General features: G+C 65.5%; 54 protein-coding genes, 4 tRNA genes, 1 pseudogene and 1 riboswitch (1 of these 60 cut by a window edge). Of the genes and pseudogenes, 39 read left to right on the top strand and 20 right to left on the bottom strand.

What is annotated here, in order from left to right; translation table 11 throughout:
• Together ACX80O_RS13560 and ACX80O_RS13555 are read right to left on the bottom strand one after the other, a co-directional pair.
• Positions 1–364 carry the 5' portion of a DUF3000 domain-containing protein gene (locus tag ACX80O_RS13560; protein ID WP_459333749.1) on the bottom strand. 245 nt of this gene lie to the left of the window's left edge, so the window shows 364 of its 609 coding nt (coding positions 1–364); it begins with the start codon at positions 362–364; the stop codon falls past the left edge of the window.
• A gap of 140 nt (positions 365–504) precedes the next feature.
• The gene (locus ACX80O_RS13555) at positions 505–1,590 is read right to left on the bottom strand and encodes a threonine aldolase family protein (RefSeq protein WP_459333746.1); all 1,086 of its coding nucleotides are present in this window, start codon (positions 1,588–1,590) and stop codon (positions 505–507) included.
• A 228-nt stretch (positions 1,591–1,818) separates the two neighbouring features.
• Here ACX80O_RS13555 and ACX80O_RS13550 point away from each other — a divergent pair, with 228 nt between their 5' ends.
• Entirely contained in the window at positions 1,819–3,378 is a 1,560-nt protein-coding gene (locus ACX80O_RS13550) for a sulfatase-like hydrolase/transferase (RefSeq protein ID WP_459333745.1), read from the top strand.
• 12 nt (positions 3,379–3,390) lie between these two features.
• Here ACX80O_RS13550 and ACX80O_RS13545 read toward each other — a convergent pair whose 3' ends face one another.
• From ACX80O_RS13545 to ACX80O_RS13530, 4 genes are all read right to left on the bottom strand, one after another.
• A complete protein-coding gene (locus ACX80O_RS13545; protein WP_459307213.1) occupies positions 3,391–4,143 on the bottom strand; it encodes an SDR family NAD(P)-dependent oxidoreductase in 753 nt (250 codons plus the stop codon).
• On the bottom strand, positions 4,140–5,498 hold the full coding sequence (locus ACX80O_RS13540; protein ID WP_459333748.1) for a DUF6421 family protein: 1,359 nt from the start codon (positions 5,496–5,498) through the stop codon (positions 4,140–4,142). The genes ACX80O_RS13545 and ACX80O_RS13540 overlap by 4 nt, the downstream gene beginning before the upstream one ends.
• A 177-nt stretch (positions 5,499–5,675) precedes the next feature.
• Positions 5,676–6,098, bottom strand: a complete 423-nt coding sequence (gene msrB, locus ACX80O_RS13535; protein WP_459307215.1) for a peptide-methionine (R)-S-oxide reductase MsrB — start codon at positions 6,096–6,098, stop codon at positions 5,676–5,678.
• Positions 6,099–6,112: 14 nt separating this feature from the next.
• A complete protein-coding gene (locus ACX80O_RS13530; RefSeq protein ID WP_459307216.1) occupies positions 6,113–6,604 on the bottom strand; it encodes a putative universal stress family protein in 492 nt (163 codons plus the stop codon).
• Positions 6,605–6,717: 113 nt separating this feature from the next.
• Between ACX80O_RS13530 and ACX80O_RS13525 the strand changes: the two genes are divergently transcribed.
• Positions 6,718–7,959, top strand: a complete 1,242-nt coding sequence (locus tag ACX80O_RS13525; RefSeq protein ID WP_459333744.1) for an alpha/beta hydrolase family protein — start codon at positions 6,718–6,720, stop codon at positions 7,957–7,959.
• 18 nt (positions 7,960–7,977) lie between these two features.
• Here the strand turns inward: ACX80O_RS13525 and ACX80O_RS13520 are convergent, their stop codons facing one another.
• Together ACX80O_RS13520 and ACX80O_RS13515 are read right to left on the bottom strand one after the other, a co-directional pair.
• Positions 7,978–8,424 (bottom strand): SufE family protein, encoded by a 447-nt coding sequence (locus tag ACX80O_RS13520; protein ID WP_459307272.1) that lies wholly within the window; start codon positions 8,422–8,424, stop codon positions 7,978–7,980.
• Complete coding sequence (locus tag ACX80O_RS13515; RefSeq protein WP_459307218.1) at positions 8,418–9,317, bottom strand: sulfurtransferase; 900 nt, start codon at positions 9,315–9,317, stop codon at positions 8,418–8,420. Before ACX80O_RS13515 ends, ACX80O_RS13520 begins: the two co-directional genes overlap by 7 nt.
• A 154-nt stretch (positions 9,318–9,471) precedes the next feature.
• Between ACX80O_RS13515 and zapE the strand changes: the two genes are divergently transcribed.
• Positions 9,472–10,521 (top strand): cell division protein ZapE, encoded by a 1,050-nt coding sequence (gene zapE, locus ACX80O_RS13510; RefSeq protein WP_459307219.1) that lies wholly within the window; start codon positions 9,472–9,474, stop codon positions 10,519–10,521.
• Between the two features lie 75 nt (positions 10,522–10,596).
• On the opposite strand, the gene ACX80O_RS13505 is transcribed toward zapE, so the two are convergent.
• Complete coding sequence (locus tag ACX80O_RS13505; protein WP_459307220.1) at positions 10,597–10,848, bottom strand: antitoxin; 252 nt, start codon at positions 10,846–10,848, stop codon at positions 10,597–10,599.
• Positions 10,849–11,008: 160 nt separating this feature from the next.
• Positions 11,009–11,070: riboswitch (guanidine-III (ykkC-III) riboswitch) on the top strand.
• A 15-nt stretch (positions 11,071–11,085) separates the two neighbouring features.
• On the opposite strand from ACX80O_RS13505, the gene ACX80O_RS13500 reads away from it, so the two are divergent.
• The gene (locus ACX80O_RS13500) at positions 11,086–11,400 is read left to right on the top strand and encodes a DMT family transporter (RefSeq protein ID WP_459307221.1); all 315 of its coding nucleotides are present in this window, start codon (positions 11,086–11,088) and stop codon (positions 11,398–11,400) included.
• Between the two features lie 222 nt (positions 11,401–11,622).
• Here the strand turns inward: ACX80O_RS13500 and ACX80O_RS13495 are convergent.
• The 4 genes from ACX80O_RS13495 to ACX80O_RS13480 all read right to left on the bottom strand — a co-directional run bounded on the left by ACX80O_RS13495 (position 11,623) and on the right by ACX80O_RS13480 (position 12,050).
• A tRNA-Gly gene (locus ACX80O_RS13495) sits at positions 11,623–11,699 on the bottom strand.
• A 51-nt stretch (positions 11,700–11,750) separates the two neighbouring features.
• Positions 11,751–11,822, bottom strand: a tRNA-Val gene (locus ACX80O_RS13490).
• A gap of 26 nt (positions 11,823–11,848) precedes the next feature.
• Positions 11,849–11,922: transfer RNA gene (locus ACX80O_RS13485), tRNA-Cys, on the bottom strand.
• Positions 11,923–11,976: 54 nt separating this feature from the next.
• Positions 11,977–12,050: transfer RNA gene (locus ACX80O_RS13480), tRNA-Gly, on the bottom strand.
• 174 nt (positions 12,051–12,224) lie between these two features.
• On the opposite strand from ACX80O_RS13480, the gene ACX80O_RS13475 reads away from it, so the two are divergent.
• From ACX80O_RS13475 to rpe, 5 genes are all read left to right on the top strand, one after another.
• The gene (locus ACX80O_RS13475; protein WP_459333743.1) at positions 12,225–13,079 is read left to right on the top strand and encodes a cytochrome; all 855 of its coding nucleotides are present in this window, start codon (positions 12,225–12,227) and stop codon (positions 13,077–13,079) included.
• A gap of 193 nt (positions 13,080–13,272) precedes the next feature.
• On the top strand, positions 13,273–13,905 hold the full coding sequence (def, locus tag ACX80O_RS13470; RefSeq protein ID WP_459333742.1) for a peptide deformylase: 633 nt from the start codon (positions 13,273–13,275) through the stop codon (positions 13,903–13,905).
• The gene (fmt, locus tag ACX80O_RS13465; protein WP_459307232.1) at positions 13,902–14,855 is read left to right on the top strand and encodes a methionyl-tRNA formyltransferase; all 954 of its coding nucleotides are present in this window, start codon (positions 13,902–13,904) and stop codon (positions 14,853–14,855) included. Before def ends, fmt begins: the two co-directional genes overlap by 4 nt.
• The gene (locus ACX80O_RS13460; RefSeq protein WP_459333741.1) at positions 14,852–16,369 is read left to right on the top strand and encodes an RsmB/NOP family class I SAM-dependent RNA methyltransferase; all 1,518 of its coding nucleotides are present in this window, start codon (positions 14,852–14,854) and stop codon (positions 16,367–16,369) included. The genes fmt and ACX80O_RS13460 overlap by 4 nt, the downstream gene beginning before the upstream one ends.
• Before the next feature lie 28 nt (positions 16,370–16,397).
• The gene (gene rpe, locus ACX80O_RS13455; protein ID WP_459307234.1) at positions 16,398–17,087 is read left to right on the top strand and encodes a ribulose-phosphate 3-epimerase; all 690 of its coding nucleotides are present in this window, start codon (positions 16,398–16,400) and stop codon (positions 17,085–17,087) included.
• Between the two features lie 84 nt (positions 17,088–17,171).
• Here the strand turns inward: rpe and ACX80O_RS13450 are convergent, their stop codons facing one another.
• Positions 17,172–17,828, bottom strand: a complete 657-nt coding sequence (locus ACX80O_RS13450) for an acVLRF1 family peptidyl-tRNA hydrolase (RefSeq protein ID WP_459333740.1) — start codon at positions 17,826–17,828, stop codon at positions 17,172–17,174.
• Between the two features lie 93 nt (positions 17,829–17,921).
• Between ACX80O_RS13450 and ACX80O_RS13445 the strand changes: the two genes are divergently transcribed.
• The 14 genes from ACX80O_RS13445 (at position 17,922) to ACX80O_RS13380 (ending at position 30,992) form a co-directional block, all read left to right on the top strand.
• Complete coding sequence (locus tag ACX80O_RS13445) at positions 17,922–19,322, top strand: replication-associated recombination protein A (RefSeq protein ID WP_459333739.1); 1,401 nt, start codon at positions 17,922–17,924, stop codon at positions 19,320–19,322.
• A gap of 261 nt (positions 19,323–19,583) precedes the next feature.
• The gene (gene rpsD, locus ACX80O_RS13440; RefSeq protein ID WP_019482828.1) at positions 19,584–20,210 is read left to right on the top strand and encodes a 30S ribosomal protein S4; all 627 of its coding nucleotides are present in this window, start codon (positions 19,584–19,586) and stop codon (positions 20,208–20,210) included.
• A 146-nt stretch (positions 20,211–20,356) separates the two neighbouring features.
• The gene (locus ACX80O_RS13435) at positions 20,357–20,731 is read left to right on the top strand and encodes a DUF948 domain-containing protein (RefSeq protein WP_459333738.1); all 375 of its coding nucleotides are present in this window, start codon (positions 20,357–20,359) and stop codon (positions 20,729–20,731) included.
• A 7-nt stretch (positions 20,732–20,738) separates the two neighbouring features.
• On the top strand, positions 20,739–20,996 hold the full coding sequence (locus ACX80O_RS13430; protein ID WP_459307238.1) for a DUF6167 family protein: 258 nt from the start codon (positions 20,739–20,741) through the stop codon (positions 20,994–20,996).
• Between the two features lie 99 nt (positions 20,997–21,095).
• Positions 21,096–23,774, top strand: coding sequence for an alanine--tRNA ligase (gene alaS, locus ACX80O_RS13425; RefSeq protein WP_459333737.1), 2,679 nt, complete (start codon positions 21,096–21,098; stop codon positions 23,772–23,774).
• A gap of 18 nt (positions 23,775–23,792) precedes the next feature.
• Complete coding sequence (gene ruvX, locus ACX80O_RS13420; RefSeq protein WP_459307240.1) at positions 23,793–24,389, top strand: Holliday junction resolvase RuvX; 597 nt, start codon at positions 23,793–23,795, stop codon at positions 24,387–24,389.
• On the top strand, positions 24,386–25,624 hold the full coding sequence (gene mltG, locus ACX80O_RS13415) for an endolytic transglycosylase MltG (RefSeq protein ID WP_459333736.1): 1,239 nt from the start codon (positions 24,386–24,388) through the stop codon (positions 25,622–25,624). The genes ruvX and mltG overlap by 4 nt, the downstream gene beginning before the upstream one ends.
• Positions 25,625–26,536, top strand: a complete 912-nt coding sequence (locus ACX80O_RS13410; protein WP_459333735.1) for a shikimate dehydrogenase — start codon at positions 25,625–25,627, stop codon at positions 26,534–26,536.
• 32 nt (positions 26,537–26,568) lie between these two features.
• Positions 26,569–27,768, top strand: a complete 1,200-nt coding sequence (gene aroC / locus ACX80O_RS13405; protein ID WP_459307243.1) for a chorismate synthase — start codon at positions 26,569–26,571, stop codon at positions 27,766–27,768.
• Between the two features lie 41 nt (positions 27,769–27,809).
• Complete coding sequence (locus tag ACX80O_RS13400) at positions 27,810–28,319, top strand: shikimate kinase (RefSeq protein WP_459307244.1); 510 nt, start codon at positions 27,810–27,812, stop codon at positions 28,317–28,319.
• The gene (gene aroB / locus ACX80O_RS13395; RefSeq protein WP_459307245.1) at positions 28,309–29,418 is read left to right on the top strand and encodes a 3-dehydroquinate synthase; all 1,110 of its coding nucleotides are present in this window, start codon (positions 28,309–28,311) and stop codon (positions 29,416–29,418) included. Before ACX80O_RS13400 ends, aroB begins: the two co-directional genes overlap by 11 nt.
• 127 nt (positions 29,419–29,545) lie before the next feature.
• On the top strand, positions 29,546–30,109 hold the full coding sequence (efp, locus tag ACX80O_RS13390; RefSeq protein WP_196840554.1) for an elongation factor P: 564 nt from the start codon (positions 29,546–29,548) through the stop codon (positions 30,107–30,109).
• Positions 30,106–30,516, top strand: a complete 411-nt coding sequence (nusB, locus tag ACX80O_RS13385) for a transcription antitermination factor NusB (RefSeq protein ID WP_459259248.1) — start codon at positions 30,106–30,108, stop codon at positions 30,514–30,516. The genes efp and nusB overlap by 4 nt, the downstream gene beginning before the upstream one ends.
• 113 nt (positions 30,517–30,629) lie before the next feature.
• The gene (locus tag ACX80O_RS13380) at positions 30,630–30,992 is read left to right on the top strand and encodes a nuclear transport factor 2 family protein (protein WP_459307246.1); all 363 of its coding nucleotides are present in this window, start codon (positions 30,630–30,632) and stop codon (positions 30,990–30,992) included.
• Positions 30,993–31,038: 46 nt separating this feature from the next.
• Here ACX80O_RS13380 and ACX80O_RS13375 read toward each other — a convergent pair whose 3' ends face one another.
• Positions 31,039–32,229, bottom strand: a complete 1,191-nt coding sequence (locus tag ACX80O_RS13375; RefSeq protein WP_459333734.1) for a PrsW family intramembrane metalloprotease — start codon at positions 32,227–32,229, stop codon at positions 31,039–31,041.
• A gap of 116 nt (positions 32,230–32,345) precedes the next feature.
• Here ACX80O_RS13375 and pyrR point away from each other — a divergent pair, with 116 nt between their 5' ends.
• From pyrR to ACX80O_RS13310, 13 genes and pseudogenes are all read left to right on the top strand, one after another.
• Positions 32,346–32,945 (top strand): bifunctional pyr operon transcriptional regulator/uracil phosphoribosyltransferase PyrR, encoded by a 600-nt coding sequence (gene pyrR / locus ACX80O_RS13370; RefSeq protein WP_459307274.1) that lies wholly within the window; start codon positions 32,346–32,348, stop codon positions 32,943–32,945.
• Complete coding sequence (locus ACX80O_RS13365; protein WP_459333733.1) at positions 32,942–33,952, top strand: aspartate carbamoyltransferase catalytic subunit; 1,011 nt, start codon at positions 32,942–32,944, stop codon at positions 33,950–33,952. Before pyrR ends, ACX80O_RS13365 begins: the two co-directional genes overlap by 4 nt.
• Positions 33,949–35,292: a dihydroorotase gene (locus ACX80O_RS13360; protein WP_459333732.1), complete on the top strand. Its 1,344-nt coding sequence runs from the start codon at positions 33,949–33,951 to the stop codon at positions 35,290–35,292. Before ACX80O_RS13365 ends, ACX80O_RS13360 begins: the two co-directional genes overlap by 4 nt.
• Positions 35,280–35,852, top strand: coding sequence for a PH-like domain-containing protein (locus ACX80O_RS13355; protein ID WP_459307250.1), 573 nt, complete (start codon positions 35,280–35,282; stop codon positions 35,850–35,852). Before ACX80O_RS13360 ends, ACX80O_RS13355 begins: the two co-directional genes overlap by 13 nt.
• Positions 35,849–37,057 (top strand): glutamine-hydrolyzing carbamoyl-phosphate synthase small subunit, encoded by a 1,209-nt coding sequence (gene carA / locus ACX80O_RS13350; RefSeq protein WP_459307251.1) that lies wholly within the window; start codon positions 35,849–35,851, stop codon positions 37,055–37,057. Before ACX80O_RS13355 ends, carA begins: the two co-directional genes overlap by 4 nt.
• Entirely contained in the window at positions 37,058–40,372 is a 3,315-nt protein-coding gene (gene carB / locus ACX80O_RS13345; protein WP_459333731.1) for a carbamoyl-phosphate synthase large subunit, read from the top strand.
• Positions 40,359–41,261, top strand: coding sequence for an orotidine-5'-phosphate decarboxylase (gene pyrF, locus ACX80O_RS13340; protein ID WP_459333730.1), 903 nt, complete (start codon positions 40,359–40,361; stop codon positions 41,259–41,261). Before carB ends, pyrF begins: the two co-directional genes overlap by 14 nt.
• Positions 41,262–41,365: 104 nt before the next feature.
• On the top strand, positions 41,366–41,695 hold the full coding sequence (gene mihF / locus ACX80O_RS13335) for an integration host factor, actinobacterial type (protein WP_459307254.1): 330 nt from the start codon (positions 41,366–41,368) through the stop codon (positions 41,693–41,695).
• Positions 41,696–41,733: 38 nt separating this feature from the next.
• Positions 41,734–42,303: a guanylate kinase gene (gmk, locus tag ACX80O_RS13330; protein WP_459307255.1), complete on the top strand. Its 570-nt coding sequence runs from the start codon at positions 41,734–41,736 to the stop codon at positions 42,301–42,303.
• Positions 42,304–42,378: 75 nt separating this feature from the next.
• Entirely contained in the window at positions 42,379–42,642 is a 264-nt protein-coding gene (rpoZ, locus tag ACX80O_RS13325; RefSeq protein WP_459307256.1) for a DNA-directed RNA polymerase subunit omega, read from the top strand.
• Positions 42,620–43,933: pseudogene (gene coaBC / locus ACX80O_RS13320) on the top strand (bifunctional phosphopantothenoylcysteine decarboxylase/phosphopantothenate--cysteine ligase CoaBC); the annotation flags it as partial. The gene rpoZ and the pseudogene coaBC, both read left to right, overlap by 23 nt.
• An 81-nt stretch (positions 43,934–44,014) precedes the next feature.
• The gene (metK, locus tag ACX80O_RS13315) at positions 44,015–45,229 is read left to right on the top strand and encodes a methionine adenosyltransferase (protein ID WP_459307258.1); all 1,215 of its coding nucleotides are present in this window, start codon (positions 44,015–44,017) and stop codon (positions 45,227–45,229) included.
• Position 45,230: 1 nt separating this feature from the next.
• Entirely contained in the window at positions 45,231–47,543 is a 2,313-nt protein-coding gene (locus ACX80O_RS13310) for a primosomal protein N' (protein ID WP_459333728.1), read from the top strand.
• Between the two features lie 16 nt (positions 47,544–47,559).
• Here ACX80O_RS13310 and ACX80O_RS13305 read toward each other — a convergent pair whose 3' ends face one another.
• The 4 genes from ACX80O_RS13305 to ACX80O_RS13290 are packed head-to-tail and all read right to left on the bottom strand — an operon-like array spanning position 47,560 to position 51,351.
• Entirely contained in the window at positions 47,560–48,672 is a 1,113-nt protein-coding gene (locus ACX80O_RS13305; RefSeq protein WP_459333727.1) for a glycosyltransferase family 4 protein, read from the bottom strand.
• Positions 48,669–49,565 carry an alpha/beta fold hydrolase gene (locus ACX80O_RS13300; protein WP_459333726.1) on the bottom strand — a complete coding sequence of 299 codons (897 nt, stop codon included), beginning with the start codon at positions 49,563–49,565 and terminating at the stop codon, positions 48,669–48,671. Before ACX80O_RS13300 ends, ACX80O_RS13305 begins: the two co-directional genes overlap by 4 nt.
• 3 nt (positions 49,566–49,568) lie before the next feature.
• Positions 49,569–50,405: an aldo/keto reductase gene (locus ACX80O_RS13295; protein WP_459307262.1), complete on the bottom strand. Its 837-nt coding sequence runs from the start codon at positions 50,403–50,405 to the stop codon at positions 49,569–49,571.
• 28 nt (positions 50,406–50,433) lie between these two features.
• The gene (locus ACX80O_RS13290) at positions 50,434–51,351 is read right to left on the bottom strand and encodes a sugar-binding transcriptional regulator (protein ID WP_459307275.1); all 918 of its coding nucleotides are present in this window, start codon (positions 51,349–51,351) and stop codon (positions 50,434–50,436) included.
• 194 nt (positions 51,352–51,545) lie between these two features.
• Between ACX80O_RS13290 and ACX80O_RS13285 the strand changes: the two genes are divergently transcribed.
• From ACX80O_RS13285 to glpK, 3 genes are all read left to right on the top strand, one after another.
• Entirely contained in the window at positions 51,546–53,324 is a 1,779-nt protein-coding gene (locus ACX80O_RS13285) for a glycerol-3-phosphate dehydrogenase/oxidase (protein WP_459333725.1), read from the top strand.
• 134 nt (positions 53,325–53,458) lie between these two features.
• Positions 53,459–54,205, top strand: coding sequence for an MIP/aquaporin family protein (locus ACX80O_RS13280; RefSeq protein ID WP_459307264.1), 747 nt, complete (start codon positions 53,459–53,461; stop codon positions 54,203–54,205).
• A 92-nt stretch (positions 54,206–54,297) separates the two neighbouring features.
• Positions 54,298–55,812 carry a glycerol kinase GlpK gene (glpK, locus tag ACX80O_RS13275; protein WP_459307265.1) on the top strand — a complete coding sequence of 505 codons (1,515 nt, stop codon included), beginning with the start codon at positions 54,298–54,300 and terminating at the stop codon, positions 55,810–55,812.
• Positions 55,813–56,052: 240 nt separating this feature from the next.
• Here glpK and ACX80O_RS13270 read toward each other — a convergent pair.
• A partial coding sequence (locus tag ACX80O_RS13270; protein WP_459333724.1) for an HNH endonuclease signature motif containing protein occupies positions 56,053–56,989 on the bottom strand: 937 nt, incomplete at its 5' end.

Here is a 56,989-nt window from a genome sequence, read left to right as displayed (position 1 = left end):
GGGCTTCCACCAGCCAGGTCCACGCGACCGAGCCCAGGAGCGAGTCGTTGCCCATCTCGGGTTCGAGTTGCGCCCGAATGTAGGTGACAATCCGAAAGGTGCCGTCCCATAGCTCAGAACCGTTCGGGTCATGAAGGAGGATGAACCGCCCCGTCGCCAATTCTTCCTGCTCTGTTCCAGCGAATGCGGCTCTCGCTGGTCCGTGTACCGGAAGTCGTTGCGGTCCCGCCTGGAAGACCTCCGCGCCCAAGGCCACTGCATACGGGGCTAGCCGCGAGGGGGCTGGAATTTCGTCAAGCCGGATCTCGCTGCGGCAGTTCGCCTGCCGGAGTTCCGTCAGGGCTGACCGGAAGTCACGGGGCATCGTGGTTAGATCGCCAATTGCGCTCACTCACGAAGGCTATGGCATGCAGCCCTTCGCGTCGGGCAGGCTCGCCGGTGGAGGAAGCCAGATGGGGCCAGCGGGGTGGAGCGATCCGGATGGTGGGCGGGGGCGGGGGCGCCCTAGCTCTGGTCCCCGCTGGCCGCTGTCTCTCTGCGGATTGCGGCAGCGAAGGCGTCCACGTCCTCGGCGGTCGTGTCGAAGGAGCACATCCAGCGCACCTCGCCGGTGACGACATCCCAGTCGTAAAACGTGAACTCTTCGCGGACCCGGTCTGCTGCGTCTCGGGGGAGTACCGCGAAGACTGCATTGGCTGCTGTCTGCTGCGTGAGCTGCACCCCGGGAATTTCGCTGACCAGCGCCGTGAGGCGGGCCGCCATTGCATTGGAGTGGGCTGCTGAGCGTAACCACAGCCCGTCCTCCAGCAGTGCGATCAGCTGGACCGAGATGAAGCGCATTTTGGAGGCGAGTTGCATGTTCATTTTGCGGAGGTAGGTCAGCCCGGTGGACGCCTGAGGGTTTAGGACCACAATGCATTCCCCGAACAGGAGTCCGTTCTTGGTCCCACCGAAGGTGAGTATGTCGACGCCGGCGTCCCGGGTAAAGGCCCTCAACGGCAGGTTCAGGGCCGCCGCAGCATTGGCAATCCGTGCACCATCCAGGTGCAGGTGCATGCCACGGGCGTGCACGTGATCGGCGATCGCCCTGATCTCTTCAACCGTGTAAAGGGTTCCCAGCTCGGTGGTCTGCGTGATGGACACAACCAGGGGCTGCGCCCGGTGCTCGTCGCCCCAGCCCCAGGCTTCACTGTCGATCAGCTCCGGGGTGAGTTTGCCGTCGGGGGTGGGGACTGCAAGGAGCTTGATCCCGCCGATACGCTCGGGCGCCCCGTTCTCGTCCTTATTGATATGAGCGGTCTGGGCGCAGATGACAGCACCCCATCGCGGCAGCAGGGACTGCAGGCTGAGGACGTTGGCGCCAGTTCCGTTGAAAACGGGAAACACTTCGGTGCCCGCGCCAAAGTGTTCCCGCATGATTTCCTGGAGGCGCTGGGTGTACACGTCGTCGCCGTAGGCGGTCTGGTGGCCGCCGTTCGCGGCGGCCAGAGCAGCGAGGACTTCGGGGTGAACACCCGAGTAGTTATCCGACGCGAAGCCGCGAACGTCGGGGTTGTGAAGGGAGGCAGAGGGCGCAATTGTTTCAGTCACGTCTCAATTATCACTCAGCTGGCGTGTCCGTTAAAAGTCCTCGGCAGATAAGTCCACTCACGGCCGGTCACACCACTCACATAACGGCGCGGTGAACAATTCGCGACGAACAGTTGAATTTCTGTTGAACAAGACGGGAAACGGGACTACGCTGCTGTGAGCCCGAAGACGGGCCGGATGTCAAGGGTGTTCGGTGACTATGCAGGCACCTGGACGGCAGGGGGTGCCATGCTTGACCGTACTCTTCACGTGATCCGACGAACCGGCGTCGTCGTGGGACTCATTGTGGTGCACTTTCTCATCGGCGCGGGCATCGCACTGCTCATGGCCGCCGTCATCATTCGTTCCCACTGGGGCGAAATTTCCGTCAACCAGATGCTCCTGAACATTGTGTCAGTGGAAACCGACGGCGGTGGCGGATCCATTGTCTGGATCAGTGTTCTGGGAATCGGGGTGTTGCCCCTGCTCATCACGGTCGGGATAGCCCTGTGGCGATCGGTGCGGCGCCGCAAGCGCCGCCGCACCGGCGACAGCCTCCGTCCTCGTCGCTCGCCGTGGATCACGCGCACCATCTCCTCCAGCCTGGTCGCCGCGATAGTTGTCGGCGGTACCAGCGCTTTTGCCAGCACCGTGGGCGTGAGGGACTACATTGACGCGGCCAATTCCGAGTACGACGTCGGTGACTTCTATGTGGAGCCAATCGTCACCGACGACGCTAACAAGCGCAACCTGGTGCTGATCTATCTCGAATCCGGTGAGGCCACCCTCGCAGACGACCAGCTCTTCGAGAAGGACGCCTTTGCTCCCCTTAAGGCGGTGACCGAGGCATCAGACGGCTGGCAGAGCGTGGCCGACCTCACGCAGTACGAGGGGGGAGGCTGGACCATGTCCGGACTCGTCTCGACGCAGTGCGGCATCCCGCTGAAGGGCATTGGCGCCGCCTCGGGCGGCGGCGCATACAACGCTCTCGGCGGCAACGTCGACACCTACCTCGGAGGATCCACCTGCCTGGGCGATGTCCTGGCCGGGCACGGCTACACGAACGTTTTCCTGGGTGGGGCCAACTCTTCCTTCGCCGCGAAGAACGTCTTCCTGGGCAACCACGGTTACTCGAGGGTAAAGGATCTATCCCACTGGCGCGCCGCGGGCGAGCCGAAAAAGGCCTTCCGCAGTGACTGGGGCCTCAGCGATGAACGCCTCTTGGCGAACGCCAGGGACGAGGTCGACGAACTGCACGCCGAGGCGGAAAGGACCGGCCGGCCGTTCAACCTCTCCCTGCTGACGCTCGATACCCATGAGCCGGTGCATATCTTTGACTACTGCTCTGTGGATACGCAGAGTGAGGTCACCTCCGTGTTCGCCTGTTCCCTGACGCAGGTGGCCGGATTTGTGGACCATCTGCGGCGGCAGGGCTATCTCGACGACACCGCCGTGGTGATTATGGGTGACCACCTTAAGCAGCTGGGAGGCGGACATGCTTTCCAGGAGCAGCTGGCGAACAACCCCGACCGCACCATCTTCAATCGGATCTGGGTTCCGGGCAGGGACAAGGGCGGCATCCTGCGGCCCCGAATGGACCAGTTAAACATGTATCCGACAATCCTGGACGCCGTCGGACTGACCGCCGTAGATCAGGAGGCAGGGTTGGGCGTGTCAGCTTTCGCTTCGAAGGTCCCGGCCGACTCAGCACAAGCCTTGCGGCCGGGACCCTATGCCGAGCTGGTGAAGTCGCTCTCTCAGCAGTTTTACGCGAATGCCTGGGCTGGCGAGGACGCCGCCGAGCAATAGCGCCGCCCATCTTTAGCCCGCCAGGACGATGCGCTGGCCATTGATGGCTGGCGCGTCCTCGGCGAAGAGTCCGACTACCGCCGCCGCGAGGTCATCGACGTGGGTGTAGCCGGGGAACGTGCGGTCCGGGTGGGCGGTTCGCATCGCGTCGTCGACGAGTGCCTTGACTACCACAATGGTGGCCGCCGACGTCGGGCCCGAGGCGGTGGTGCTGGAGCCATCCGCTGTCTGCTGGTCGCGCCGAAATCCGTCGGCCACCGCCCGGGTCCAGGTTTCCGCGGCCGCCTTGACCGCCGCATAGGAGGCGACAGCCGCCGTCGGGCTGTCCACGGCGGTGGAGGAGACGATCGCCAGCCGGCCGGTCCGGGAGGCAACAAGTGCTGCGTAGAAGGCACGGCTGGTGTTTCTGAGGGTGGTGAGCCCGCTGGTGTGAAGGGCCTCGTAGTCGTCGTCGGACTGTCCGGTGATCCCGCTGCCGCCGCGCCACCCTCCCACCAAGTGAATGAGGCCATCGATCGAGGGGTAGTCGGCCGTGAGCGCGCGGGCCAGGTCATCGACTGCCGGTGCGTCGGCGAGGTCGCAGACCCTGCGGTCCACCTCCTTGAGGTGTCCCAGGGCGCGATCCAGCCTGCCCTTATCCGAGCCGACGGCCACCACTGAAGCACCGTGCTGCCTCAGCAGGGTGACGCAGGCGATGCCCGATGCCCCCGCGGCGCCGGCCACGACAACGGTCAGGCCGTCCAGCGTGGGGGCACCGGCGTTCACGCGGCGGTTCCGGTGATCCCGGCGGTTGACTCGATAACCTGCTTCATCTTGCGGTCAAGGGCCTCAAAGAACATGGAGAGCGGGAATTCGTCGTCCAGGACGGCGTCGGTCAGCCCGCGGGGCGGGCCGGTCAGTTCGAGAGCGTCGGGACCTTTAGCCCACACCGACGCAGGGTGGGGCGTCACCGTTTCGGTGACCAGGTCATAGGCGGCAAGCCAGTGGGCAGTCTTCGGGCGGTCGATGGACCGCCAGTACAGCTGCTCGATCTTCTCACCGAGGGCAATGACGACGTCGGGAACCTCGTCCCAGTCAATGCTGAGGCGGCTGTCGGTCCAGTGCAGCACGTGGTGCTGGTGCAGCCATGCGAACAGGAGCTGACCCCCCAGCCCGTCGTAGTTCCTGACCCTGCTGCCGGTGATGGAGAAGCGGAAGATCCTGTCGAAGATGACCGCGTACTGCACCAGCCGGGCGTGGCGGCGGGTTTCGTCCGGCTCTGATTCGTTATGGGCAATCTTCACCGATTCGCGGAAGGCGGTCAGGTCACACCTGAGTTCCTCGAGGGAGTACAGGAAGTAGGGCATCCGCTGCTTGATCATGAACGGGTCGAAGGGCAGGTCCCCGCGCATGTGGGTGCGGTCGTGAATGAGGTCCCACATGACAAAGGTGCGCTCGGCGAGCTGCTGGTCCGCAACCAGTTCAGCGGCTTCTGCCGGGAGCTCCAGTTTGGTGATGTCGGCTGCGGCGGTGACCACCCGGCGGAAGCGTGCCGCTTCACGGTCGGCGAAGATGGCGCCCCAGGTGAACTGCGGAGTGGTGCTGACGGCAACCGTCTCGGGGAAGAGGACAGCCGAGTTGGTGTCATATCCGGCGGTGAAGTCGAGGAACCGGATCGGGACGAAGAGTCTGTTGGAGTAATCGCCGGCTTCCAGTTCGGCGATGAATTCCGGCCAGAGCACCTCGATTAGGACTGCTTCGACCAGTCGGTTGGTGCTTCCGTTCTGGGTGTACATCGGGAACACCACCAGATGCCGCAGACCGTCGACCCGGTGCTGCTGTGGCTGGAACTGCAGGAGGGAATTGAGGAAGTCGGGCACACCGAAACTCGTCGCCTGCCAGGCGCGGAAGTCCCCGACCAGGGCGGCGAGGTAGGCGGCGTCGTGAGGGAAGGCCGGCGACAGGGTCTCGATGGCGTCAATGATGGCGGTGACCAACCCAGCTGCGGCGGGGAGGTCCGACGGCTCCGGGACGGACCCGTCCTTAACCTGGAGGGCCTGCAACGTCGAGGCCGCGGTCTTGAGCTGATGCCAGGCCAGTGACTTCTCGGGCGCCTCAGCGCACGAGACGGCAGGAAGCATGGCGGGTCCGGCCGCGGTGGGGCTGGTGTCTATGGTCGTCGAGGTCATAGAAGCGAGCGTAGCAACTAAAAAGGTTTACTTACCGAAAAAGACTGCGAGCCTAAGTAACTCTTATGCAGCTCGGGCTCTGCCCGGACGGGAGGCCCAGATGTGCTGGACCTCCCGATCGCCAGCGGCCTAGGCCTGTTCGACCAGTTTCATGGAGACCGAGTTGATGCAGAACCGCTGATCGGTGGGGGTGCCGTAACCCTCGCCCTCGAAAAGGTGGCCCAGGTGCGAATCGCAGTTCGCGCACCGGACCTCGGTACGCTTCATGCCCATGGACGTGTCATGCAGGTATCGGACGGTGTCCTCAGCCAGCGGGGCCCAGAAGGACGGCCAGCCACAATGCGAATCGAACTTCTCGTTGCTGGTGAACAGCTCATGGCCGCACGCGCGACACTGGTAGACACCTTTGGTGTCGTTTTCGTAGTACTCGCCGGTATAGGGACGTTCCGTGCCGGCCTGGCGAAGGACGCGGTATTCCTCAGCTGTCAGCTCTGAACGCCACTCGTCGTCGGTCTTCTGGACAGGGACATCGCTGGGTTCTGTTGTGCTCATGGTTTCTTCAACGCCTAGGAACCGCCGATAAATCCCGAACCGGAGTAGAGGTGCAGCACAGGCACTCCCAGCCGGTCCTGTGCCTGATTAGCCCAGTCGGTGTGCAGCGTGTCGGCGACGGCGTGTGGACGGGTGATAACGACAGCCTGGCGGGCGTCATGTTCGGCGACTGCCTCCACCAAGGCTTCGACGGCGTTGCCAGACGCGACGAACCCGCGCGCCGGAAGTCCGTGGGACTCAGCCACCCGCATCGATGCCTCAAGCGCCGCCTCTGCGCTGACCCGTGACTCCTGTGCCGAAGGCTGCCCCTGGGACAGATCGCGGAACGCACCGGAAAATTCCAGGAGGCTCAGATGGTGAAAGAACTCGGCCAGCACATTCTTGTGGCGGTCGTCAGGGATCAACACCAGCAACGTGGCCGGCTCGTCACCGACAAGGGTCGACAGATTCTTTGCGTCAGCGTCGTTGAGGCTTTCTTCGGTCAGTACCACTATCGTCTCGGCCATGAGCCAAGACTAGTGCTCAAGCCGCCCGCGCCCTAGCAACCGGCACCATGGGGCCGGCGCGACACCCCGCCCTGTGTGTCGACGATCCGCGGAACGTCAGGCAAGAATGGGGTATGCCTAAACTTCGCGTCCCGTCGTCGGCGCCGACCGAAACCGCACCCTGGGTCAAATGGACCATGCTTGGGGTCGGGATTGGTGGTGCCGTCGGGTCAACGGTCGCTGCCGCCACCTCAGGTCTTGCCGCCCACTTCGCACGGCAGGTGGTCACACCGGCACGCGTGAGAGATGAGAACCTCGACATTCTTGCGGTGATCGGAACAGGCACGGGACAACAGGTCATCCTCCCGGCAAACGACGACACCACGGTCGAGGGAACGTACAGCCTCTACTTCGACGGCGGCCGCGGGCACGCCCGGATCGGAGCAATCCGGTCCTACGTTCCTCGTGAGGGAACCGTTCAGCGCGAGGTGGAGGCCGTCTACTCGGGCCAGCTGCCCGGCGCTACCCGGGGATGGTGGAGCGGTGCGGTCTACCCTTCGCCGTCATCGCTTGGCTTCGCCGAGGAGGAGGTGGGTATTCCTGTCGAGGGGGGAGTAGCCCCCGCCTGGCTGATCCGGGCGGAGGGATTATCTCAAGATTGGGCGGTGATGGTCCATGGCCGGGGAGTGCAGCGGACCGAGGGCCTGCGGGCCGTGCGGCTGGCGCGCTCGCTCGGGATGACCTGCCTGCTGGCCTCGTACCGGAACGACGGCGAAGCCCCGTACGCTGCCGACGGCAGGTATGGGCTGGGGATGACCGAATGGCGCGATGTCGAGGCGGCCATTGACTACGCAGTGGCCCACGGGGCCGAGGGCGTGGTGCTTTTCGGCTGGTCGATGGGCGGCGCGATCTGCCTCCAGACCGCCGACCTTTCCCGGCACCGCCAGCGGATCAAGGCACTTGTGCTCGATGGTCCGGTGGTCAACTGGATCGAGGTCCTCGCACATCACGCGCAGCTCAACCGCATCCCGGCGTCGATCGGCCGGCTGGGCCAATGGCTCTTGACCAACCGCGCGGGCCGTAAAGTCACCGGGCTGGCGGCGCCGCTCGACCTGAAGAGTCTTGACTGGGTGGCCCGCGCCGAGCAGCTGACCATCCCGACCCTGATCATTCACAGCGAGGACGACGAATTCGTCCCGGTGGGTCCATCAGCCGAACTAGCCGAAAAAAACCCGGCTTTCGTGACCTTCGAACGGTTTCACCGGGCCCGGCACACCAAGGAGTGGAACGTCGACCCGGTGAAGTGGGAGCAGACGGTGGCCGCCTGGCTCGCCCCGGTCCTTCACGGTCGTGCCCGGCCGGGCGTCCGGGCCTGACCGCGCGAGGAAGCCGGGCTAGGCCGGCTGCCCGGCCCGCACCGTCCGTTTGATCCGACCCAGCATCGCGGTCATTCCGCGCATGCGCAGCGGGGTGATGGCCCGGGTGAGCCCCAGCCGATCCGGTACATCGTCGGGGACGGCGAGGATATCAGCGGAAGGCAGCCCGTCCAGGCCCTCCAGCAGCACGCCAGCGAACCCACGGGTGGTGGGCGCCTCCGGCGGCGCTGAAAAGTGCAGGTGCACAATCCGCTCGGGGTCCCCGCCGATCTCGACGTTAAGGAATAGGGGCGTCTGGCATTCGACCACCTGTTGCAGCAACTCCGGGTGCTCCCGAAGGTGTTGTGGGAGTTCGGGGAGCCCCTGAGAGAACTCGAGCAACAATTGCAGCCGGTCGGGTTCGTCGAGAGCCTGAAAGTCCTCGACAATCTCTTCCAACTTGTTGGGAAGCGGCGTGGTCACGATACCGGAACCTCGCCGCGCTCTTCACCTTTGACGATGGGGACCCGCACAGCGTTGCCCCACTCGGTCCAGGACCCGTCGTAATTGCGTACCTTGGTGAACCCCAGCAGGTGGAACAGGACAAACCAGGTGTGGCTGGACCGTTCCCCGATCCGGCAGTAGGCAACAACGTCGTCGTCATCCTTCAAGCCAACCTCGTCGCGGTAGATGGCGTCGAGCTCACTCCTACTCCGGAAGGTGCCGTCCTCGGCGGCGGCGCGGGCCCACGGCACCGACGCGGCCGATGGAATATGGCCCCCCCGGAGTGCGCCCTCCTCGGGGTAGGCAGGCATATGGGTGCGTGCACCGGTGTACTCCTCCACTGAGCGGACGTCGATCAGAGGCTTTCCGAAATGATCCAGGACGTCACTCAGATAGGCGCGGATGGGAGGGTCGTTGCGTTCCACTACCGGGTAGTCGGTGGTCTGGGCGGCGGGCACCTCGGTGGTGGTTGGCCTTCCCTCGGCCAACCACTTGTCGCGGCCACCGTCGAGCAACCGGACGTCCTCGTGGCCGAACAGGGTGAACACCCAGAGCGCGTAGGCGGCCCACCAGTTGCTCTTGTCGCCGTAAATCACCACCGTCGAGTCCCGGGAGATGCCCTTGGTTGACATCAACCGGGCAAACGCTGCGCCGTCAACGTAATCGCGGGTGACCTCATCATTGAGATCGGTGTGCCAGTCCACCTTCACCGCTCCCTGGATGTGGCCGGTGTTGTAGAGCAGCACATCCTCATCGGATTCGACGACGACCAGCGACGGGGTATCAAGATTCTCCGCCAGCCAGTCCGTGGTGACGAGCCGTTCCGGGTGGGCATAGTGAGCGAATTTCTCATTGGGATCTGCTGCGACTGACATCCGTGGCCTTCCTCGTGATGTATGTGTGGTCTCTACTAGCCTAACCACGGGCACCCACAATTTTTTCCGGGGCGTCCACAGTGCGCCATGATTGCTCACCGGCGGGCGGCATGAGGGCGCCCGGCCAGGGGGGAGTGCCGTATTCTTGCCTACCGTGGCAACTATCGAACAGCTTTCCCAACGGACCCCCAAAGTTTCGGTCGACGAACTTCTGACGGGCTTCTATCCGTCCCCACGATTCGGCGACGTCTCCTTTGACAGCTACCGCCCGGATCCCGGTCAGCCGTCGCAGGCCGCTGCAGTCAAAGCGCTGTCCGAGTTTGCCGACATGGTCAACCAGCCGGAACCGACGGGCTTGCGTAAGCTGTTCGGCGCGAAGAAGGCTCGGGCCCGGGCGGGGATCTACCTGGACGGCGGTTTCGGGGTGGGAAAAACCCACCTGTTGGCGTCACTTTGGCATGCCACCACCGGCAAGAAGGCCTTCGGGACGTTCGTCGAGTACACTAACCTGGTGGGCGCCCTGTCGTTCCGGCGGGCGGTCGACGCCCTCTCCGGGTATGCGCTGGTCTGTATTGATGAGTTTGAACTCGACGATCCAGGCGACACGGTCCTGATGTCCCGGCTGATGCGCGAACTCGCCGACGCGGGAGTGAAGCTCGCTGCGACGTCGAACACCCTCCCGGGCTCGCTGGGCGACGGACGATTCGCCGCCGTCGACTTCCAACGGGAAATCCAGGTGCTCGCCGACCAATTTGATGTGCTCCGGATCGATGGTGAGGACTACCGCCACCGTGGGCTCCCCGAGGCGCCGGTTCCCTTCACCGAGGCAGGCCTCCACGACCGGGTTCGCGACCTCAAGGGCGGCCCCGACGGGTTGCTCGCCGAGGACTCCTTCAGCGACCTGGTCAAGCATCTCGCCGGCGTGCACCCAAGCCGGTACCGGCAGCTGATCGACGGGGTGGATTTCATCGCCTGGCACCACGTGGCGACCATCTCGGAGCAGGCTGTCGCACTCCGTTTCGTGGTCCTCGCCGACAGGATCTATGACAAGGATATCCCCGTGCTGGCCAGCGGCGTCGCCTTCGACCAGCTCTTCACCGAAGAAATGATGACCGGCGGGTACATGAAGAAGTACCACCGCGCGGTATCACGGTTGACCGCGTTGGCGCGTCAGGGCAGCGAGCTGGAGCGCACCAGCCCGTAGGCACTGTTCCTGAACGCAGAAAGTGCCGGCGCTGCCTCGCGGCAGGACCGGCACTTTCTTCTCGAGCAACAGGTCTTATACGGCCGGGGGAGTCCCGGGGCCAGCTGGCCGGTTGGTGTCCCCGCGGTCGGTCTTATCGACCATTTCGGAGGCTTTGGACTGAACCTTGTCGATCTTGTCGGCGTACTTGCCACCGGTCTTGCTGTCAACAAAGTTGCCAGCGTGACCGATACCGTCCTTGATCTTTCCAGAGTTCTCGCCCACCAGTTCGGTTGCCTTTTCCTTCAGCATCCCGGCCTTGCCCTTGAGCCCGTCAAATATAGACACAGGCACCTCCTTTCGATCCGGGAACCTGATGCTCCCACTGATAAGTATCTTAGAACGCCGGGGTGACAGTTCCAAGGAGAAAGCCTGTGCTGTGGCTGGGTATCCGCCATGGGCGTATTCGGGCCGGAGATTGCTCCGGGGCCAGGGGTGTGACAGCCTTGAAGGGCCAGATGGCACCCGGACGAGGTGCGCCGTACCCGGTCAGCGACAAGACGGCGTTTCAGGAGTGAGACAGTCATGGCATGGATCGTTTTAGTGGTATCGGGTGTGCTCGAAGCCGTCTGGGCTACGGCCTTGGGGAAGTCCGAAGGGTTCACCCGGCTAGTCCCCACCATCATTTTCGGTATCGCGGTCACGCTCAGCATGGCCGGTCTGGCGTGGGCCATGCGAACCCTTCCCGTGGGGACCGCCTATGCGGTCTGGGTAGGGATCGGCGCGTCCCTGACCGTGGCCTACGCGATGATGTTCGACGGCGAATCTGCGTCAGTCGTCAAAGTGCTGTTGGTCCTGGGGATTGTTGCCTGCGTGATCGGCTTGAAGCTGCTGCACTGACATCCGTGTGGCGTTCTCGTGCAGGGTTTCCCACCCATGGGGCGTGGTCATTGGGAATGTCTAGATATTCCCAATGATGGGTGCCGGTGAGTGGGATTCCCGGCCGTGGAGCAGCACAGGTGCCCACTATCAGCGGACAGTTGCTGGGCATAGACGCTCATGCCCTGTGAGACCGCGTGCTGGCGGGCATCTGTGTCGATCGGAGCCCGTGTGCTGGGGATGTGGAGCGGACGACGGGATTCGAACCCGCGACATCCACCTTGGCAAGGTGGTGCTCTAGCCAGCTGAGCTACGTCCGCGAAAAAGCGGTACCCGGTAGATTCCGGAGAATCACTGGGAACCGCTTTGAGTGGGCGATACTGGGATCGAACCAGTGACCTCTTCCGTGTCAGGGAAGCGCGCTACCGCTGCGCCAATCGCCCATCTAAATGGGTGCAAGATCGCGTACTGGAGGTGGGGACGGGATTCGAACCCGCGTATACGGCTTTGCAGGCCGCTGCCTCGCCTCTCGGCCACCCCACCGTGCCTGGTAAACCAGGACCACCGAATGTACTTCAGCGGTTACAGTGACTTGCGAGCGGACGACGGGATTCGAACCCGCGACATCCACCTTGGCAAGGTGGTGCTCTAGCCAGCTGAGCTACGTCCGCATTGTTGGGTTAGGTCTTATAACCCACGGTAAATCGCTTGATTTGCGGGGTTATTCGTCGCTTTCCAACGAGTAAAAACTCTATAGGAGGAAATGGGGTTCGTCCAATCCGCGTCCGACAGCGTCGGCTACCGGCCGAATGTAGATTGTCGGTGTCCGGTGTCAGACTGGAAGCATGACTCAACCGCTGCTGGCTCATTCGACTGAGCACGGACGCATGTACTCCCGATCGACCTCTGACCGCCCAATCGTTCCGTCGATCACCACCGTCATCTCTCAGGCGACGACGTCGCTTGATGGGTGGATCGGCTATATGGCCGCCAACGCCGTCGCCAATGATCCCCGGGTGCCCGCGGCGCTCGGCAATCCGTCACAGCTTCGGACGGTGGTCAAGGATGCCTCGGTCGCCGCCGAACGGTACCGGGATGAGGCAGCCGGTCGCGGCACCCGAGTGCACTACTACTGCGAGCAGGTTGCGCTGCGGGATCTCGAACAGTCTCACGACGTCGACGCCGCCCGGCTGGCCCTCGTCGAAAACGGCGAGGAGGCCTTCGCCGCCCGCTTCGACGAATGGTGGACGCTGTACCAGGTGCGGCCCATCGCGGCGGAGCTGACCGTGTGGAATCAGGAGGTGGGCTACGCCGGAACTCTTGATCTGCTCGCCGAGATCGGCGGGCGGATGTGCCTGATCGACTTCAAGACCAAAAACACCGATCGTGATGGCCAGGTCAAGCCACTGGACGACAAAGTGGTGATGCAACTGGTCGCCGGAATGAAGGCTCAGGAGAGCCTGATCGACGGCGAAGCGGGGTCCTGGGAGCCGTGGAAGTACGACCACGAACTGATCCTGTTGGGAGTGGCGATCGGGAAGACTGAAGTGCGGGCCATGCGGGCCAACCCCGACGTCCTGAAAGAGCACTGGTTCCGGTTCTGCGCGCTGAGACGGTCGTGGGAGGCTGGGCTTGACGCCGCGGCCGCCGGGCGCGCGCTGCTCCCCATTGGCCCACCACCGGTGCCGGCCGCGTGCTGACAGCCGGGCAAACCACTGGCCAGCTCAGGAGCCTCCTGGTTCCCGCCTAGAATGGCAGTGAGCCCCAGAAGTTATCAGCCGGTGAACAATCGGCAGTAGTGAACCGTCAACACCCGGTGAAGTTTTCGCAGCAAAGTTCCCACATGAAGTCTCCATATATGAAGCCTCCACAAACGTTAGGACCACGTAAAGCATGGCCGTCTTGAACATTCGGATCATCGGCGACCCGGTACTGAGAACCCCTGCTGCAGAGGTCACCGGGTTCGGCCCCGATCTCGCCAGGCTGGTCGCTGACATGACGGAAACGATGGACGATGTGCAGGGCGCCGGTCTTGCTGCCCCCCAGGTGGGGATCAGTTTGCGGGTGTTCACCTTCAGGATCGGCAACGCCTCGGGGTATGTAGTGAACCCACTCCTCAACGTGGGCGCCGAGGTGGCACCCGACGACACAGAAGGTTGCCTGTCCATCCCCGGGCTCGGCTACCCGGTGGAGCGGGCCAACTGGGCCAGGGTGACCGGGTTGGACGTCGATGGACAGGCGGTCGAGTACGAAGCGACGGGTATGCTGGCCCGGTGCTTCCAGCACGAAACCGACCACCTCAACGGCTCGCTTTACATTCAACGGCTGGTGGGGGAGCACCGGAAAGCTGCCATGCGCGCCATCCGAAGCTCCACCTACTCGGCCGTCGCAGACCGAACGGCACGGGAACGGGCGCAGTCCATCGGCTCCAGTTTTGGATTCGGATCTGCCACGGCGCAGGCCGCCGGACAGCCAACCGGACGGCCAACCGGACGGCCAACCGGCCACGGAACCAGGCAGCCATGAGGGTGATCTTCGCCGGCACCCCGACCGTCGCGGTGCCGTCCCTCGACGCGCTGGTCCAGGCAGGGTTCGACGTCGTCGCTGTGCTGACCCGCGAAGACGCACCACTCGGGCGGAAACGGGTCATGACGCCCAGCCCGGTGGCCGCCCGGGCCGCGGAACTGGACCTTCAGGTTCTTCGCGCCAACCGCATCGACGGCCCCATCATTGAACAGATCGCCGCACTCGGCGTCGACGTGGCGGCGATTGTCGCGTATGGCGGGCTGGTTCCGTCAGGTGCCCTCGACCTCCCGGTGCACGGCTGGATCAACCTTCACTTCTCGCTGCTGCCGGCCTGGCGCGGTGCGGCTCCGGTGCAGCACGCGGTGATCGCCGGGGACGAACTCACTGGCGCATCCACCTTCCGCCTTGAGGTGGGCCTTGATACCGGGCCGGTCTACGGGACCATGACCGAAGCCGTGCGGCCCAGCGACACCAGCGGCGAGCTGCTGGACCGGTTGTCCCACAGCGGGGCTGTCCTTCTGGTACAGACCCTGTCCGCTGTCGCCGCGGGCCGGGCCGAGGCGGTTCCCCAGCAGGGGGCCGTCAGCCTGGCTCCGAAGCTGATGATCGACGACGCACGGGTGGACTGGTCCCAGCCGGCCCTTACCGTCCGGCGCAGGATCAACGGGGTGACGCCCGAACCGGGCGCCTGGACCCGGCTCGGTGACCAGCGGGTGAAGGTCGGTCCGGTCTCACTAGCAACCCGGTCAGTATCGGACTCCGCGCCGGCGTCGGACGTAGTCCCGGACCTGGCGCCGGGCGAAGTCACACTCGACGGGACTTCAGTGCTGGTGGGTACAGGCTCGACCGCCGTCGTCCTCGGCGATGTCCAGCCCGCCGGGAAAAAGCCAATGCGTGCACAGGATTGGGCGCGCGGCGCCCTCCAACAAGGAGAGCTGGTTTTCTCGTGACCAACCAACAGGGACAAGGCAGCACCGGCGGCTCGGAACGGCGTCGTAACGCTGCCGGCCGTGAGCGCAACCGGCCAGAACCGCGTGGGTTCTCCACCGCTGCGCCCTCGGAGCGGACCCGGCGTGCCGACCCGGCGAGGCTGGTGGCGTTCGAAGTGTTGCGCGCTGTCGCTGCCGATGACGCCTACGCCAACCTCGTGCTGCCCGTCAGCATCAGGAAGCATCGCCTTGACAAACGTGACGCCGGGTTCGCCACCGAGTTGGCTTACGGGGCGCTGCGCGGGCAGGGCACGTATGACGCGGTGCTGGCGACCTGCGTCGATCGACCCCTGGAGAAGCTTGACCCGGCGATCCTCGACGCCCTGCGGATCGGCACTCATCAGCTGCTCGCGATGCGGGTACCAGCCCACGCCGCCCTGGACCAGACGGTGGGCCTAGCCCGCGCGGTGATTGGCGCCGGACCGTCGGCCCTCATCAACGCGGTCCTGCGCCGGGTCTCAGCGAAGACCCTTGACCAATGGGTTGCTGAACTTACGACCGGCCTGACCGACGCCACCAAAATCAGCTCACTCACGCACAGCCACCCCGAGTGGATTGTCCGCGCCCTCCGCCAGGCTCTCGTGGACCACGGCCGCGACGTCTCGGAGATCGAGACCCTGCTGGCCGCCAACAATGCTGCACCGGTGGTCAACCTGCTGGCCCTCCCCGGACTGGGGTCCCTCGATGAGGCCTTCGAAGCGGGAGCCGAACCCGGTGAACTCGCCGAAGGGTCAGCCTTGTTCTCCGCCGGTGACGTGGGCCGACTGGAAAGCATCCGGGTCGGCACCACCCGGGTGCAGGATGCCGGGTCCCAGCTGGTCGCCCGAGCCCTGGCCGCCGTGGAACTGAACGGCGCCGTCGAGAACGGGCGCAAGTCCGAGCAATGGCTCGACCTGTGCGCAGGCCCGGGGGGGAAATCAGCCCTGCTCGGTGCCCTCGCTCAGCAGCGCGGCCACACCCTGGTGGCCAACGAACCGGCCGAGCACCGCGCCCAACTGGTGCGGCAGGCCCTCCGGCCGCTCGATCCCGCAGTCTGGACCGTGCGCGTCGGCGATGGTCGGACCGTCGCTGACGAGCTTCCCGACACCTTCGACCGGGTCCTCGTCGACGCCCCCTGCACCGGACTTGGTGCGCTCCGCCGTCGGCCGGAAGCCCGCTGGCGACGGAAGCCCTCCGACATTGCTGCCCTCGGGACACTGCAGCGTGAACTCCTCGCCGCGGCCCTTCGGGCCGTCCGACCCGGCGGGGTGGTGGCCTATGTCACCTGTTCACCCCACCCGGCCGAGACCTCAGCGGTGATTCAGGACTGCCTGCGCCGCCGCGACGACGTCGAACTCATCGACGCCGGGGCGGCGCTCGACGGCGTCAGCCTCACCGGTGCGCTAGCGGCCGGTCACGGGTCCACAGCCCAGTTGTGGCCTCACATTCATGGCACCGACGCCATGTATCTCGCATTGATCCGTCGCACGGCTTAAAAACACTCACCCCCGCCGAAGGAGCGCCATGACCGCCTGCTGCATCAACCCAAGCATCCTGTCCGCCGACTTCGCGAACCTCCAGACTGAGCTGGCACGTATCGCCTCGGCCGATGCGGTGCACGTGGATGTGATGGACAACAGCTTTGTTCCCAACCTCACGCTGGGCCTGCCGGTCGTCAAACGGATCCAGGAGGTCAGTGCTCTCCCGCTGGACGTCCACCTGATGATTGACGACGCCGACCGGTGGGCCCCCGGTTACGCCGAGGTGGGTGCCGCCTCGGTGACCTTCCACGCCGAGGCTGCCGCCGCGCCGATCCGGCTGGCCCGTGAACTCCGCAGCATCGGCTCGAAAGCAGGGCTGGCGCTGCGCCCGGCAACGCCGGTTGAACCGTACCTGGACCTGCTGGGTGAACTGGACCTCCTGCTCATCATGACCGTCGAACCAGGATTCGGCGGACAGCCGTTCCTCGACGTCATGCTGCCCAAGATCCGCCGGGCCGCCGACGCGGTCCAAGGAAGCGGCCTCGCGGTTGCCATCCAGGTCGACGGCGGGATTACCGAGGACACCATCCTGCGCGCCGCCGACGCCGGGGCCACTGTCTTCGTTGCAGGGTCGGCCGTCTACGGCGCAGCAGATCCCGACGCCGCCGTCGTGAGTCTCCGCGCTGCGGCGCAGCGCGCCGCAGAAAAGCGCGCTGCAGACGAGCGCCGATAGCTCCTCGCCGCACGGAACAGGGCCGCACAGAATCAAGGCCAGTCGGAACCGGGCCAAGGGAGACCGCCCTGCGTCTGTGGGAGGTCAGGCATCAATAATGGTGATCCTGATCGAGCGGGCATCGATTGCCGCCTGCTGCAGGATGTCGAGCCGCGGATCGGGCACCACGAGAAACTTCAGCTGCGGCAGGGAATGGTAGCTGCGCAGCAGGGGGTTTGCCAGGGTCTCGGCGGACAGCGGCCGGTCGCCGCCCAACTGCAGCAAACCCGGACGATGCTCCCCGAACAGCCGTGCCGTGTGCGTCGCCGCCGCGTCGGCCAGCCCTGACGCCTGGTTCGCCCGACGCCGCGCGAACCGCTGCTGTGACCAGCCACCGGCAGCGGTCCGGGACTGCACATATTTGGTGCCGGTCTTCGACGCGATCAACCTGCCATTCTCGGCAACGCCCACCGCGTAACCGCCCCGCCGCACCAGCACCAGCCCGACGAGGCGCTGACTGGTGGCCAAGGCAATCAGGTCATCGACGGTCGTGCTGTCGGGGCCGGAGCCGGCAGCAGCTTCCCCGGGCGGTTCCAGGAGGGCTACGCGCCCGTTGGTCCCGCGCAGCATCAGCCCGCCGCGCGAGCGGACCTCCGCATCAAGCTCAGCCGTGCACGCCAACCCGCCGTTCCCGGCGACGAACCGGTCCACCCAGCCGGGCAGCCGTTCGGGCGGCACCAACACGTGGCGCGGTGATCCCATGACTACTCCCTCTCCACGCCGATGGCGTGCACCCCCGCTGTAGTGCGGCCGCCGATGCTCCTGCCGTCAGTGCTTCACAGTAGCCTTGGCTGTGTGAATGATCTATTCAGTGCCGCCTACGGAGCTGACGACGAGGACGACGACGCCGCGCCCACCCGCAGCGCCAGCAGTGCTGAACGCCACCGGAGCCCGCTCGCCGTCAGAATGAGACCGCGCTCCATCGACGAAGTGGTCGGTCAGCAGCATCTACTCGGCCCGGGTTCACCGCTGCGCAGCCTGGCCGGCGACGCCGACCGCACGGGGCCGGCCGGACCGTCGTCAGTCATCCTGTGGGGACCCCCGGGAACGGGAAAGACCACCCTCGCCCATGTCATTGCGCGGGGTCGCGGCAGAACCTTCGTTGAACTCTCGGCGATCACCGCGGGTGTGAAGGACGTTCGCCGGGTCATGGACGAGGCGCTGACCGCCCGCGACCTGCACCGCACCACCACAGTGCTGTTCCTCGACGAGATCCACCGGTTCAACAAAGCGCAGCAAGACGCATTGCTGCCTGGGGTTGAGAACCGGTGGGTGGTCCTGATCGCGGCGACCACCGAGAACCCTTCGTTTTCGGTGGTGTCGCCGCTGTTGTCCAGGTCGCTTTTGCAGACCCTGAAACCCCTCACCGAGGCTGACATCGCGAACCTCCTAGCCCGGGCAGCCGAGGATCCGCGGGGCCTCGACGGGTCGGTGCGGATCAGCGACGGCGCGATGGAGCACCTGGTCAGGCTCGCCGCCGGGGATGCCCGCCGTGGTCTGACGGCGTTGGAAGCGGCCGCAGGAGTTGCCCATTCGGCCTCCGCCGATCCGAGCGCACCGGTAGTGGTGGAGCTTGAGCACGCCGAGAAGGCAGTCGACGTGGCTGCGCTGCGGTATGACCGCGCCGGAGACCAGCATTACGACGTCGCCAGTGCGTTCATCAAGTCCTTGCGGGGGTCCGACGTCGACGCTGCGCTCCACTATCTGGCGAAGATGCTCGAGGCGGGGGAGGACCCCCGGTTCGTGGCTCGGCGGCTCATGATTTCGGCGGCCGAGGATGTTGGTATGGCTGACCCGACGGCGCTGCAGACGGCTGTCGCTGCCGCCCAGGCAGTGGCGCTGATCGGTATGCCCGAGGGCCGGATCATCCTGGCCGAGGCGGTGGTGCACATCGCCACCGCACCCAAGTCCAACGCCTCCTATAACGGAATCAACGCAGCTGTCGCCGATGTGAGGGCGGGCCGAGGCCAGGGCATCCCACAACATTTACGGGACGCCCACTATCCGGGAGCGAAGCAACTGGGCCACGGCAGCGGCTACGTGTATTCGCACGATGAGCCCCACGGCATCGCCGCCCAGCAGTACGCCCCCGACGATCTGGCAGGGCACGACTACTACTTGCCCACCGACCGGGGTGCTGAACGGGACATCGGTTCGCGGCTGGCGCGGCTCCGGCGGATCATCAGGGGGAAGTGATTCTCCAGTGCCCGTCTGGCACTGCTAGGATAGTTGGTTGACTGGCAAGTCGCGTTGAGCGCGCCCATCATCTACTGGATATCCGCTTCGGCGGTCTCCCTTAGGTGTGGTCTGTGTGCGGGCGAACTGTAGTACCGGGAAGCGGCTACTCCCGGCTCTCCGCAAGTGGAGGCCAGCGACACTGAAAGTGCCTACCGTTCAGCTGGGTCAGACCGGCTGAATGGGAGAGCTGCTTTGCCGCAAAAATAATGGAAGGTATTCGTGGCTAACAACACACGTGCCCGCCGTAAGGTTCGCATTTCGCGAGCCCTCGGCATCGCTTTGACCCCAAAGGCTGAAAAGTATCTGGAACGTCGGCCCTACGCGCCCGGCCAGCACGGACGCGCCCGCCGCAAGCAGGACAGCGACTACGCTGTACGGTTGCGCGAAAAACAGCGTCTGCGCGCCCAGTACGGCATCCGCGAAGCCCAGATGACCCGGGTCTTCGAAGAAGCACGCCGCACCAAGGGCCTGACTGGTGAGAACCTGATTGAACTGCTCGAAATGCGTCTCGATGCTCTGGTGCTCCGCGCTGGCTTCGCCCGCACTAGCGCGCAGGCCCGTCAGCTGGTTGTTCACCGTCACATCATGGTTGACGGTTCACGCGTTGACCGTCCGTCCTACCGCGTCGCCGAAGGACAGCTCATTCACGTTCACCCTCGCAGTGAGGTCCTCGACCCGCTGCAGGTTGCCGCCGCAGGCGCGCACCGCGACGTGTTGCCAGCAGTTCCCGGCTACCTCGAGGTTCAGCTGGACAAGCTTCAGGCTCGCCTGGTGCGCCGGCCCAAGCGCTCCGAGGTCCCCGTGACCTGTGAAGAGCAGCTCGTGGTGGAGTACTACGCACGCTGATTCCTGAGCTATTTCAGCATGGACCCTGTTCAAAGGCCCGCGGCATACGCCGCGGGCCTTTGAGTAGGTAAGGTACAGAGGTAAGTTATCGCCGCCGAGCTATCGAGGCCCAGGCGGCCTACCTGATTCAAAAGGAGACACGATCCATGTCTGGTGGAGATATCGCCGGCCTCATCGCAGCCGGTGTGTTTGCGGTGCTGGTAGCACTGCTCGCTGTGCCGGTGTGGAAGCTCGGTAAGGTTTTTGACGAACTGCGGACCACCATCAGGAGCCTCAGCAACGAGGCCACGCCCCTGATCGAAGAGGTGACGAGCACTGTTACCACCACGCATCAGCAGCTGAAGAATGTTGATGGAATCACGTCCAACGTCTCCGACGCGACAGCCAACCTCTCCGCCCTGTCCTCACTGGTCGCCGCCACCGTCGGTGCGCCGCTGATCAAGGTGGCGGCGTTCTCCTATGGGGTTCGTACCGCCCTGGCCGGTCGAAGCAAGCCCGCCCCCCGCCGTCGCAGCCGTTGAGGAAGCCATGAAAAATACAATGATTATGCGAGTTATCTGGATGGGCGCTGGTGTCGCTATCGGTGTAATCGCCGTGCGCAAGCTGTCTTCGGTTGCCGACAGCTACGGACCAGCCGGGCTGAACCGAGCGATGGGCGAGGTCACGGACGGTATCGCCCATTTCGCCGACACCCTGCGCTCCGGAATGCAGGAGCGCGAGTCGGACCTCCGCGCGGCCCTCGGTATCGACCCAGCCGCCACCCGTCCCGACCGGGTCAGCCAGTAACCCGCCCGCTGGCTCCTCAGCCGGCCCTGCACTGCGGATCCAGTGAGACGCTATCCACGGGATCCCTCACTGAACAGATCGTAAGGACTGATAGCTTCCATGAAATCCCATGAGATCGCACGCCGCTGGCTCGCCTATTTCGAAGGTAAGGGGCACACGGTTGTGCCGTCGGCGTCCCTGGTGTCGACCGACCCGTCCCTGTTGTTCAACATCGCCGGCATGGTTCCTTTCATCCCGTATCTGACGGCCCGCGAGAAGGCGCCGTTTGATCGAGCCACCAGCATCCAGAAATGCATCAGGACCGGAGACATTGAGGAGGTCGGCAAAACGGCCCGCCACGGCACGTTCTTCCAGATGTGCGGCAACTTTTCCTTCGGTGACTACTTCAAGGAAGGCGCCATTCCGATGGCGTGGGAACTCCTGACCTCGTCCCTCGACGACGGCGGTTTCGGGCTTGACCCCGACCGCCTCTGGGTCACCGTCTATAAGGACGACGACGAAGCCCTCGCCATCTGGCGCGACCAGGTGGGCGTTCCGGCCGAGCGGATCCAGAAGCTTGGCGAAGCCGAGAACTACTGGAGTACCGGCCAGCCCGGCCCCGGCGGGCCCTGCTCGGAAATCTTCTACGACCGGGGACCCGAGTACGGCATTGCTGGCGGACCCGAGACCGACTCGCCCCGATACATTGAAATCTGGAACCTGGTCTTCATGCAGTACCAGCTGTCCGCGGTTCGCAGCAAGGAAGACTTCGATATCGCCGGTGAGCTGCCAGCGAAGAACATTGATACCGGCCTGGGCCTGGAGCGTCTCGCCCTGGTCCTGCAGGGTGTCGAAAACATGTATGAAACCGACCAGGTCCGTCCGGTCCTCGATCGTGCCGCCGAGCTGTCGGGCAAGGCCTATACGAGCGCCGAATCGGACACCGACCCGCACCACACCGACGATGTCCGCATGCGGGTCGTCGCCGACCACATCCGGTCAGCACTGATGCTCATCGCCGACGGCGTCACCCCCTCCAACGAGGGCCGCGGATACGTGCTGCGCCGTCTCATCCGCCGCGCCGTGCGCGCTATGCGCCTGCTCGGCGTCGAACGCGCCTGCCTGCCCGAGCTGCTGCCAGCGTCCCGGGATGCCATGAAGGGCACCTACCCGGAGGTGGAGAAAGACTTCGAGCGGATCAGCCGGATCGCCTACGCCGAGGAGCGCGCGTTCCTGCGCACCATCGCCTCGGGCACCGCGCGCCTGGAGGGAGCGGTCCAGGAATCCAAGGCTGCCGGCCGCCCCCTGTCCGGCGAGGACGCATTCGCCCTGCACGACACGTTCGGGTTCCCCATCGATCTGACCCTCGAAATGGCTGCCGAAGCGGGTCTGGCCGTCGACGCCGGCGGGTTCCGGACACTGATGCTCGAACAGCGTCAGCGTGCGCAGGCCGACGCCCGCGGCAAGAAAGCCGGTCAGGCCGACCTTTCGGTCTTCACTGAGCTGCTGGCCAGCGGCCAGACCGTCTTCACCGGGTATGACGAGCTCACGACCGAGTCGCTCGTCGTGGCGATAGTGAGTGGCGGCGTGGCCGTGCCCGTAGCCTCCCAGGGCGAAGAAATCGACCTCCTCCTCGACCAGACGCCGTTCTACGCGGAAGCCGGTGGCCAGGCCGCCGACGTCGGACTGATCACCGGCAACGGTTTCGTCGTCGAGGTGCTTGATGTCCAGCGCCCCGTCAAAGGGTTGAGCGTCCACCGCGCCGTCGTCAGGGAGGGCGAGCTGTCGGTTGGCGCTCCGGTCGTGGCAGCTGTGGACCGGCAGCGTCGCCACGCGGGGGAGCAGGCCCACTCGGGTACCCACATTGTGCATGCCGCACTGCATCAGATCCTCGGCCCCGAGGCGCTGCAGCGCGGCTCCTTCAACAAGGCCGGCTACCTGCGGTTCGACTTTTCCTGGGGCGAGGGCATCAGCGCGGGCGCCAGATCGGAGATCGAAGAGGTCTCCAATATCGCCATCCGCAACAACCACACGGTGGAAACCAGGTTGATGAAGCTCGACGAGGCGAAAGCCCTCGGCGCGACGGCCCTGTTCGGTGAAGCCTACGGCGACACCGTCAGGGTGGTCGAGATCGACGGCGACTGGTCACGCGAACTCTGCGGCGGCACCCACGTCGGGTCGACGTCGCTGATCGGTTCCCTCACCCTGCTCGGCGAACAGTCGGTGGGCTCAGGCAACCGCCGGGTCGAGGCCCTGGTCGGCATGGATGCGTTCCGTCATCTTGCGGCCGAGCGCGCACTGGTCACCGAGCTGTCCGATCTGCTCAAGGTGCCGTCAGTGCAGCTCCCGGAACGCGTGGCAGCCACCCTGGCCAGACTCAAGGCCGCCGAAAAGGAACTCGAGCGGCTCCGCAAGGAGGCCCTGAGCGCCTCGGCTGCCGCGCTTACGGGCAGCACCGTCGACGTCGACGGTGTCCGCCTCCTCGCCCACGACGCCGGAACAATCGGCGGTGCCGATGACCTGCGGACCCTGGCACTGGATCTGAGGAACCGGCTCGGATCGGGTGCCGCTGTGGTGGCAACCGCCGGGGTAAGCAACGCCCGGCCCATGGTGCTGGTGGCGACCAATGAGGAAGCCCGCGCGGCCGGAGTGAAGGCTGGCGCCCTGGTGCGGGTAGCCGCTGGGATTCTCGGCGGCGGCGGCGGCGGCAAGGACGACGTCGCCCAGGGCGGCGGTTCCGATCCCACCCAGGTGGGCGCCGCCCTGACGGCCATCCGGGCCGCTGTCGCGTCCCGCTGACCGGTATCCGAGGCGTCAATGACCGACCACCCAGGCACTCCCACCGAAGGCTACCCCCGCGGCGTCAAGCTTGGCGTCGACGTCGGAATGGTCAGGGTGGGGGTGGCCAGCAGCGACAGCGGATCCCTGATCGCCACCCCGGTGCGGACCATGAAACGGGACCTGAAGAAGAAGTCTGACCTCAATATCCTGGTCCGGGAGATTACCGAGCGCGCAGCGGTCCAGGTTTTTGTCGGTCTGCCACGGAACCTCAGCGGAACCGAGTCGGCGTCGACCGAGATGGCGCGGGGGTATGCGCTGGAGCTCGCGAATGCCATTGAACGGGCCGGTCTACCCGTCAGCGTCCGGCTCATCGACGAGCGTCTGAGCACAGTGTCAGCGCACAGGTCTTTGCGTCAAGCTGGCTTGAATACCCGCAACCATCGTAAGGTGGTAGATCAGGTGGCAGCTGTGGAAATCCTCCAGCACGCCATCGACATGCAACGGTCACAGCTGCGGGATGTGGGGGATCCCGTCGCAGCACGACAGCGGACCTCCTCACCAGGGGATCCGCTGACCCTTACCAAGGAGCCAGACATTACGGAGAACAGCCGCGAAAGGAACCTGGAACTGTGAGCCATCACCACCCCCAGTTCCCGGCCGCCGACAGCGAACCTGGTCGTCACGCCGACGATGGTCAGCACGACGACGTGGCGGACGGTCCTCACGACGACGCAGTCCAGCCGGTGGAGCAGTTCTTCGAACCGCGGTCCAGTCAGGGGCGCAGCCGCCGCCCCTCCAAGGCCAAACAGCGACGCCGCCGACGCCGTACTGTGGTCATGCTGGTGGTTGTCCTCGCGTTCATCGGCGTGGTTGTCGCCGTGTCCCTCATGCTGCGTGACCTGCTCGGTCTTGACGACATCACCGACTACGCAGGACCCGGTGAGGGCAGCGTGGTCTTCACAGTTCCCGAGGGTGCCGGTCCGTTGGCTATCGGCACGGGCCTCGAAACGGAAGACATTGTCGCTGACGGGTCTGAATTTGTTGCGGCGCTGCAACAGGTGGCAGACGGTCGTGAGGTGCAGCCCGGCGAGTATGAGCTGAGCTACCAGATGTCCTCCGAGGGCGCCGCCCTCGCGCTACTCGACGTCGAATCGAATCAGGTGAACTACGCCGCCGTCGCGCAGGGTCTTCGTCAAGGCGAAACCCTGGACATTCTGGCTGAATCGACAGCCATTCCCCGTGAAGAATTCGATGAGCTGGCCGCGGCACCCGCCCAGTTCGGTCTGCCCGACGACGCAACGAGCCTTGAGGGCTACCTCGCCCCCGGGGAGTACAGGTTCGACGTCGACGCGACGCCGGCCGAGATGATCCAGATCATGGTTGATGCCTCGTTTGCCCTGCTGGCGGAAGCCGGGGTCACCGAACCAGCGGAGCAGTTCGACATCCTCACCATCGGCAGCATCATCGAAGCCGAGGCGGGTGAAGCCGACTACGCTGCGGTGTCGGGTGCCATCGAGAACCGGTTGCAGGAAGACAACACCGAGACGAACGGGCTCATCCAGTCCGACGCGACTGTCACATATGGCCTGGACCGGCGGAGTTTCGACTTCACCGAAGAGGAACGGGCCGATGAATCCAACCCGTACAACACGTTCGCCAACCCGGGGCTGCCGGTCGGACCGATCGGGTCCCCGGGAGCCGAGGCGATCGCTGCGGCGGTCAACCCCGCCGACGTGCCCTTCTACTACTGGGTCACGGTTGACCTCGACACGGGCGAAACGAAGTTCTCCGAGACGCTCGCCGAACATGCTGTCTACGTTGCCGAATATCAGGCCTGGTGCTCCGACAACCCCGGCAGGTGCAGCTAGGTGCTCCCGTCGGCGCACTCCGCCGCCGGCACCCCTGAGGGCACCCGCCAGCGGCGGGCCGCAGTGATCGGGAGCCCCATCGGGCACTCCCGATCACCCGCTCTGCACCGCGCAGCCTACGCCTCCCTGGGCTTCGACTGCAGCTACGACGCCATCGAGGTGCTGCCGCCGGACCTGGCGTCATTCGTCGATCAGTTCCGCGCCGACGAGCTCTGGTGCGGCCTGTCGGTCACCATGCCGCACAAGGCGGCAATGGTTCCCCTCGTGGACCGGTTGAGCGGACCAGCCACGGTGCTCAACGTCCTGAACACCGTGACAGCCGACGGCGCCGGCCCGGAGCGTGTGCTGACCGGCCACAACACCGACGTCGCAGGCATCGTCGGCGCCCTCAGGTACGGCGGAGTAGTCCACCCGCCCCGCTCGGCGGTCATCCTGGGCGGCGGGGGAACTGCTGCAGCGTCGCTGGCGGCACTGCAGCAACTTGGCGCGGGCCAGACCACTGTCGTCGTCCGCTCACTGGAACGGGCCGCCCCCCTGCAAGCCCTGGGGCGGACCCTGAACCTCAGCGTCGAGCTCCGCGAATGGAGCGGTGCACTCGACAGCGTCCGGAACGCCGACGTCGTCATCTCGACGCTCCCCCCGCACGGAGCCGACGACCTCGCCGGAAAACTCCTCAGTACACCCCAGGCACCGGCGACGATGCCGCCGGTACTGCTCGACGCCGCCTACGTTCCCTGGCCGAGTTCCCTCGCCAGCGCCTGGCACTCCCATGGAGGTGTCATCGTTCCGGGTCTGGAAATGCTCATCTACCAGGCGGTGGAGCAGGTCAGACTGTTCTCGGGAGCCGCTTTCACCGGTGATGCAACGGTCCTAAAAGTCATGTGTGACGCAGTCGGGGCTCCCGCGCGCTGAAACAGTACAGTTACCGTGGCAGGATTGGAAGCATGTTGCGTTGGTTAACTGCCGGAGAATCCCACGGACCGGCACTGGTGGGAATTATTGAAGGAATGCCTGCAGGCGTGGAGATCACGAGCAGTGACATCCAGGCGGCACTGGCCCGCAGGCGGCTCGGCTACGGTCGGGGTGCCCGGATGAAATTCGAGCAGGACCAGGTCAGCATCATCGGAGGCGTCCGTCACGGGATCACCCAGGGCGGACCTGTCGCCGTCCAGGTGGGCAACACCGAATGGCCCAAGTGGGACCAGATTATGTCAGCCGACCCGGTGGATCCCTCCGATCTGGCCGCGCTGGCCCGGAACTCGCCGCTCACCCGCCCGCGGCCGGGCCACGCCGACTTCACCGGAATGCAGAAGTACGGGTTCGACGAGGCACGGCCGGTCCTCGAACGTGCCAGCGCCCGGGAAACAGCCGCGCGGGTTGCCCTGGGGGAAGTAGCCGCACGGTTCCTCTCGGCACTTGGCATCAGCCTCGTCAGTCACACGGTGGCCGTCGGCTCGGTTGCGGTTCCCGAAGGCTCGGAGCTGCCCCGCCCCACCGATGTGCTCGCGCTCGACCAGGATCCGTTGCGCTGCTTTGACCGGGAAACCTCCCTGGCTATGGTGTCCGAGGTGGATGCCGCCCACAAGGAGGGCGAAACCCTCGGCGGTGTGGTTGAGGTAGTGGTCTATGGACTGCCACCGGGCCTGGGAAGTTACGTGCACTGGGACCGGCGGCTCGATTCCCGGCTCGCTGCTGCGCTGATGGGCATCCAGGCCATCAAAGGCGTCGAGGTCGGCGATGGGTTCCTCACCGCGGCGCGGCGAGGGTCCAAAGCCCACGACGAGATGGTGCGCGGCGACTCGGGCATGATCGAACGCACCAGCAACCGCGCCGGCGGTATCGAGGGGGGTATGAGTATCGGCGACACCCTCCGGGTGCGCGCCGCCATGAAGCCGATCGCTACCGTCCCACGGGCACTGCGCACCATCGATGTCAGCACCGGGGACGCGGCCCGCGCCCACCACCAGCGCTCCGACGTGTGTGCCGTCCCAGCGGCGGGCGTGGTCGCTGAGGCGATGGTAGCCCTCGTGATCGCCGAAGCGGTGACCGAAAAGTTTGGCGGGGACTCGGTCCAGGAGACCTCACGCAACCTCGAATCCTACCTGACGGCCATCCCAACATCGCTGAATTCGGCCGGGAACTGATGCCCTCACCCGCCGTCGGGCCGGTGGTTTTTATCGGACTGATGGCTACCGGCAAATCAGCTGTCGGTGCCAGCCTCGCCGCGCGCCTCGGCTGGACCTTCGTGGACACCGACCAGCTCATCGTCCGGCGGCACGGGCGGATCAGCATGATCTTCGCTCGGCAGGGTGAGCCGGCGTTCAGAGCGCTTGAGGCACGCGTCGTCGCTGAGGTGCTCGGGGGCGCCCCCGCCAACCAGGTGGTCTCGCTGGGCGGCGGCGCCGTCCTCGACAATGGCACCCGCATCCTACTTGCCGGCGCGCGGGTCGTCTTCCTCGACGCTGACCTTGCCACCGTGCGACGCCGGATTACCCGCGACCGGAGCAGGCCACTCCTGGCGGACGACCCGCTCGAAGCCTGGACCCGGATGGATCGGGAACGCCGGCCGATCTACGAGCGCCTGGCCGATCATGTGCTCGACACCCGGGGCCTGAGCATTGATCAGCTCGTCACCGAGCTCACCGAACATCTTCAGCTGAACCAGAACAAAGGAGGGGACAGCCATGGCCAATGAGCCGATAGTCACCAATGAACCGACAACCATCAGAGTTACGGGGACCACCGCCGCCGAGAACTACGAAGTGGTCATCGGCCACGGGCTACTCGAACGGCTCCCTGCTGTCCTGGGCGAGCGGGTGCGACGGGTCCTGGTAATCCACCCGCGGGCGCTCAGGAGCACCGGAGACACGGTGCGCGCCGAGTTGGCCGACGCCGGGTTCACCGCTGTGACAGCAGAGATTCCCGACGCCGAAGAGGGCAAGCACATTCAGGTGGCGGCCTTCTGCTGGCAGGTTCTGGGGCAGAACGACTTCACCCGGTCCGACGCCGTCGTCGCGGTGGGTGGGGGAGCGGTCACCGACCTGGCCGGCTTCGTCGCTGCCACCTGGCTGCGTGGCGTCAAGGTGGTGCACCTTCCCACGAGCCTGCTCGGCATGGTGGACGCCGCCGTCGGGGGGAAGACCGGCATCAACACGGCCGAGGGCAAAAACCTGGTCGGAGCGTTTCACCCGCCGGCAGCCGTCCTGGCGGATCTCGACGCCCTGGCGACACTGCCGCGCAACGAGCTGCTCACCGGCATGGCCGAGGTGGTCAAATGCGGCTTCATCGCCGATCCGCGCATTCTGGAGCTGATCGAGGCTGATCCCGCGGCGGTGTCCGACGCCGGTTCCGCGACGGTCCGCGAACTCATCGAACGCGCCGTCGCGGTGAAGGCCGAGTTCGTATCGGAGGACCTTAGGGATCAGGGTCGCCGGGAATTCCTCAACTACGGGCACACCCTGGGCCATTCGATCGAACTGGCTGAACGCTACTCGTGGCGGCACGGCGCTGCCGTGTCGGTAGGGTTGGTTTTCGCTGCCGAGCTCTCCCGCATGGTCGGCCGGCTCAGCGACGAGACAGCCGACCGCCACCGCAGCGTTCTTGAGCTCCTCGAACTGCCGGTAACCTATCGCCGGGACCGGTGGGCGGCACTGCTGGACGGGATGCGCCGGGACAAGAAGTCACGCGGTGACCTCCTGCGGTTCGTGGTGCTCGACGACGTCGCCCGCCCCGGGATGCTCGAGGTGCCCGACACCTCACTGCTGTTTGCCGCCTACCAGGAGATTGCCTCCTGATTACCGCACCGCACCCGGAGTCCACACCACACAAGGTAGAATGGGCTCTGGACTTTTCCCACCTCACCGCATGTGGCCTCCGGATACTCCTGCCCGGACGCCGATGTGTTAACACGAAAGAGACCCTGTGGCTACCACAAACGACATCAAAAACGGCACGGTGCTCAAGCTCGAAGGCAACTTGTGGAACGTTCTCGAGTTCCAGCACGTCAAGCCGGGCAAGGGTGGTGCCTTTGTCCGCACCAAGCTGCGCAACATCCTGTCGGGCAAGGTAGTCGACAAGACGTTCAACGCCGGGTTGAAGATCGAGACCGCCACAGTGGACCGCCGTGACTACCAGTACCTGTACAAAGACGGAGAAGACTTCGTTTTCATGGACACCTCGGATTTCGATCAGCTCACCGTTCCCGGCAAGACCGTCGGCCAGGCCGAGAACTTCATGCTCGAGAGCCTCATGGTCACGATCGCCATGCACGAGGGATCGGCCCTCTACGTTGAGCTGCCGCCGTCGGTGGTTCTTGAGGTGACCTACACCGAGCCCGGCCTGCAGGGCGACCGCTCCACCGGTGGCACCAAGCCAGCCACCGTCGAAACCGGCTACGACATCCAGGTCCCGCTGTTCCTGGAGACCGGCACCAAGGTCAAGGTCGACACCCGAACCGGCGATTACTTGGGACGCGTCAACGAGTGAGTGCCCGCAGTAAAGCCCGCCGCAGGGCACTGGACATCCTTTTCGAGGCGGAGCAGCGCTCCGTCTCACCGCTCGAGGCGCTCAAAGCCCGGCGGGAGAAGACCGACACGGTGGTGGCCCCCTATTCGGTGGACATCATCGAGGGCGTCATGACCCAGGGCGAGCAGATCGACGAGTTCCTCGGCACCTACTCGCAGGGCTGGACCCTCGACCGGATGCCAGCAGTGGACCGGATGATCCTCCGGGTGGGTGCCTGGGAGTTGCTTTACAACGCGGACGTGCCCGACGGCGTCGCCGTCAGCGAAGCAGTCGAACTCGCCAAAATGCTCTCCACCGACGAATCGCCAGCCTTCGTCAACGGCCTGCTGGGGCGCCTGCAGCAGCTCAAGCCGACCCTACTGGCCTAACAGCACCCCTGCCTCACCCTTCGTCGCCCGGGTCCGCGAATATCACGATAGCCTTGCCCGGAAATCGGTAATAACATTGGTTATTACTGGAATCACTGGCAGGGAGTTATGTGATGAAAACTGAATCTGCATTCGGGGTCGATACGCTCCGTCGCGGCCTTGAGGGTCGCGACGCCACCCTCCTCGCCTCGCTCTACGCGGAGAACGCGGAGCTCACCGAGGTGGACAACGACCACCCACCGGCGCGACCGCGCACCTACCGGGGCAGTGAACAGATCGCGGAGCACCTCCGCGATGTGTGCTCACGGGAGATGACGCACCGGTTGGAAAATCCCGTGGTGAGCGGGAACCAGCTGGCCTACACAGAGGCCTGCCGGTACGACGACGGCACGGACGTCCTGTGTATGGCCACCGCCGATCTGGACAGCGAGGGCAAGATCGTCAGGCAGGTAGCGGTCACAGCCTGGGGCAGCTGAGCTGGATCCGGTGACTGCGCCGGCGACGTGGAGGCCAGGTCCCGTCTCAGCGGCTGGCGTTGCCCGCTGCCGTCGTCAACAGTTCGTGGCGGAGCCGGGTGACGTCAGCCAGCAGTTGCTGCTCCCGCGCGGTGTTGAGCGTGACATCGTGGCTGGCGACGATGCGCTGCCGGGTGAACGCCAGCCGGGTGGCGGACCCGATGAACGCTTTCATGCTGCGCTGCCGGCCGAACCGGCGTGCCCAGCCAAGCGCCTGTGACCGCCCGCCCCTGGTTGCCAGCATGGTGACCTCCTGCGCGGTGAACCAGCCGGCGGCCGCATAGCCGCCGAGACGCTCTTCGGTGAGGCGCCGTTCGGCCCGCCGCAGGGCCACGATGTTTGCCAGTGCGGCGAGAAAAAGGGGCAGCTGGATCAGGAAGTAGAACTCGAAAAAGTCGGTGAACAGCACCAGCAGGCCGCCGTTCCACAACATGTGCCCTGCAATTGCCGGCACCAGCCCCACCAGGAAGGCCGGGAAAATGTGGCGGGTGCCGCTGCGGGCAACCGCCAGCCCCAATATCACGCCCAGCGCGGCGGTAAACATCACATGGGCAAACGGGGAAAACAGACCCCTGATCACGAAGATCGAAACTAGTCCGCCCAGGCCGCCGCCGTCCAGTGCTGCGGCCCCGAAGTACAGAATATTCTCGGTAAACGCGAAGCCCGCTCCGACCATCCCGGCGTAGACAATGCCGTCCACTGGCCCGTCGAAGTGGCTACGCCGGGAGAACACCAGCACCAGGACGCCAAGCCCTTTGGCGATCTCCTCCACTAGGGGTGCCTGCAGCACCGGGCCAATCACATCGGACGGGGTCGACGCCAACGCCAGCGACAGCAACTCTGTGACATAGCTACCGAGGACCAGGGTCGCGACCACCGATATCCCTGCGCCCCACAGAAACGCGAACCAGAGCGCCCCGCGGGGCTCGGGGTCCCAGCGGTCAATCCACAGCAGTCCCGCCACACAGATTGCCAGGGGGATCAGCGCGAGGATGCAGCATACGATGAGGGCTCCGCCGCCAAGGGTGGTGCTGAGGAACCAGGCCAGTGCCACCATGACCAGGGCCGCCACGGCCACGAGGAGCACATTGATCACGCCGGGGCCCTTCCGGACGCTCCGATCCCACAGCGGTGGGACAGGTTGTGGTGATCCCCAGGGGGGCGGCGCCGCCGTCGTCGTCTTTGCCGTCGTTCTCATTCTCACACACTAGATCGTCACAGGGGTGGCTTGTACCCGCTGTGATAGTTTTGACAACGCAACCAACCTTTAAATTCCGTCCTGTGAGGCGGGGAAGGAGGAAGCGTTCAATGACTATGCCTGCACCTCAGCCCGAGAGTGTTGTGTCGCGTGTCGTTCTCGCCGAAGCCGATATTGACCGAGCGCTCACCCGCATCGCCCACGAAATCCTTGAAGCCAACAAGGGCACCACCGATCTGGTGCTGCTGGGCATCCCGCGGCGCGGCTATCCGCTCGCCCAGCGCCTGGCCCGCAAAATTGTCGCAGCCGAATATCAGGCCACCGGATCACAGCTCGACCCGGCTGCCATCGTCGGCCAGCTCGATGTGACAATGTTCCGTGATGACCTCCGCCACCACCCCACCCGGCCGCCCCTGCCAACGCAGCTACCGCCGTCGGGCATCGACAACAAAGTGGTGATTCTGGTCGACGACGTCCTGTATTCCGGGCGAACCATCCGCGCCGCACTCGACGCGCTGGTGGACCTCGGCCGCCCGCGGGCAGTCCGGCTGGCAGTTCTCGTGGACCGCGGTCACCGCGAACTGCCCATCCGCGCCGACCATGTGGGCAAAAATCTCCCCACCTCATCAGCCGAGAAAGTGCGCGTCCAGCTGGCGGAAATCGACGTCGTCGCGGGCCAGCCCATCAACCACGTTGTGATCGAGGGCCCCGCGTGAGGCACCTGCTCTCCACCCGCGACCTGTCCCGCCTGGATGCCATCCGGATCCTCGACGTCGCCGAGGAAATGTCGGCGGTCGGCGAACGGGAAATCAAGAAGCTCCCGGCGCTCCGCGGCCGCACCGTGGTGAACCTCTTCTTCGAGGACTCCACCAGGACCCGGATTTCTTTCGAAGCCGCAGCGAAACGGCTCTCAGCCGACGTCATCACCTTCGCCGTGAAGGGCTCCTCCGTCTCCAAGGGCGAATCGTTGAAAGATACGGCACAGACCCTCGAGGCGATGAGCGCCGATGCGGTGGTGATCAGGCACTGGGCGTCAGGTGCTCCGGCCCGCCTGGCGACGTCGGGCTGGATCGACGCGGCGGTCATCAACGCGGGCGACGGGATGCATGAGCACCCCACCCAGGCGCTGCTCGACGCGTTCACGCTCCGCCGCCATTGGGCGAAGATCTCAGGAGTCCCCTCAGTGGGCTCCGACCTGGCGGGGATGGCGGTGACGCTCGTCGGCGACGTCCTGCATTCCCGGGTAGCCCGTTCCAACCTGTGGCTGCTCGAGACCCTTGGTGCCTCGGTCACCCTGGTGGCTCCGCCCACCCTGGTCCCGGTCGGCGCGGAGCAGTGGCCCTGCCGGATCACTTACGACCTCGACGAGGCGCTGGCTGCAGGCCCGGACGCGGTGATGATGCTGCGGCTTCAGGCCGAACGGATGAACGCCGCCTTCTTCCCCTCCACCCGCGAGTATTCACGGCGCTGGGGGTTCGACGACGCCCGGCTGGCGGCACTCGACACCCACGGCCTGAAGCACACGGTCATCATGCACCCCGGACCGATGAACCGTGGCCTCGAGATCTCGGCCGCAGCAGCCGATTCGCCCCGCTCAACAGTTCTTGCCCAGGTGCGCAACGGAGTCTCCGTGAGGATGGCCGCCCTCTACCTACTGCTCTCCGGCGAGGACGAGCCCCATTCCAGCCCCGCCACCACCCTGACCCAGGAGAACCCACGATGACCGCACCTGCCCCGGCCCGCTATCTCATTCGTGGCGCTGCGCTGCTCGGTCGGGACCGGGCAGACCTGCTCATCGCCGACGGGGTGATCGCCGGCGTCGGTCGGGGACTCTCAGCTGCGGGCGCCACGGTCGTTGACGCCGACGGCCTCGTTGCCCTTCCCGGGCTGGTGGACCTGCACACCCACCTCCGCGAACCGGGGCGCGAGGACGCGGAAACTGTCGAAACCGGGACCCGAGCCGCAGCGCTGGGCGGGTTCACAGCGGTCCACGCCATGGCCAACAGCACCCCCGTGGCCGACACCGCCGGGGTGGTGGAACAGGTTTACAGCCTGGGACGGCGCGCCGGCTGGGTGGAAGTCCGGCCCGTGGGTGCTGTCACAGTTGGCCTCGGCGGGACCCAGCTCGCCGAACTCGGTGCCATGGCCGATTCCCGCGCCGGCGTCAGGGTTTTTTCCGACGATGGGGTGTGCGTCAGCGATCCCGTCCTGATGCGCCGCGCGCTGGAGTACGTCAAGGCGTTCGACGGCGTGATCGCCCAGCACGCCCAGGAACCCCGGCTAACCGAGGGCGCGCAAATGAACGAGGGCGCCGTCTCCGCCGTGCTCGGACTCACCGGCTGGCCCGCCGTCGCCGAGGAAAGCATCGTCGCCCGGGACGTCCTCCTGGCACACCACGTCCAGTCCCGGCTGCACGTCTGCCACGTCTCAACCGCGGGGTCGGTGGACATCATCCGCTGGGCCAAGGCTCGGGGTATCAGGGTCACCGCCGAGGTCACCCCGCACCACCTGCTGCTCACCGACGAACTGGTCCGTAGCTACAACCCGGTCTACAAGGTGAACCCGCCGTTGCGCACCGGCGAAGACGTCCAGGCCCTGCGCGAAGCCCTCGCCGACGGCACCATCGACGTCGTCGGCACCGATCATGCCCCGCACCCCTCCGAGCACAAGGACTGCGAGTGGGCGCAGGCGGCGATGGGCATGACCGGACTGGAAACCGCGCTGTCGGTGGTGCAGCACACCATGATCTCCACCGGGCTGATGGACTGGGTAGGTTTCGCGCGGGTCACCTCCCGCACCCCGGCGGCGATCGGTGGCCTCGACCAGCAGGGCCGCCCCCTCGCCGAGGGTGAGGCAGCCAACGTCATACTCGTCGACCCGGAGGCCCGCTGGGTGGTCGATCCGGATAAAATGGCCACCATGGGCCGCAACAGCCCGTTTGCTGGCATCGAACTACCCGGGGCGGTCCACGCCACATTTTTCAGGGGCCACCCCACGGTGTTGAACGGCCGCCTGAACACACCCCACCCAACTGCAGCTGAGGAATCACCATGGACTGGCTAACGCCCGTCGCCCTCTCACTGGGCACCATCGCCGTCGTCGTCACCCTTGGCGCCTTGGGCTGGCGCGGCCGCCTCTCCCGGCAACGGGACATCTCGGCCCCGCCCGAGGCCCCCGTCACCCTCAGCGAACCGTCGTACGTCGCGAACGGTCAGTACATCGTCACGACGACGGCGGGAGACTGGCTCGATCGCATCGCCGTCCACGGCCTGGGCGTCAAGTCCAATGCCACCGCGACCGTCCATGTGGAAGGGATCCTGATCGTCCGCAGCGGAGCGCGGGACCTCTTTATCAGGCGGACCGACCTCACCAGCGTCAGGCTGGACCGGGGCATGGCCGGCAAATTCGTCGAGAAGGACGGACTGGTGGTCTTCACCTGGGAGCTCAACGGAACCGCCGTCGACACCGGATTCCGGACCCGCCACGCCGACGCCCGTACCGGCCTTCTCCACGCCGCGTCGGACCTCGCCCCACCCGACCCTCGACACGCAGTCGACCCCCGACACGCAGTCGACCCCCGAACCCCGTCACGGACCCAGAACCCCCCGGAGGACATACAGTGACAGATTCCAGCCAGCCCGCCCCAGAGAGCGCCGCAGTCCTGATCCTCGAGGACGGCCGCACCTTCCGCGGCCGCAGCTACGGCGCGCAGGGCACCGCCCTGGGCGAAGCGGTCTTCGCCACCGGGATGACCGGGTACCAGGAGACCATCACCGACCCGTCCTACGCCCGCCAGCTGGTGGTACAGACGGCCCCCCACATCGGCAACACCGGGGTCAACGCCGCCGATGCCGAGTCGCGTCGAATTTGGGTGGCCGGCTACATTGTGCGGGACGCGGCCCGCCGCCCTTCCAACTGGCGATCCGAACAGAGCCTCGACGGTCAGCTCCACGACCAGGGAATCGTTGGCATCCAGGGCGTTGACACCCGGGCAGTCACCCGCCATCTGCGTGAACGCGGCGCCATGAAGGCAGGCATCTTCTCCGGACCGGCCGCCACCGGCTCCGACGCAGAGCTGCTGGCGCAGGTCGCCGGCCAGGAGTCCATGAAGGGTGCGCGCCTCGCCGAGGAGGTCAGCGCGACGGGCCGGTACGTTGTTGAACCGTCGGAGAACGGCTGGGAGGGCGAGCCCCTGTTCACCGTCGCCGCCCTGGACCTGGGAATCAAGTCGATGACCCCCAGGCACTTCGCCCAGCGGGGGGTGCGCACCGTGGTGCTTCCCGCCACGTCGACCTTCGCCGAGGTGGTGCGGGAAGCGCCCGACGGCGTGTTCATGTCCAACGGACCAGGCGATCCGGCAACCGCCGACCCGCAGGTCGCTCTGCTCAGGGAGGTGCTCGACGCGCGGATCCCGTTCTTTGGCATCTGCTTCGGCAACCAGATCCTGGGCCGCGCGCTCGGCTTCGGCACTTACAAGCTCAGGTACGGCCACCGGGGCATCAACCAGCCCGTGCTGGATCGGCGTACCGGGAAGGTGGAAATCACCTCCCAGAACCATGGTTTCGCCGTCGACGCGCCCCTTGATGGTCCCACCCAGGCTCCTGAGGCACGCTTCGGCAGGGTTGAGGTCAGCCATGTGAGCCTGAACGACGACGTCGTCGAGGGCCTGGCCTGCCTCGACCTGCCCGCCTTCTCCGTCCAGTACCACCCGGAGGCTGCCGCGGGCCCCCATGATTCCGCGTACCTGTTTGACCGGTTCATCCAGTTGATGGCCGACACCCGCTCCGATGACCAGCCAGGCAGCGCCGACGATAAGGAAACACACTAGATGCCACGCAGAACCGACCTCAAGAGCGTCATGGTCATTGGCTCCGGTCCGATCGTCATCGGCCAGGCCGCCGAGTTCGACTATTCGGGGACGCAGGCGTTGCGGGTGCTGAAGGAGGAGGGCTTGCGGGTCATCCTGGTGAACTCCAACCCGGCCACCATCATGACGGACCCGGAATTCGCTGACGCCACCTATGTGGAACCCATCACGCCGGAGGTGGTGGCAAAGATCATCGAGAAGGAACGCCCCGACGCGCTCCTGCCGACCCTGGGCGGACAGACCGCCCTCAACACGGCCATTGCACTCGACAAAAATGGAGTGCTCGACAAGTACGGTGTGGAACTGATCGGAGCCAACATCGCAGCCATCGAACTGGGGGAGGACCGCGAGAAGTTCAAGGGCGTGGTAGCCCGTTGCGGCGCCGAATCCGCCAGGTCCACGATCATCCACTCCATTGACGAAGCACTGGACGCCGCCACGGACCTCGGATACCCGATGGTAGTTCGCCCCTCCTTCACCATGGGTGGCCTGGGGTCGGGGCTGGCATACAGCGAGAAGGATCTGCGCCGGATCGTGGGTCAGGGCCTGCAGTACAGCCCCACCACCGAGGTGCTCCTCGAAGAAAGCATTCTCGGCTGGAAAGAGTACGAACTCGAGATGATGCGCGACAGGAACGACAATGTGGTGGTCGTCTGCTCCATCGAGAACCTCGACCCCGTGGGCGTGCACACCGGCGACTCGATCACCGTCGCCCCGGCGATGACCCTCACCGACCGCGAATACCAGCACCTGCGGGACATCTCGATCGCCATCATCCGCGAGGTGGGCGTCGACACCGGCGGCTGCAACATCCAGTTCGCCATCGAGCCCGACACCGGACGCATCGTCGTCATCGAGATGAACCCGCGGGTCTCCCGGTCCTCAGCCCTGGCGTCCAAGGCCACCGGGTTCGCGATCGCGAAGATCGCCACCAAGCTCTCCCTCGGCTACACCCTCGACGAGATCCCAAACGACATCACCCAGAAGACCCCGGCGTCGTTCGAACCTACCCTGGACTACGTGGTGGTCAAGGTGCCCCGGTTTGCCTTCGAGAAGTTCCCGGCGGCTGACCCCACCCTGACCACCACCATGAAGTCGGTGGGTGAAGCGATGGCCATCGGGAGAAACTTCACCGAGGCGCTCCAGAAGGCCCTGCGCTCCCTCGAGCAGAAGGGCTCCCAGCTGTCCTTCGACACCTCCATCGACATCGATGTGCCGGCCCTGATCACCGCCGCTAAACGGCCCACCACCGAGCGGCTCGCCCAGGTCCAGCAGGCACTGCTCGGCGGCGGCACCATCGACGAGCTCTACCAGGCGACGGGCATCGACCCCTGGTACCTCGACCAGCTGGTGCTGCTCAACGAGGTTGCGGCGACGGTCCGGGAGGCGCCGTCCTTGACCGAGGATCTGCTGCGCCTCGCCAAGCGCCACGGCTTCTCCGACGAACAGATCGGCTCGCTCACCCACACTCCTGAGGCGGTGGTGCGCGGGGTCCGCCACGCGCTCGGCGTCCGCCCGGTCTACAAGACCGTCGACACGTGCGCGGCCGAATTCGCCGCCTACACCCCGTACCACTACTCGTCCTACGACGAGGAGGACGAGGTGGGCCAGCACGCCAAACCGTCGATCATCATCCTGGGCTCCGGCCCCAACCGGATCGGGCAGGGCATCGAGTTCGACTACTCCTGCGTGCACGCCTCGATGGCCTTGCGCCAGGCCGGCTACGAAACGGTGATGATCAACTGCAACCCCGAGACCGTCTCCACCGACTACGACATCTCCACCCGGCTGTACTTCGAACCGCTGACCCTCGAGGACGTCCTCGAGGTCATCGCGGCCGAGGAGCGCACCGGCGGCGTGATGGGAGTGTTCGTGCAGCTCGGCGGGCAGACCCCGCTGAAACTGGCGCAAGAACTGGCCGACGCCGGCATCCCCATCCTCGGCACGTCCCCGGAAGCCATCGACCTGGCCGAACATCGGGGGGCGTTCAGCCGGGTCCTCGACACGGCGGGGTTGACAGCACCGAAGAACGGTACGGCAGTCTCGTTTGAGGACTCCAAGAAGATCGCCGACGAGATCGGGTACCCGGTCCTGGTCCGCCCGTCCTATGTTCTGGGTGGACGCGGCATGGAGATTGTCTACGACGAAGCGAACCTTTCCCGCTACATCGCCAACGCCACCGAGATCACCGAGGCTCACCCGGTCCTGATCGATAGGTTCCTGGAAGACGCCATCGAGATCGACGTCGACGCCCTCTACGACGGCACCGACCTGTACCTCGGCGGCATCATGGAACACATCGAGGAGGCCGGGATCCACTCCGGCGACTCGGCCTGCGTCCTGCCGCCGATCACCCTGGGCGCCGACATCCTGCAGCGGGTCAGGGAAGCCACCCTGGCTATCGCCGCAGGGGTGGGGGTCCGGGGACTGATCAACATTCAGTTCGCCCTGGCCTCAGACGTGCTCTACGTCCTGGAAGCCAACCCGCGGGCCTCGCGCACCGTACCGTTCGTCTCCAAAGCCACCGGCGTGCAGCTGGCGAAGGGCGCCGCCCTGATCGGCACCGGGGTGAGTATCGCCGAGCTGCGCGGCGTCCACGGACTGCTGCCGGCAACTGGCGACGGCGGCGACCTGCCCCTCGACGCTCCCGTCTCGGTCAAGGAAGCGGTGCTGCCGTTCAGCAGGTTCCGGACCACCGATGGCACGGTGGTGGATTCCCTGCTCGGCCCGGAAATGCGGTCAACGGGCGAAGTGATGGGGATCGACAAGTATTTCGACACAGCCTTCGCCAAAAGCCAGGCCGCAGCGAACGCGGCGCTCCCCACCGAGGGACGGGTGTTCGTGTCGGTCGCCAACCGGGACAAGCGCTCGATCATCATGCCGGTCAAACGGCTGGTGGATCTCGGCTTCGAGATCCTGTCCACCGGCGGCACCGCCGATGTGCTGCGACGAAACGGCATTCAGGCCACCACGGTGCGCAAGATTGCTGAGGGTACCGGTGACCAGGGCGAGGGGACTGTGGTTGATCTGATCACCGACGGCACCATCGACATGATCATCAACACCCCCTCCGGCGGCCAGGCCCGCGGCGACGGGTACGAAATCCGCGCCGCCGCAACGTCCTACGGTCTGCCGGTGATCACCACCATCCCCGAGTTCGGTGCTGCAGTGCAGGCGATCGAGGCGATGCGGTCCTACGAATGGTCGGTCACCAGTCTCCAGGAGCACGCGGCCAATCTGCGTGCCGCCACCGAAGCCCGCGATGCGGCACGGTAACCCGACGTTCGGAGCACGCCTCGCCGCCCGGATGCAGGCCCGGGGCAACCTGTGCGTCGGGATCGACCCGCACCCTGCGTTGCTCAGCGCCTGGGGGCTGAGCGACGACGCCGACGGGTGTGAGCGGTTCGCCCTGACGGTGTTGGAGGCTGTGGGGGAGACGGCCTGCATCCTCAAACCGCAGGTGGCGTTGTTTGAACGGCACGGCTCTGCCGGGCTGGCTGCGCTGGAACACTTCCTCGCCGCCGCCGCGGATCAGGGGGTACTGACCATCGCCGATGCGAAGCGCGGCGATATTGGCTCCACCATGGCGGCCTACGCGGACGCCTGGCTGCGGGACGGGTCAGCGCTGGCGGCCGATGCCGTGACAGTGAACCCGTATTTGGGATTCGAATCGCTGCGCCCTGCCTTGGATCTCGCGGCCCAGACCGGCCGCGGGGTGTTTGTGCTGGCGCTGACCTCCAACCCTGAGGGCGCTGACATTCAGCTCGCCCGGGTGAGGAGTGGTTGCGCCGGGGCCGGCACGGGGACTGACACCGGGACTGACACCGGATCTACCGTCGGTCACGCCGTCGCACGGGTGATTGCCGACGCCGCTGCGTGGGAGAATCGGGACGCCGTCGGCCTTGGCTCGGTGGGGTTGGTGGTCGGAGCCACAGTGGGGGCAGCGGTGCGGGACGTTGGTCTGGATCTTGGCCAGTTGAACGGGCCGATTCTTGCTCCCGGAATCGGCGCCCAGGGTGCAGGGGGAGCGGAAATCACTGACACCTTTGGTGCTGCGTCGTCCCTGGTACTTGCCAGCGCCAGCCGCAGCATCCTTGCTGCGGGCCCCGATCGCGGCAGGCTGCGGGCGGCCGCCGAACTCGCGCTGGCTGACCTCGGCAATTGATTTTGGGACCTCAGTACAGATAGGTTCAGTGCAAGCCCATTCCACAAGAATCGCATTTTCCCGAGCGTTTAGCGCGGGACGGTGCCTACTGCAGGGGAGCACTTGTGAGCTTGAAGCCGCTATCGGACTCCGAACGGACGCGAGCGCGCGAGAAAGCCACAGCGGCCCGTGCCGTCAGGGCCGAACTGAAGGTGAAATTGAAAACCGGGGAGACCACCGTCGGCGACGTGGTCAACGGCATGTCCAGGGACGTGGCAGTGGGCCGCCTGAAAGTCATCGACCTGCTGAAAGCACTACCCGGCGTCGGCGAGGTGCGGGCAGCGGGCATCATGAACGACGTCGGCATCGCGGCGACACGCCGCGTGCGTGGGCTGGGAGTACACCAGCGCCGGGCCCTGATCGAACATTTAGCAAAGCAGGATCCTTCGCCCTGAACGGGGCGAAACCAGGAACCCTACAAGTGAGGAACCACGTGTCGCAGCCTCGGCTGACAGTACTCGCCGGGCCAACGGCCGTCGGTAAGGGAACCGTATCCACCTATATCCGCGACAATTATCCGCAGGTCTGGCTGTCGGTTTCGGCCACCACCAGACCAGCACGGCCGGGGGAGGTGGACGGCGTCCACTACTTCTTCGTCAGCAATGCCGAGTTTGACGACCTGGTGGCGTCGGAGCAGCTGCTGGAGTGGGCACTGGTGCACGGACGGAACCGGTACGGCACCCTCCGCCGGACGGTCGACGCCGCCATGGCCGACGGAAAGTCGGTGTTGCTGGAGATTGATCTGCAAGGCGCACGGCAGGTCAAAATGTCAATGCCTGAAGCAAATTTCGTGTTCCTGTCCCCTCCCAGCTGGGAGGAAATGGTGCGCCGGTTGGTTGGCCGCGGAACCGAAACCGAGGAGGAACAGCAGCAACGGCTGGAAACCGCTAAACTAGAACTTGCTGCGGAACCTGAATTCGATCACACGGTGGTCAATGACAGTGTTCAGCGGGCAGCGGACGAGCTTGTATCACTGATGGGATTGAGCCCTCTCGAGCGCTAGACAGGCGACCCGGAAGCTCGGCAGCCACCAACAATCTGAACCATTTACACAATCTGAACCATTTACGGAGTATTTGTGTCAACACAGCCTGAAGGCATCATCAACCCGCCGATCGACTCCCTGCTGGAGGCGTCGGACTCGAAGTATGCCCTGGTGATCTACGGTGCCAAGCGTGCCCGCCAGATCAACGCGTACTACTCCCAGCTCCACGAGGGTCTGTTCGAGTATGTTGGGCCGCTGGTCGACACCCGCCTGAACGAAAAGCCACTCTCGATCGCCCTGCGCGAAATCAACGAGGGCATGCTCGTCTCCACGCCGGTCGAACCCACCGAGCAGTAACAACGCATCACCTAACCACGTGCGCATAATTCTCGGAGTCGGGGGAGGGATCGCCGCCTATAAGGTGGCTTCCCTCCTCCGACTTTTTACCGAAGCGGGGCACGACGTCACGGTGATCCCCACCGACGCCGCCACGCGGTTCGTGGGAACCGCGACCTGGGAGGCCCTTTCCGGCAACCCGGTCAGCAACAGCGTGTTCGACGATGTCGACAAGGTCAATCACGTCCGGCTGGGGCAGCACGCCGACCTGGTCGTCGTCGCGCCCGCCACCGCCGACCTCCTCGCCCGGGCGGCCGCCGGACTTGCCAACGATCTGTTGACTGGGACCCTGCTGATGGCCAGCTGTCCCGTCCTGATGGCACCGGCCATGCACACCGAAATGTGGCATCACCCGGCCACCGTCGCCAACGTGGCGACCCTCCGAAACCGTGGCATCGTCGTGCTCGATCCCGCCTCCGGACGGTTGACCGGCACCGATTCGGGCGCGGGCAGGCTGCCCGAACCCGCCGCCATTTACGCTGCCGCACTGGCCGCGCATGGTGCAGCGCGCGGCGCCTCAGCAGATCGTCCCACGGGCGATGGCACAGCCAACGGTTCGCTCGCCGGACGCCGCGTGGTGATCACCGCCGGCGGCACCCGTGAACCGATCGATCCGGTCCGTTACCTCGGCAACCGCTCCTCGGGGAAACAGGGCATGGCCCTGGCCGCCGCTGCCCTCGCCGAGGGGGCGACCGTTGAGCTGATTGTCGCCCACGTTGAAGTCGCCGCGCCCGACGGCGTCGAACTGGTGCAGGTGGAGACCGCCGAGGAGCTGAGGATCGCCACCCTTAGCGCAGCCAAGCAAGCCGACGTGCTGATCATGGCCGCAGCGGTCGCCGACTTCCGCCCCGCGGACCCGGTACTCACCAAAATCAAGAAGCGAACCGACGGCGTCGACCCGGTGATCACGCTGGTGCGCACCCCCGACATCCTGCGGGAAGCAGTTGAACAACGCAGTGCCGAGCAGCGTGGTGCGGCAGGTGCCGGACCGGTCATCGTCGGGTTCGCTGCCGAAACCGGCGACCCCACCGGAAACCCTCTGGACCATGCGTGGGAGAAGCTGACACGCAAAGGCTGCGACTACCTGGTGCTGAATCAGGTGGGCGACGGCAAGGTGTTCGGCCGTGATGACACGATCGCAACCATCCTCGACGCCGGCGGCGCCGAACCTGTTGAGGTTATCGGTACCAAAGCCGACGTAGCCGCGGCCGTGGTGGCCCGGGTAGCAGCAGCCCTGTCGGGTCGCGGCTAGTCTCGCGCCAGTCACGCAGTCCCGCACACAGTCCGTCACCCAACCCGCCATCCTGTCGGTCGAACCAAGTAGAGTGATCAAGTGAATTCAGCCAATCCCGTCCGCAGCGACCTGCGCCTGTTTACCTCGGAATCTGTCACCGAAGGCCACCCGGACAAGATCTGTGACCAGATTAGCGATGCCATCCTCGACGCCATGCTGGCAAAGGACCCTAAATCACGGGTCGCAGTAGAAACCCTCGTCACTACAGGCCTGGTCCACGTTGCAGGCGAGGTCACCACCGAGGCATACGTCGAAATCCCCGAACTGGTGCGTCAGACCCTGCTGGGGATCGGCTACGACTCGTCAGCCAACGGATTTGACGGCGCACGCTGCGGCGTGTCGGTGTCGATTGGCCAGCAGTCACCCGAAATCGCCAACGGTGTGTTCAACTCGCTGGAGACCCGGCAGGGAACCGGGCTGGACCCCTACGACGCGCAGGGCGCCGGCGACCAGGGCATCATGTTCGGGTATGCCAGCGACGAGACCTCGGTGCTCATGCCGACCCCCATCTGGTTGGCACACCGCCTGTCCGAACGCCTGACGAACGTCCGCAAGGATGGCACCCTCGACTATCTCCGTCCCGACGGCAAGACCCAGGTCACCATAGGCTACGACGGAGACGTCCCCGTCTCGGTGGATTCCGTCGTCGTGTCGTCCCAGCACGCGCAGGGTGTCGACCTGGAGCAGTTACGGGCCGACCTCGTCACCCATGTCATTGACCCGGTCCTGGCGGCGTCCGAACTGGACGTCAGCAAGGTCCGTCACATTCTCAACCCCGGCGGCGACTTCGTTATCGGTGGCCCGGTCGGCGACGCCGGCCTGACCGGACGCAAGATCATCGTCGACACCTACGGCGGCATGGCCCGCCACGGCGGTGGCGCCTTCAGCGGCAAGGACCCCTCGAAGGTGGACCGCTCGGCAGCCTACGCCATGCGGTGGGTGGCGAAGAATGTTGTCGCCGCCGGACTGGCACGGCGCGCCGAAATTCAGATCGCCTACGCGATCGGCATGGCGCAGCCCGTGGGCATCTACGTCGAAACCTTCGGCACCGAGACCGTCGACCCAGCCGCCATCGGCAAAGCCATTCGCGAGGTCTTCGACCTGCGTCCGCTCGGCATCATCAACGCCCTGGATCTGCTGCGCCCGATCTACCAGAAGACCGCCGCGCACGGCCACTTCGGGCGCGAGGATGTCGGGTTCAACTGGGAACTCACTGACCGCGTGGACAAGCTGCGGAGCTACTTCAACGCCTAGGATGCGGCCATCCGGCAACGGCAACGGGTCCGGGTCCGGGTCCGGGCTCGGCGGCAGTCGACAGACCCCGCGGCGCGGCGTGCCCCCAGCTACCGGCGGCCCCCTGAAACGACCGGAGGGCTCGGGCAGTGGGGGAGCCGTCCAGCTGTCGCTGCTGCAGGGATTCCCGACGGCGCCGCATGCCCTGGGCGCCCCGGTGCCCGCTGGGGACCTCCCGGTGGCCCAGGTCATTCTCGATTCACCGTTGCCGCACCTCGACCGGGTGTTCGACTATTCAGTGCCCGAGGAACTCGCCGCGCCAGCCCAGCCCGGGGTGCGGGTCAAGGTGCGCTTCAGCGGGCGGGAGCACACCGGGTTCATCGTTGAACGATCGGCCACCAGCGACAGCACCACCCGGCTACTGCCGCTGCTGAAGGTCCTGTCGGAGCAGCGGGTCCTCACCCCGGAGGTGCTGGCTCTCAGCCGGGCCATCGCGGCTCGCTATGCCGGCACCGTCAGCGACGTACTGAAGGTTGCCATCCCGCCCCGAATGGCGAGGGTCGACACGGCTTTTGCTGCCGCGGCCGAACCAGCCGCCTTCGAACCGCCCGCCGTCGACCTGCCCACCACTGACCTCCTCGCCGTCGACCTCCCCACCACTGACTCGTCCGCCACTGACCCGGCTGATCCCCAGGCTGCCGTGGAACCACTCCTCGGCCGTTACGCCAACGGAGCCAGCTTTCTCCGGCACCTGGCCGCCGGGCACAGCCCCCGCGCGGTGTTGACCAGCCTCGGCGGGTACGGGCCGCGGGATTGGCCGGCCGAAATTGCCGAAGCAGTCGCCGCGGTCTGGCACACGGGACGCGGCGCCGTCGTGGTCGTCCCCGACCAGCGGGACCTGGCACGGGTCGAGGCGGCACTCGACCACCGGCTGGGTGCCGGGAAGGTGGCACGGCTGACCGCCGAGGACGGGCCAACCCCGCGGTACCGCAACTTCCTGAAGCTTCTCAACGGGCAGGTGCGGGTGGCGGTCGGTACCCGATCGGCGGCCTACGCCCCGGTTCAGGACCTGGGCCTGGTGTGCGTGTGGGACGACGGCGACGACCTTCACCAGGAGCAGCGGGCGCCCTACCAGCACATTCGCGAAGTGTTGCTGCTCCGCGCCGAGCAGGAGGGCTGCGCAGCGTTGCTCGCGGCCGGATCGCAGAGCACGGAGGCGCACCGGTTGGTGTCCACGGGCTGGGCACAGGCTATCGCCGCCGACCGTTCCGAGGTCCGACGGAGCGCGCCGCGGGTTGTGCACACGGGGGACGAGTTTCAGCTGGCCCGGGATCCGCTCGCTGCCCGCGCCCGAATTCCTCATGCCGCGTGGCAGGCCGCTTCCGAGGGGCTGGCCCGCGGCCCCGTCTTACTCCAGGTGGCCCGCACCGGTTTTTCGCCGGCTCTGGCCTGTGAGGACTGCCGCGAACCGGCGCGCTGTAGTGCGTGCACCGGGCCGCTCGCCCAGACCGGCCGCGGCGGTGCCCCCGGGTGCCGGTGGTGCGGAAAACCCGACCCGCACTGGACCTGCGCCAACTGCGGCAGCCCACGGCTGCGCGCGACGGTCGCCGGTGCCACCCGGACCGCCGAGGAGCTGGGGCGGGCCTTCCCCGGCGCGAAGGTGTACTCCTCCGCCGGCGAACACATCCTCGACACCGTGCCCAACACGCCAGCGGTGGTGGTGGCCACCCCGGGCGCCGAACCGCTGGCAGAGGGCGGCTACGCGGCGGTGATTCTGCTGGACGGCTCAGCGATGCTGTCCCGCGAATCCTTGCGGGCGGGGGAGGACACCCTGCGACGGTGGTTTACCGCCGCCTTGCTGGCCCGCCCTGCTCCCGACGGCGGGCTGGTGGTGATCACCGCCGATGATTCGACCGCGGTCGGGCACCTGGTGCGCTGGGACCCGCAGGGGGCAGCGGGGCGCGAACTCTCCACCCGGACCGACCTGGGGTTGCCGCCCGCCGTCCGGTTCGCCGCACTGACCGGATCCCGGGAGGCGCTGGCGGCCTTTACCGGGGGCCTCGACTCGGGGCTTTTCCTGCGCATTGTCGGTCCCATGCCCATCCCAGGGCAGACCGGTCGCGCCGCGGGCGGACGGCCGGCAGGACAAGGCCAACGAGCCGACAAAGCCGATACACAGACCTCCAGCGCGGATCAGCACCGGCTGTTGTTGTTCTTCAGCTACCGCAGCGCGCCCGCGGCGACCGCGTGGCTGAAGGCCCGCAAGGCGGCCATGTCAGCCAAAGCGACTACCGAACCCGTACATATCCGCTGTGACGCTGCCGACCTCATCTAGCCAAGCGGGACAATCCTCATCCGCCGAAGCTCAGCCACCGGCGCCACCGCGCCCGGCAGGCATGCTCGACCGTGGCAATAGCGGCAGCCTCAAGCAACTGCTCGGCCGACCGGTCCCAGGAATAGGTCCCCGCCTGCGCACGGCCCGCAGACGACGCCCGCTCCCACCGTTCGTGTTCCGCCAGGGCACGGACAGCCGCAGTAAACTGAGCCGGCTGATCGGGGTCGACGTAGAGGGCAGCATCCCCTCCGACCTCCCTGAAGATCGGGGTGTCCGCGGCAATCACCGGAGTTCCGGCGGCCATGGCCTCGATGATCGGGAGGCCATACCCTTCGGCGCGGGACAAGGTCACCAGCGCGGCGGCCGAGCGCAGCAGCTGTTGGTAGTCCTCATCGCTGACCCCGTTGTGGAAGGTGACCCGCTGGCCCGGCGGGATCAACCTTTCCAGTTCGCCGCGGCGATCATCGGTGATCCGGCTGAGCAGGTGCAGCGTGTACCCGTCGAGACCACGCATTCCCGTGACGATTGACTCAACATTCTTGTACGGCATGAACGACCCCATGTAGAGCAGATCCCGCCCGGGTTTGACACCGGGTGCGCGGACCATCGTGTCGGCCTGCGGCGCGTTTCCGACCAGCCGCGCCGGGCGGCGGGTCAGCCGATGCTCAGCCATCAGCTGACGGGTGGTCTCGGAGATGGTGGCGACGACGTCGGCCCGGTTGAGCAGCAGCCGCTGCGGCCAGTACGCCAGATGGTAGAGCCGCCAGAGTGCCCTGACCGGTAGGGGCAGAAAACCTGGCGGTTGTGGGTTCTGGTAGTAGATCAGGTCGTGCAGGGTGAGCACAAGGGGATAGGTTCGGCCCCAGCTGCCCATCGTCTGCATCGGGCAGACGACGACGTCGGGCCGCAGGCGGTTGATCCGGGCCGCCACGAACAGCTCGCCCGGGGACAGGGGGGAGTTGATCATGACGTAGGGGACGTCGGGAAGGAGTTTCAGCTGGCGCCGGTCGGAAATCAGCATCACCACCTCGGCGCGCTCCGCTGCCGCTGCGATCAGGCTGGCGCCGTAGCGGCTGATGCCGTCGTGCTGATCGAGCCGGGTGAACCGGGCGTCGAACAGGATCCTCATCGGAGGGTTTCCTCGAGGAAGGTGTTGATGAGTCCAGCAGCCTCGCGGGGGGTCTCATAGTGCACCAGATGTCCCACCCGCTCTATGATTTCCAGCCGGCAGTTGGCGATCATCGCGGCGAGTGCCCGCTGACCGGTGACCGACCCCAGGTCGTCCTTCTCTGCCGCGACCAGCAGCACCGGCACCGCGAGCTGCGCCGCGCTGTCCCTGACCGTCCCGGTGATCGATGCTTGGAACGCTTCAAGCAGCACGCGGCGGCTGGCGAACGTACTGAAGTAGCTCAGATGCTGGCCATGAATATATTTGCGCAGGGTGCGATCCCGGGTTTTGGCCATTAGGGAACTCATTCCGAGGACGATCAGCGGATTACCGAGCAGGGCCAAGCCCAGTTTTTCGGGGAGGGCTGCCCCCGCCCGGTAATAGAGGGCTGCCAGCTTCGAGGCCCACCGGTTGGAGCCCTCCAGCGCTGGTTCGCAGATCGGGTTGATGAGGACCAGGGCGGCGATCGCCGTCGGGTGCGCCCCCGCCCATCGGGCCGCCACAATGGACCCGAACGAGTGCCCCAGGAGCACCAAGCCGTTGCCCAGCCCGAGCGCGGCGACGCTGAAGCCGACGAAATCGGCGTACGCGTCGACGTCGTGCACCCCGTCCAGCGGCTCCGACTGGCCAAACCCGGGCAGGTCGGGGACGACGATCCGGTGGGCAGGGAGTTCTTCGATGACGCGGAGCAGACCGTGGTGGTCGCCCCTGAAACCGTGCACCATGAAGATGGTGGGCCCCGCCGGGTCCGTGCCGGCTACCGGCGGGAAGTCCCAAAAGTGCTGGGCTGCACCGCGGTAGGAAAGGGTGACCACTGTGGCCTCGCGGGTCACAGTGATGGCGGGGGTGGGCACGACCTAGTTCACCCGGTCCGGGTGTGAACCGAAGCGGGTGTCCCGATCGAGGGCCGCAAGCGCTTCAAGGTGTTGGGGGCTGAGGTCGAACCCGTAGACGTCGAGGTTGCTGGCGATCCGCTCCCGGCTGCTCGCCTTGGGGAGGACCGCATGGCCGGACTGCACCTGCCAGCGCAGTACCACCTGGGCGGGCGTCCGACCCAGCTCGGTAGCGATCCGGCTGATTACCGGGTCGGCCAGGATGGCACCCCGGCCCAGCGGACTCCAGGCCTGGGTGATGATGCCGTGAGTGTCGTGGAACCGACGTAACGCGTGCTGCTGAAGGTAGGGGTGCAACTCGACCTGGTTGATGGCGGGGACCACCGATGTTTCAGCGAGCAGCCGTTCAAGGTGTGGAAGCTGGAAGTTGGACACCCCGATGGCCCGCACCCGGCCGTCGTGATACAGCTGTTCCAGCGCACGGAACGTATCGACGTAGAGGTCTTTGTCCGGGCAGGGCCAGTGGATCAGAACCAGGTCAATGGTGTCCAGGCCAAGCGCCTGCTGGGAGGAATCGAAGGCACGAAGGGTCGAGTCGTACCCGTGGTTCTCGTTCCACACCTTGGTGGTGACGAAGACGTCAGCGCGCTCCAGCCAGCCGGCGGCGACGGCGTCGCGGACCGCGCGGCCCACTCCCGGCTCGTTGCCGTACATCGCCGCGGTGTCGATGGTGCGGTAGCCGGCCTCCAGTGCCAGGGCGCACAGGTCTCGCGTCGTCCCGGGTGGCACCTTGTACACCCCGTAGCCGATCTGGTCGATCTGTACCCCGTTGTTGAGAGCAATTTTCGGCGCCTTATGCATACCTCGACAATACCGAAACCGGCGTGGGTCAGCGTGACCCGCCGTGCACCAACCGTCGTGCCGAGCCCTCATCAAGGATCAGATCGGTGGCGAGCCCGGCCGCCAGTGCGCCGCGCAGCCCATTGATCTTCGTCTCACCCGACACCACGCAGATCCGCCGGCGCACCTGCCTGAGCAAGTCGAGTTCGGGTCCGGTGCTGCGCTGGTTGAGGAGGACGTCGCTGTGCGAACCGTCGGCCCTGAAGAACATGGTTGCCACATCGCCGACCACCCGGTGCTCCTCAAGCGTCCGCAGGTCGTCGTCGTCGAGATAGCCGCCGGAGTACACGTGGCTGGGAATGCCGGAACCAATCGAACCGACCCCGAAAATGGCCATCGTCATCCGCCGCTGGAGGTCGAGAATCCGCAGAACGCTACGCTCCGCCCACATCGCGGTCTTGGTTTCGGCGTGATCGAAGAAGGCGGGGACCGGGAACTGTTCCACCCGGGCACCGTAGGCCTGGCCAAACCGGCGCAGGATCTCGCTGGCATAGGTGATCCCGGTGGTCTGCGTGTTGCCCGCGCCGTTGAGCTGCACGATGGTGCTGTCATGGGTGACCTTGCGGGTCAGGTGGTAGCTGACAGCGCTCACGGTTGAGCCCCAGGCCACACCGATGACGGCGTTGGAATCGACGAGAGGGCCGATGGTGCGCGCCGCCTGGATGGCGACGCGGTCCAGCACTTCGGAGTCGCTGACGATGTCGGTCACCGGGACCACATGGGCTTCCACCCCATACTGGCGCCGGATTTGCTGTTCCAGGGACGGTGCCCGCTGCAGCGGGTTGTTCACCTGGATCTGCACCAGACCGGTTTCCCGGGCCATCGACAGCAGCCGCGAGACCGTCGACCGCGAGGTCCGCAGCTCGCGTGCGATGGCGTTCATGGTCAGGTCCTGCAGGTAGTACATCTGGGCTGCCCGGAGGGCATCGCCGCTCCTTGACCGTTTGACGTCCTGAGCGGAAGATTGTGCAGCAGGGTCGGTTCTTTCAGTGTCGGGTTGAACGTTCATCGCCAAATCCTCCGTCTCTCGTGCACGTATGTGCAACACCATTGACTATTATTCCCAGCATTTCAAGAATAGGTGGGACGGCTGCGGATGCAATGCGGCCGATTATTGTTGAGGAGATTGTTTTGGCTGAATCCGCCGGTGCGAATGGTGCCGCCAGTACGCCCGCTGAACGGCCAGGGGTGCAGCAGCTGAAGAAGACGCCCCGGGCCTCCGTCCTGATCATCGGTGGCGGGATCAACGGCGTGGGAACGTTCAGGGACCTTGCACTGCAGGGCGTCGATGTCACCCTGGTGGAGCGTGGCGACTATTGTCAGGGAGCGTCGGGGGCTTCCTCCCACATGATCCACGGCGGAATCCGGTACCTCGAGAACGGCGAGTTCCGGCTGGTCCGCGAATCAGTGGTGGAGCGCAATGCCTTGCTGAAGACGGCACCCCACTACGTCAAACCGCTCCAAACCACCATCCCCATCTTCAGCACGTTCTCCGGAATCCTCGCCGCGCCGCTGCGGTTCCTCACCCACCGCCAGCACGGCCAGCCGCGCGAGCGGGGTGCCTTCCTGATCAAGGCGGGCCTGACCATGTACGACTGGTTCTCGCGGGACGGCGGGGCCGTCCCACGTCACCGGTTTGCCGGTCGCCGGGTGTCCCTGGCCCAGCTTCCTGATCTACGGCCCGATGTGCGGTACACGGCTACCTACTTCGACGCGTCGGTGCACAACCCCGAACGGATGACCCTTGACGTCCTCCGCGACGGTCTTGCCGCTAACCCCGAGGCCCGGGCCACCAACTATGTGAGCGCCATCGGGCGCGACAATGGTTCGGTGCTGCTGCGGGACGAACTCACCGGTGAGGAATTCAGCTTCGCGGCCGACGTCGTCGTCAATGCGACGGGCGCCTGGGTTGACGGGACCAACGATGCGCTCGGCGAGGCCAGCACGTTCATGGGTGGCACCAAGGGCTCGCATATCGTCCTGGATCACCCCGAACTGCTGGCGGCCTGCGCGGGCCGCGAGATTTTCTTCGAACACACCGATGGCCGCATCGTGCTGGTCTACCCGATCGGGGATCGCGTGCTGGTGGGGACCACCGACATCGACACCGATCTGGATACGCCGCCCGTCTGTACCCCCGAAGAGGTTGACTACTTTATCGAGCTGATCGGGCAGGTGTTCCCGTCGATCGTTGTCCAGCCGGCCGACGTCGTCTTCAGCTTCTCCGGCGTCCGCCCGTTGCCGCGGCACGACGACACGCAGCCGGGCTTCGTGTCACGCGACTACCGGATTGAGAAGCGGCAGGATCACTCGGGCGGCCGGGCGGTGACCACGCTGAGCCTGGTCGGCGGCAAATGGACCACCTTCCGCGCCCTGTCCGAGCACATGACCAACGATGTCCTGGCCATCCTGGGGAAACAGCGCACGACGACGACCGCAGGCCTCGCGATCGGCGGCGGACGGGGATTCCCCACTACGCCGTCCGGTGAAAAGGCCTGGGTGACCGCTCACCTCGAACCGGGGCTGTCAGCCGCTCGGGTAGAGGTCCTGTTGACCCGGTACGGGACCCGCGCCGTCGACGTCATGGACTATTTGCGGGCCGGCGCCGACCAGCTTTTGATGTCCACTCCAGAACTCAGCCGCCGCGAGCTGGCCTACATGGTGGATCACGAGCAGGTGGGCCACGTAGTGGATGTACTGATTCGCCGGACGTCGATCGCCTTCAGGGGACTGGTGACCAGCGAGTTGCTGCAGGAACTCGCCGAAGTGCTTGCCCCCCTGCTGGGCTGGAGCGGCGATACAGTATTCGCAGAGATCGAACTGGCTGAACGGGTGCTGCGGGAATGGCACACAGTTCCCAGCGAAGATTTGGTTGCGTAGCCCGTACCTGGCGCGCAGCTGATTGTCGCTCCCTGAGCGGCTGTAGGACCAACGGCAGCAGTTGCCGGGGGGAGCAATCGACCCCAGCCCAACGGGTTGGGGTCGACAAAAATGAATAGTTAGAGGAGTCAAAGATGTCTCTGGAAGCATTCGTTGCCGAAATGTTCGGCACCATGTTGCTGCTGTTGCTCGGTACAGGCGTCGTTGCCAACGTCGCGTTGGCCGGTACCAAGGGCAACAACGGCGGATTTCTGATGGTCAACTTCGGGTGGGGCCTGGCGGTGTTCGCGGGCGTGTATGTCGCGGCGCTTTCGGGTGCGCACCTGAATCCTGCCGTCACTGTCGGCCTGCTGGTCAATTCCGATATCGCCACGCTTGGACCGGATATCGACAAGTCGTTCGTCAACGTACTGGCGTACTTCGCGGCTCAGCTACTCGGCGCCATGATTGGTGCCGTGTTGTGCTGGCTCGCGTACAAGCAGCACTTCGACGCCGAACCCGACCCAGCAAACAAGTTGGGCGTATTCTCCACTGGCCCAGCGATCCGTTCGAACGCCTGGAACCTGATGACGGAAATCATCGGCACCTTCGTGCTGGTGTTCGTGGTGATTGCCTTCGCGGGAACTCCGTCAGGGCTTGGCCCGCTGGCCGTCGCGCTCTTGGTGGTTGGCATCGGCGCATCGCTGGGTGGACCTACCGGCTACGCCATCAACCCGGCACGTGACCTCGGGCCGCGCATTGTGCATGCGCTCCTTCCCATCAAGGGTAAGGGCGGCAGCGACTGGGGTTACTCCTGGGTTCCAGTAGTCGGTCCACTGATTGGTGGTGTGCTGGGCGGCCTGGTCGCCATGCTGGTCACCCTTCCGGCAGTGACCTCCTAGCAGAGGTTGCCAGTTAGAAACCTTCGGGCGGCGGTTTTGCAACCGTGCGCACGGACACCATTTACCGACAGAAACTCAAAGAGGAGCACTACATGTCGAAGTACGTTATAGCGATTGACCAGGGCACCACCTCCAGCCGGGCGATCGTCTTCGATCACAGCGGGAACATCGTGTCCTCAGGTCAGAAGGAACACGAGCAGATCTTCCCCAAAGCCGGCTGGGTGGAGCATGATCCCATCGAGATCTGGAACAACACCAGGGAGGTTATCGGCAACGCATTGTCGAAGGCGAACCTGACGCGGCACGATATTGCCGCCGTCGGCATCACCAACCAGCGTGAGACGGCGGTGGTCTGGGACAAGACCACCGGACAGCCTGTCTATAACGCGATTGTCTGGCAGGACACCAGGACGCAGCCCATCGTCGACGAACTGGCGGCTGATGGGGGTGTGGAGCGGTTTAAGCAGCAGGTAGGGCTTCCGCTGGCTACCTACTTCTCGGGCACCAAGATCAAGTGGATCCTTGACAATGTTGAGGGAGCTCGGGCGAAGGCTGAGGCCGGGGACCTGATCTTCGGCAACACCGACTCGTGGGTCACCTGGAACCTCACCGGTGGCACCGATGGCGGCGTGCACATTACCGACGTCACCAATGCCTCGCGGACCATGTTCATGGACCTGGAAACCTTAGCCTGGGACGACGGCATTCTTGCAGCGTTCGGCGTACCGAAGTCCATGATGCCGGAGATCAAGTCGTCTTCGGAGGTTTACGGGACGGTCCATACGTCGCAGTTGCTGCGTGAGGTCCCGGTCTCCGGCATCCTTGGCGACCAGCAGGCGGCGACCTTTGGTCAGGCGGCGTTCGAGAAGGGCGGGGCCAAGAACACCTACGGCACCGGAAACTTCATGATCGTCAACACTGGTGAGGAGATTGTTCATTCCAAGAACGGGCTTCTGACCACAGTTTGCTACAAGCTCGGTGATGCCAAGGCCGTTTATGCCCTGGAGGGGTCGATCGCTGTCACTGGGTCGTTGATCCAGTGGCTCCGGGACAACCTGGGCATCATCAAGTCGGCACCTGAGGTGGAACAGCTAGCCGAGACGGTCGAGGACAATGGTGGCGTTTACATCGTGCCAGCGTTCTCCGGGCTGTTTGCGCCGTACTGGCGTGGTGAAGCCCGCGGCGCGATTGTGGGACTGACCCGGTTCGTCAACAAGGGGCATATTGCCCGGGCGGCTCTCGAAGCCACTGCGTTTCAGACCCGTGAGGTCCTCGACGCGGCAAATGCCGACTCCGGAGTGGACATGGAGGATCTGCGGGTCGACGGCGGCATGGTGGCCAATGATGCGCTGATGCAGTTCCAGTCCGACATCCTGGGCATCCCGGTGATCCGTCCCAAGGTTACCGAGACCACAGCGTTGGGTGCAGCCTACGCGGCTGGTCTGGCAGTGGGGTTCTGGAAGGACACCGACGAACTGGCCACCAACTGGGCCGAAGACAAGCGGTGGACGCCCTCCATGGATACCGGAGAGCGTGACCGCCAGATGCGCCTCTGGAAGAAGGCAGTCACACGCACGTTCGACTGGGTCGACGAGGACGTGAAGTAGGGCCAATTCCCCTTCACCATCACCCTAGCGTCGTTTCACAGTAGGGGCGGTGGCCATCTTTCCGGATGGCTACCGCCCCTACTGTGCGTCCCGGCCAGTCGGTTTCCCGATGGTCGGCCGACTGCCCCCTCCGCCGAGAACTTAGCTATGGCGGGCTGAGACTCAGCGGGCTGACGGCGTTCTGAGGGCGAGTTCACGAACTCACACTTCGGCGCACGTCAGTAGGAGAGTCATGCCGGATCAGAACGGTGGTGGGGTTTCTGGTCGCGGTGGTGGTGGTGGTGGTGTGGGTGGTGGGTTGGGTTTGGTGGTGTAGGTTTCTCCGGCGGGGGAGATCGCGATGATCGTCCCTGGTTCGGGTTGGGTGTAGTGCCAGAAACCCTCCGTTTTGAACATGTGGTGACGTTTACAGAGCGCTGCAAGATTTAAGTAACTGGTCGTCCCGCCCCTAGCCCAGGGGATCGTGTGGTCGAGTTCGCAGAACTCGGCCAGCCTGTTGCACCCCGGATGCCGACAGGTCCCGTCTCTGACTCTCACAGCATCTTGGAGGTCTTTGGGGACCCGGTACGTGGTTGCATCAGCCCCGAGCCTGGCCCCCGTGTGGGGGTGGGTGAGGATCCTGGTGAATGACGGCGCGTGCCCGGCGAGTTTGCGGGCAGTGTCCGGGTCGATCGGCCCGTACCCTTCGAGCTCACCCGGCGCATCCCCACCCATGAGGGTCTGCACCGGGACCGTCACGAAGACCTTCGCCTGCACACCCCAAAACTGGTTGCCCTCCCGCGACTGGTTGCCCTCCCCGGACTGGTTGCCCTCCCCGGACTGGTTGCCTTCCCGCGACTGGTTGCCCTCGCCGGGTGCTTCGGCCTGTGACCCGGCCCGTGATCGGGTAAGAGAATCACCGGTAGCCCTCTCAGGGTTGGTCTCACCAACGGATTCGGGGCCGGCGCTGGTGAGGGCGTCGATGAGGACGTCAGCCCTGAGTTGGGTGAGGGTGCGGGGTTCGTCGGGGCCCTGTAAGTTCCGGGCAGCAGTATCGACCCGGTGGTAGATCCCCGCGGCTTGCTCGGTCGGTAGGAATGCTTGGAGCCAGGCCATCCCGTCCTGGGCCGGGTCCAGATACACGCGGCGGTCCTGGACAGCCTTGCGATGCCGGCTACTAATCGACTCGGGGTGCAGG

Source organism: Arthrobacter glycogeni (assembly GCF_054511155.1).
This window is presented reverse-complemented; position numbering and strand designations above follow the sequence as displayed.

What these genes read in the sequence shown, in the direction of transcription:
- ACX80O_RS13550 (WP_459333745.1), top strand. Translation starts at nt 1,819, where the DNA reads ATGCTTGACCGTACTCTTCACGTGATCCGACGAACCGGCGTCGTCGTG.
- ACX80O_RS13540 (WP_459333748.1), bottom strand. Translation starts at nt 5,498, where the DNA reads ATGCTTCCTGCCGTCTCGTGCGCTGAGGCGCCCGAGAAGTCACTGGCC.
- msrB (WP_459307215.1), bottom strand. Translation starts at nt 6,098, where the DNA reads ATGAGCACAACAGAACCCAGCGATGTCCCTGTCCAGAAGACCGACGAC.
- ACX80O_RS13530 (WP_459307216.1), bottom strand. Translation starts at nt 6,604, where the DNA reads ATGGCCGAGACGATAGTGGTACTGACCGAAGAAAGCCTCAACGACGCT.
- ACX80O_RS13525 (WP_459333744.1), top strand. Translation starts at nt 6,718, where the DNA reads ATGCCTAAACTTCGCGTCCCGTCGTCGGCGCCGACCGAAACCGCACCC.
- ACX80O_RS13515 (WP_459307218.1), bottom strand. Translation starts at nt 9,317, where the DNA reads ATGTCAGTCGCAGCAGATCCCAATGAGAAATTCGCTCACTATGCCCAC.
- ACX80O_RS13500 (WP_459307221.1), top strand. Translation starts at nt 11,086, where the DNA reads ATGGCATGGATCGTTTTAGTGGTATCGGGTGTGCTCGAAGCCGTCTGG.
- ACX80O_RS13475 (WP_459333743.1), top strand. Translation starts at nt 12,225, where the DNA reads ATGACTCAACCGCTGCTGGCTCATTCGACTGAGCACGGACGCATGTAC.
- def (WP_459333742.1), top strand. Translation starts at nt 13,273, where the DNA reads ATGGCCGTCTTGAACATTCGGATCATCGGCGACCCGGTACTGAGAACC.
- fmt (WP_459307232.1), top strand. Translation starts at nt 13,902, where the DNA reads ATGAGGGTGATCTTCGCCGGCACCCCGACCGTCGCGGTGCCGTCCCTC.
- rpe (WP_459307234.1), top strand. Translation starts at nt 16,398, where the DNA reads ATGACCGCCTGCTGCATCAACCCAAGCATCCTGTCCGCCGACTTCGCG.
- ACX80O_RS13450 (WP_459333740.1), bottom strand. Translation starts at nt 17,828, where the DNA reads ATGGGATCACCGCGCCACGTGTTGGTGCCGCCCGAACGGCTGCCCGGC.
- ACX80O_RS13435 (WP_459333738.1), top strand. Translation starts at nt 20,357, where the DNA reads ATGTCTGGTGGAGATATCGCCGGCCTCATCGCAGCCGGTGTGTTTGCG.
- ACX80O_RS13430 (WP_459307238.1), top strand. Translation starts at nt 20,739, where the DNA reads ATGAAAAATACAATGATTATGCGAGTTATCTGGATGGGCGCTGGTGTC.
- alaS (WP_459333737.1), top strand. Translation starts at nt 21,096, where the DNA reads ATGAAATCCCATGAGATCGCACGCCGCTGGCTCGCCTATTTCGAAGGT.
- ruvX (WP_459307240.1), top strand. Translation starts at nt 23,793, where the DNA reads ATGACCGACCACCCAGGCACTCCCACCGAAGGCTACCCCCGCGGCGTC.
- aroC (WP_459307243.1), top strand. Translation starts at nt 26,569, where the DNA reads ATGTTGCGTTGGTTAACTGCCGGAGAATCCCACGGACCGGCACTGGTG.
- ACX80O_RS13400 (WP_459307244.1), top strand. Translation starts at nt 27,810, where the DNA reads ATGGCTACCGGCAAATCAGCTGTCGGTGCCAGCCTCGCCGCGCGCCTC.
- aroB (WP_459307245.1), top strand. Translation starts at nt 28,309, where the DNA reads ATGGCCAATGAGCCGATAGTCACCAATGAACCGACAACCATCAGAGTT.
- ACX80O_RS13380 (WP_459307246.1), top strand. Translation starts at nt 30,630, where the DNA reads ATGAAAACTGAATCTGCATTCGGGGTCGATACGCTCCGTCGCGGCCTT.
- ACX80O_RS13375 (WP_459333734.1), bottom strand. Translation starts at nt 32,229, where the DNA reads ATGAGAACGACGGCAAAGACGACGACGGCGGCGCCGCCCCCCTGGGGA.
- pyrR (WP_459307274.1), top strand. Translation starts at nt 32,346, where the DNA reads ATGCCTGCACCTCAGCCCGAGAGTGTTGTGTCGCGTGTCGTTCTCGCC.
- ACX80O_RS13360 (WP_459333732.1), top strand. Translation starts at nt 33,949, where the DNA reads ATGACCGCACCTGCCCCGGCCCGCTATCTCATTCGTGGCGCTGCGCTG.
- ACX80O_RS13355 (WP_459307250.1), top strand. Translation starts at nt 35,280, where the DNA reads ATGGACTGGCTAACGCCCGTCGCCCTCTCACTGGGCACCATCGCCGTC.
- carB (WP_459333731.1), top strand. Translation starts at nt 37,058, where the DNA reads ATGCCACGCAGAACCGACCTCAAGAGCGTCATGGTCATTGGCTCCGGT.
- pyrF (WP_459333730.1), top strand. Translation starts at nt 40,359, where the DNA reads ATGCGGCACGGTAACCCGACGTTCGGAGCACGCCTCGCCGCCCGGATG.
- ACX80O_RS13310 (WP_459333728.1), top strand. Translation starts at nt 45,231, where the DNA reads ATGCGGCCATCCGGCAACGGCAACGGGTCCGGGTCCGGGTCCGGGCTC.
- ACX80O_RS13305 (WP_459333727.1), bottom strand. Translation starts at nt 48,672, where the DNA reads ATGAGGATCCTGTTCGACGCCCGGTTCACCCGGCTCGATCAGCACGAC.
- ACX80O_RS13295 (WP_459307262.1), bottom strand. Translation starts at nt 50,405, where the DNA reads ATGCATAAGGCGCCGAAAATTGCTCTCAACAACGGGGTACAGATCGAC.
- ACX80O_RS13290 (WP_459307275.1), bottom strand. Translation starts at nt 51,351, where the DNA reads ATGTACTACCTGCAGGACCTGACCATGAACGCCATCGCACGCGAGCTG.
- ACX80O_RS13285 (WP_459333725.1), top strand. Translation starts at nt 51,546, where the DNA reads ATGCGGCCGATTATTGTTGAGGAGATTGTTTTGGCTGAATCCGCCGGT.
- ACX80O_RS13280 (WP_459307264.1), top strand. Translation starts at nt 53,459, where the DNA reads ATGTCTCTGGAAGCATTCGTTGCCGAAATGTTCGGCACCATGTTGCTG.
- glpK (WP_459307265.1), top strand. Translation starts at nt 54,298, where the DNA reads ATGTCGAAGTACGTTATAGCGATTGACCAGGGCACCACCTCCAGCCGG.